Below are 44,366 nucleotides of genomic sequence, written 5' to 3' on the forward strand. Positions count from 1 at the left end.
CTCAATCTCTTCCGACACCGAGCGCAGCGCCAGGTCGTGGCCGCTGTGGGCGAGCTGCGACAGCCGGCTTTGCGCGATGACGAGTTCGCCGACGCGGTCCATCAATTCGTCGAGCCGCTCGGCCGGTACGCGGACATGCTCGCCCTGCGCCCGCATGGCGACCGCCCGGCCGGCGCCGTCATTGGCGGCGACCACGGCCGTGCCCTGTGCTTCCGACTCTGCCGTCGGCGTCGCCTCGACCGCCTCGCCTTCGACCGCGAGCGGCTCGATGGCGATCTCCATGTCGTCCATGACGAACAGGAACACGTCCTCGATCGCCTCGCGCGAAATGTCACCGATCAGCGTGCAATCCCAGCCGAGCAAGCAATGGTTGGGCACCAGCTTGTCGAGCGGCGGCACCGCATCGGTGCGCACGGCAATCGTCGCCTCGCCCAGCTCGCGCAGCTCGTCCAGCAGCGCCAGCGGGTTGGTGCCGTTGGCCATCGCATCGGGCGGCAGGCGGAACGACAGCGTCCAGCCCTGCTTGACCGGCGCTGCCGCGACCGGAGCCGATCCCCCGCCGGCAGCGGCGTCGACCGCCGCGGCGAGCTTGGCCAGGATCGCGTCACCCGTTGCCTTGGGCGCGTCGCCGTCGACCAGCGCGCGCATATGGTCGCCCGCCGACAGGATGACGGTGACCAGGTCCTTGGTCGCGCGCACGTCACCCTTGCGGACGCGATCGAACGCGCTTTCGCAATGGTGGGTGAAGGCGGCCAGCGCATCGAACCCGAACATCGCGCCCGAGCCCTTCAGCGTGTGGAGCCCGCGGAACACCGCGTTCACCAGACCCATGTCGCCCAGGTTGTCGCGCAGGTCGAGCAGACCCTGTTCGACCTGCTCGAGCAGTTCGCCCGCCTCGATGCGGAACGCGGCTGTCGGATCCTCGCTCATCGCGCCAGCACCTTCTGCGCGACGCGGATGAGCTGTTCGGGCTGGAACGGCTTCACCAGCCAGCCGGTCGCGCCGGCGGCCTTCGCCTGGGCCTTCATCGCGTCATCGGACTCGGTGGTCAGGAAGATGATCGGGATGCCCGCCTGCGACGGCTGCTCGCGCAGCTTCTTGATCATCGTCAGGCCGTCCATGTTGGGCATATTGAGGTCGGTGACGATCAGGTCGAACCGCGTCGCGGTGGCTTTCGACAGCCCCTCGACGCCGTCCTCCGCCTCAGTGACGGCATAGCCAGCGCCGCTCAGGGCGATACGGATCGCCATGCGCAGGCTTGCGCTGTCATCGACGGTGAGGATGGAAGCAGTCATTGCGCAGTCTCTCCGTGGAACCAGAATTCAAAGTCTTGTCCGATGGGGTCGGTGAGGAAGCCGGCACGGTCGAGCAGCGCGCGCAGCGTCTCGTCGGCGGGATGGGCAAGCGTGAAATCCGCGCCGTTTCGCGCCGCTGTGACGCGCGCCGACTGGACGAGCTGAACGACGCTGAGATCGGGCGAAGTCGCCTGCGACAGGTCGAGCTGCACCGCCCCACCATCCGCCAGCGCATCGCGTAGATCCGCCGCCAGCGCGCCGATGCTCGGCAGGCACACGTCCTCTTTTGCGGTCACCGTGGTGATCGACATCCTGCATTTTCCTCGCTGTGATCCGATGGCCGCGGCAGTCACTGCGACATCGACGTTCCATGCGCCCGCCAACCGGCGGACAATTCAGACGCGTTACCCCGGCCCGGACCGTAACTGTCCGAAGCCGAACTTGCGGCGTTTGGAGAACGTCAGCTGCTCTCCTCCCACCTGCGATCAGCAACAGCTACGTCGAAAAAGTGAAACATGAATTAAGCTTACCCGCATTTTTGCTCATGTGGGTTAAGCTGGACAAGGGATGACCCGAGATGTCCGGCGATTTCAATGGTATGGCTAGCTCGCTGACGGCGGCGCCAATCGAAGTTTTTGAAGGTCGATGATGAAGTCGTCGGTTGCCGCGCTCGCGAGGGGCCGGCGGCCGGGCAAAAGGCAACACTCCTGCGTGCCGTTATCGACCCTCAAGACGTCGCCGCGGCGTTGCTCGACCCCGCGCTATCGATGCCCCGTAACTGATGACGTTCCGTCGTTTCAGCTATCGGCAAGCGGGCTGCTCGAGACGTCGATCGTTCGCCTTTCCGGCAACCCCTGCGGATATCTGCTAGCGGCCTAGACGGCCTTCTAGGATGCAGGGGACCAATGAGACGGCCCGGTTCGCTCGGGGCCGAGCCATCGCAGTGCTGGTGACCCCTACGGGAATCGAACCCGTGCTTCAGCCGTGAAAGGGCCGCGTCCTAACCGCTAGACGAAGGGGCCAGCGGGATTTCGCCTAGGCGGACGATGCGGCGCGGTCAAGCGCATGGATTTCGCCGCGGACCACGCTATGGTGATGTTAACGTTATCAGGGAGAGTGAGGCGATGGATCGGCGTGACTTCATCAGGACGGGCGCCGTGCTCGGCAGCGGGCTGGCGCTCGGCAGCGGCGCCGCGTCGGCGCAGCAGTCGGTCACCGCGCCGCGCGCCCCCTCCCCCGTCGGGCCGCGAGCCTTTCCGACCGGCTTTCGCTGGGGCTGCGCGACCGCAGCCTATCAGATCGAGGGTGGGGCGCGCGAGGACGGCCGCGGCGCCAGCATCTGGGACGTCTTCTCCCGCACGCCCGGCAAGGTCGCGAACGGCGACACCGGCGACGTCGCCTGCGACAGCTATCATCGCTATGCCGAGGATATCGCGCTGCTGAAGGCGCTGGGGGTCGGCCATTACCGCTTCTCGACCTCGTGGTCGCGGATCTTTCCTGAAGGCCGCGGCACGCTCAACCGCAAGGGCCTCGACTATTACAACCGCGTCGTCGACGGGCTGCTCGCCGCCGGCATCACACCGCACGTCACGCTGTTCCACTGGGATCTTCCCGCCGCCCTGCCCGGCGGCTGGCAGTCGCGCGACACCGCCAAGGCGTTCGCCGACTATGCGGGTTTCATGGCAAGCCAGTTGTCCGACCGCGTCGACCATTTCATGACGACGAACGAATTCTTCTGCTTCACCGATCTCGGCTACAAGGTCGGCAGCAAGGCGCCCGGGCTGAAGCTGCCCGATGCCGCGGTGAACCAGATCCGTCACCACGGCATCCTCGCCCACGGCCTGGGTGTCCAGGCGATCCGCGCACGGGCCAAGCGTCCGGTACAGGTCGGGCTCGCCGACAATCCGTCGATCTATTGCCCGGTCATCGAGACGCCCGAGCATATCGCCGCGGCGCGCAAGGCGACCCGCGTCGAGAACGCCCCCTTCCTCACCGCGGTGCTCGAGGGCCGCTATCTCGACAGCTATTTGAAAAAGGCCGGCGCCGCCGCGCCGAAGGTCGAGGCGGGCGACATGGCGGCGATCGGCAGCCCGGTCGATTTCGTCGGCCTCAACGTCTATGCCCCGGGCTGGGCGCGAGCGGCCGACGACGAGCATGGCTATGCGATCATCCCCCACAACCAGGCGTCGCCGCACATGGCATCGCCCTGGCTCTATGTCGGGCCGGAGACCGCCTATTGGGCGGTGCGCCACACGACCGACCAATGGAAGCCCAAGGCGATCTATATCACCGAAAACGGCTGTTCGTCGGACGACGCCATGATCGATGGCCGCGTCGATGATGCCGATCGCGTCATGTACCTGCGCAACTATATCGGCCACCTGCAGCGCGCCGCCGCCGAAGGCCTGCCGATCGCCGGCTATTTCCTGTGGAGCCTGATGGACAATTTCGAGTGGGAGGACGGCTATGGCAAGCGATTCGGCCTCCACTGGGTCGACTTCGCCACGCAGGCGCGGACGCCGAAGTTGAGCGCGCAATGGTATCGCGAACTGATCCGCCGCAACGCGCTGGTGTGACACCCCGCACCGCGACTTCGACAGACGGTCGGAACCGACTTGGTTGCGATCGCAACTGGAGCGGACATCGCCCATGTCGGCGAGGAACGCTTTCCTACATCGCGCTATCATGCCATCTATCGGCCGCTCTTTGACCTCGTCCGCCCTACCCCGCCGCACCGTCGCATTCAGATGACGGCGCTGGTCGCGCCGGCGCCCTGTCCGCGAGCGCACTGACGCGCGCCCGCGCGTAGAGGTGCGACCTTTGTGACTTTCGGGTAGCCTGATACCGGCGCTGCCCGTTTCTCGTGTGAAGAGTCTCAACATTCGTTCATGTAGCCGGTCGACAAGGCTGGCCGGCTGACGCAGACCACCAACGCCCGCGGCCTGACCGACTATTACGTCTACGACCAGCTCGGCCAGCGCATCCGCCACAGCAACTCGCTGCTGGGCACGACCGACGCCGAGACCACGCGCTACGACATCCAGGGTCGCGTCCTCGAGACCCGCGCCTTCGGCGGCGACGTCACCACCACCGACTACAGCTGGAGCGACAGCGTCGCCGCCACCGGGCTCGTCGCCGCGTCGACCGGCGGCATCGTCAGGAAGACCACCTACGCCAACACCCGCACCGCGTTCGAGACGACCGACGGCTTTGGCCATGTCGTCTCGACCACCAACATGGGCGGCGCGGTCACCACCACCGCTTACGACAAGGGCGGCCGCATCACGGCCCGCGAGACCAAGGTCGGCAACACGGTCACCGACACGCTCGCCTATCAATATTTCAACACCGGCCTCGCCCGCACCGCGAAAGGTGCTGGGAGGAGCCGGTGAAGGGATTTGAACCCCGAGCCCGGCAGGGCGAAGCGCCATCGCATCAGCAAGGGTTCGCCAGTTACCGCAACGTTGGAGCGGGTGAAGGGAATCGAACCCTCGTCGTAAGCTTGGAAGGCTTCTGCTCTACCATTGAGCTACACCCGCGCGCTTGGCGCTGAGCGTCTCTATCGCCCGAGCCGCTTGGCGGCAAGTCGGTTGGAGGGGACGCCGTTCGATACCACTATTCGGGCGGATCGGCGGCAATCTCTGGCGGTTGCGCTCACTCGTCGGCGGGCAGGCGTCAGGCGGCTTCCTGCGTCAGCGTGGCCTCGCGACGCGCCTGGATCACCTCGACCGCGTCGTCGCTGATCCGCGCCGCGGTGAGCACGCCCGTCTCGTACGCGCCGGTGTCGATGCCCAGCCGATTATCGCGCATCATCGGCCGGTCGTCCAACCAGCTGTGACCATGGACGATGATCTTCTCGAACGGCTTGGCGTAGTCGAGAAACTCGCGGCGAATCCAGAGAATATCGTCGCGCTCCTGCTTCGCGATCGGAACGCCGGGGACGATGCCCGCATGGACGAAGGCATAATCGCCATATTCGACCACCAGTTCCAGCTGGCGAAGCAGCTGATGATGCGATGCCGGCATATGATCAAGCAGGGCGTCGCGAAGCTCGATCATCTCGGCCGGCGACGGCGGCTCGCTGGGCACCGCGATGCCATAGGATTCGAGCGTGAACCGCCCGTCGCGCATCAGCCACTGGCGGTGCTGGATCGGCTGCTTCAGGAACAGCCGAAGCATCGCCTCGTGATTGCCCTCGAGCAAGCGCACATCGACCGAATTCGAGCGCACCAGCCACGCCAGGGCCGCGAGAACCTTCGCCGACTCGGGACCGCGGTCGATATAATCGCCACAGAAGATCAAAAGCGCTGGCCGGTCCGGGTCGCGCGCCGCCGCGTCGCGCCCGATCTCGGCAAGCAGCGCGTGGAGCAGATCGTAGCAGCCGTGGATGTCGCCGATCGCATAGACCGGCCGCCCGACCGTCGCGCCGCCCGGTGGGGCATGGGTTTCGCGACGCAGCGTGATCATCTCCACGCCATGGTGGGGCGTGCCGCCGCTTCCTGCGCCAGCGTCGTCAGGTCGGCCGCGACCATACCATAGATGCGCAATGCGCCCTGTGGATCGCCGGCCGCTCTCGTCCGCGCCCTGATCCACTCAGCGCGATAGTCGCGCAGGTCGCGGTTGCGGACGCCGGCACCAATCGCGTCGTTGTAGGCGTCCGCCACTTGGCGATCCGCCGCGAGCAGCGGCGTATCGGGGCAATCGCCGCGATCATCGCATGTCAGCCGCCGCGCGGGCACGACGACCGTCGGCACCAATGCCTCGTCGGTTGCATCGAACGGCCGAGCGGGCGCCGGTAGCGCGACCTCCGGCCGGCGCACGTCCCCGCCCACATCGCGCGCGCGGACCAGTCTCGACGGCGCGGCAGGCGCTTCGCGCTCGGCGCCGGCGAACGGCTCGGCCGCCATCGTTTCCGCAGGCGCCGGCGGCGTGGCGGCAGCGAGTGCCACCACCGGCTGGACCGGCGTCGGAGCGGGCGTTGCAATCTGGGTCCGATATGCCGGCGCCGGGGTGCCACCCGTCGCCTCGTTGCCGGCGATGAGTCCGCCCGTGACCATCACCGCCAGGGCGCCGACGCCGATCAGCGCCATCAGGGGCTTGCGCGATGCCGACGGCGCGACCGCCGCCTTCACAGGCGCGAGGTCGTCGATCGTCTCGCGGAGGCGCCGGTCCTCGCCGAAGATCGAACTCAGGTCGTCGGCGACGTGGCGAGCGAGAACCGTGGAATCGAAATGGTCGACGTGATCGGACGAGTGAAATGTCGTTGCCATGCAAGCCTCTATGCGACCGTGATGGCACACGGCGGATGAACGCCAGCCGACACGCACGTCGGGACGTCCGACAAGGCGGACAATCTGGTTTCCGGCTCGCGAACCACGCAAGCTCAACGATTTGGGGGGCGAGCGGTTGCACCGGGCGGGAACGGCTGCCCGCGTCCGCCGTTGACCCGGCATGGCCAACGACCCCTCCCCCCGCCCGGACATCCCCGCCGACAACGGCAAGCGCGCGTCCATCGATCGCGACGGATCGGTTCACGGCAGCGGTGTGGGCGCCGGTGGCGGTCAGGACGGCGAGGACCTCGACAACGATCGCGCCAATGGCGATGGTTATCCTCTCACCGGCAGCGAGGGCAACGACCAGCCCGATTGAGCGGCTGGTGGCGGACTTGCCGAGCGACGTAGCCCTCGATCAGATACCGCCGTCGGTCATCCCGAACCCTGCGTCGCCCAGTGCCTTGACCAGATCGGCGATGCACGCGTCGACCTTCGCCTGGTCGGGGCTCCTCACGACGAAATTGGCGCCGACCCGGCCTTCGCGGAAGAAGGGATAGCTGCCGATCGCGACACCGTCATGCGCTCGCTCGGCATCGCGAAGAATATCAGCGACCTCACTCTCGGCGACCCAGCCGCCGATCGTTCGCGACACGACCGGCTCGCCGCCCTCCAGCGTGCCCGTCAGCGCATCGAGCATGCCAGCGGTGATGTGCGGCACCCCGGCCATGACGAAGATGTTGCCGAACCGGATGCCTGGCGCTCCCGACACCTTGTTGGCGATCAGCTCGGCCCCCTCCGGCACGCGGGCCATCCGCGCCCGCGCCTCGGTCACGCCGCCGCGGGTCGCGTAATAGCGCTCCAAAATCGCCATCGCCTCGGGATGATGGACGACGCCGACGCCCAGTGCCGCCGCGATCGCATCGACCGTGATGTCGTCGTGGGTCGGGCCGATGCCGCCGGTCGTGAATAGATAGTCGTTGCGCGCCCGCAGCTGGTTCACTGCCTCGACGATCGCTTCCTCACGATCGGCGACCACGCGTACCTCGGCCAGGCGGATGCCCTGCACGTTCAGCCAGGCGGCGATCTGCGCCACGTTCTTGTCCTGGGTGCGCCCGGAAAGGATCTCGTCCCCGATCACCACCAGCGCCGCGGTCCAGATGCGCTTGTCGTTCATGCGCCCCGCATAGCCTCGCAAATCGATCGCCGCCACGCTATATGACGGCGATGGTCGAATACGTTACCGTCACCTCCGAAACGCCCGAGGGGCGCACCGGCGCGATCAAGCTGCACGGCCCCGCCGCTTTCGCTGGCATGCACCGGGCGGGACGCCTCGCCGCCGAAACGCTCGACATGCTGGTGCCGCACATGGTGCCCGGCGTCAGCACGGCAGAGATCGACCGCCTCATCTACGACTTCGTCCTGGCCGGGGGCGGCGTGCCCGCGACGCTGGGCTATCGCGGCTATACCCACTCGACGTGCATCTCGATCAACCACGTCGTCTGCCACGGCATCCCCAGCGACAAAACGCTGAAGGACGGCGATATCGTCAACGTCGACGTCACGCCGATCGTCGATGGCTGGCATGGCGACACCAGCCGGATGTACCTGATCGGCGACGTCCCGCTGAAGGCCAGGCGCCTGGTCGAGGTGACCTACGAATGCCTGATGCTCGGCATTGAGCAGGCGAAGCCCGGCAATCACATGGGCGACGTCGCCAACGCGATTCAGCGTCACGCCGAAAAGCACCGCTATGGCGTCGTCCGCGATTTCTGCGGCCATGGCCTCGGCCGCCTGTTCCATGACGCGCCCGAGGTCGTCCATGTCGGCCGCCCGGGCACCGGCCCCGAACTGAAGCCGGGCATGATCTTCACGATCGAACCGATGATCAACATCGGCCGGCCTGACGTGAAGCTTCTCGACGACGGCTGGACCGCAGTGACGCGCGACCGCTCGCTATCGGCGCAATTCGAGCATTCGATCGGCATCACCGACGACGGCTGCGAGATCTTCACGTGCAGCCCGAAGGGCTACCACCAGCCGCCCTATGGTTGAGGGCGGCTGACGGTCGGATCAACTTCCGGCGGCGACAGGCGCAACCGACCCGATGTAGACCGGGGCAAGCTCGAGGTAGACTCGCTCGGCATCCAACAGACGGTCCCGCGACGCTGCCAGGTCTACGGGGATTTGGCTTGGTTTGACGAGCGCGACCGTAATCTCCGACGAATAGCCGGCATTGTCGACACGACCGCCGCCGTACAGGCCGAGCAGTCGGCTCTCGCGCACATACAGATTGCGCGACACCACGATGACTGACGTCTTGCCCTGCTGACGAGCGAGGTCGGCCACGCGGAGTAGCGCTAGTTCCTGCACGATAGCCGCCGATCCCGCGCTTCCACCAAAATCCAGCGTGAAGCGATCGGGCGTTCCGCCCTTACGGATCAAGAAGCCATCTCCCGTCTTCTCGCCCAGCCAGTTGCGGCCCAGACTATAGTGGGGAAGGCGCGCCGGCGTTTCTGCTTCGGGCAACGCGACGTACAGGTCTTCCAGTTTCACGGGCGTGAAACGCTCGGCGTCGAGCTTGAGACGCCGGTCGGCAATGATCTTCGCCAATTCCTCCTTCGCCGGCGGATTAGCGCGGTACAGCGCCATAAGTACTTCCTGGCCCGTCTCGTCGCCGAGCAGTGGCTTGCCTGCGATCGCCGACATCAGGGCGGGGGGATCGCCGCGTCGCGCGATGGCCAGCAGGCCGACGTGACGCAGCGCTTCGTCATATGCCTCCCGCACAGGAGCCAACCTGGCCGTCAGATTGGCGTGGCGTAACCGATCGCCGCGCGACGGCTGCTTGCCGTTCGGCCTGAGCGGCAGATCGGCCGCCGCCTCGTCTAGCCTCGTCTTCACGGCCGCGAGCATTGCCGTCGCCACTTCTGGCCGGCCCTTCGCCGCGTGCGAAAAGGCGGTCGCGCAATCCAGCATGGCGGCTTGGGCGAAGATCTCGGCCTCGGCCACGCCATCGCGCTCGACCTGGAAACCGGTGTTGTCGCTCGGCGGAGTCAGGACGACTTGCGGGCGAAGCGCAATGACCGCGTCCCAATGACCGCTGCTGTATTCCGCAAGAAGCAGTTCGGTCAGCATCTCAGGCGCGAAGCGGACGATCTCGCGCAGTTCGGCGATATAGGCCGACGCATCGTGATCGATCGACGCCGCCAGACGAGCGGCGGCGTAGCACGCACGCGCGGCATACGGGCGCAGCGTCCGCACCCTGCGGGCCGCCGCGACCGCGTCGGCAGGTCTGCCAAGGCTGCCGAGCGCATAAGCACGCAGCAACTGGTTGCTCAGGCCCAGGCTGCGCTCGTACAGCGGCTCGCCGCTTGCTTTTCCTTGACGCGCCGACAGGTCGAGGTCGCTGAGCGCTCCGGTAGGATCCTTGGCGCCCAGCCGGTGCATTGCCCTCGCCTGGATAAGATTGACCCGCCGCAAATGATAGCCAGGCATCAGGTCGGGGTCCACGAGCGCTCGATCGCACGCAGCGGTGCCGTCCGCCGAAAAGGACACGTCGGTGCGGGAGCGATTGCCGCGTCCCGGCTCGGGCACAAAGATACCCAGTAGACCCATGGCGGGCTTGGTCATTCCATCGCCATGGCTATTCGGCGCGCCATAGCCATCGCATTTTACGAAATCATATTTGTCAGCTGCCGCCAAGGTCGCAATAAACAATGCCGCGACAGATGCCGCAGCCCCCAACATCCACTTCGCCAATGATGCCCCCATATCGATCGCGCGGGCTGATCGGAAATCGATCAGCCCTGCAATGTACCGGCAACCTTCATACGCCCCGATCGAAGATTGCCGGTGATCTTGAATTTGATCCGTCGGCTACACCGTCAGCGTGCCTCTCGATTGCTCGACGGCCGGTACACGATGAAGCGGCTGTTGTTCCAGATCGCCATCGCATCGTCGGGGCCGTTGCCGTAACGGACGACGTCGCCGGCCTCGCAATTGAAGCGCGAAATCGAGGCAAAGGCGCAGGCGGTAGCGCGACCGTCGCGCGGCACCTTCGTCAAGGTGAAGGTGTCGCCCACCTCGACATTGGTCTCGATCGGAACACTGTCGCCGAGCGAGCGATAGAGCACAAGCTTGTGCTTGGCCCCGTCCTTCATCACCCTGATTCGGTCGGGACGTCCATCGCGGTCGAAGTCGCCGGCAAGTACCGCATTGGGCCCCGTGGCGGCGAGCAGCATGGCAATCAACATCGGCGATCCTCCCTCGATTCAGGACAACTATGCGCGACACCCAGCCGACGCGCCAGTCCTGTCCTGCATCAAGATGCGCCCCTTGGCCTTGCCATGCGCACGATGCGAGTCACCGACGCTCTTTTCTCGCCGCGACCGCACCGCTAAATGGGCTGCGTGAGCCAATCCGAACCTGTTCGGCGTCTCGTCTATGCCAGCCGTGCGGTCGGGCAGGACTTTCGCCACGATCATCATGACATTCTCGCCGTGTCACGCCGCAACAACGGTATCGATGGGGTGTCCGGCGTCTTGTGGATCGATGCCGATCGTTATCTGCAAATACTTGAAGGGCCGACGGAAAGCGTCGCCTCCGCCTTCGATCGCATCGCCCGGGACCCGCGCCACGCCGATGTCGTGGTGCTCGACGATCGCGACGGGGTTGACCGACAGTTCGGCGACTGGTCGATGGCGGGGCTGCCCGGCGACGCCCCGGCGGACGCCGCCGTCCGGCTGAAGCGCATTCTCGATCGAGTCGACGCCGATGTCGCCCGCTATTTCGAACGGCTGTTGTCGGGGATCGGCGACCGGAAAGGGTGACGCGCGACGGCGCGCCCGCTATGGGCGCGCGCATGACCGCCATCACGCCCGAGATCGTCGCCGAACACGGCCTGTCCCCCGAGGAATATGACCGCGTCCGCCACGCGCTGGGCCGCGAGCCCAACTTGGTGGAACTTGGCATCTTTTCGGTCATGTGGTCGGAGCATTGCAGCTACAAGTCGAGCCGCCTCCACCTGAAGAAGCTGCCGACCGAAGGCCCCCAGGTGATCTGCGGTCCAGGCGAGAATGCCGGCGTGATCGACATCGGTGACGGCCAGGCCGCGATCTTCAAGATGGAGTCGCACAATCACCCGTCGTACATCGAGCCCTATCAGGGTGCGGCGACCGGCGTCGGCGGGATCCTCCGCGACGTCTTCACCATGGGCGCGCGGCCGATGGCGAATCTCAACGCGCTTCGGTTCGGCCGGCCCGACCATCCTAAGATGCGCCACCTGATCGCTGGCGTCGTCCACGGTATCGGCGGCTACGGCAATTGCGTCGGCGTGCCGACCGTCGGTGGCGAGGTGAATTTCCACCCGGCCTATGACGGCAATATCCTGGTCAACGCGATGACCGTCGGCGTCGCCGATCAGGACAAGATCTTCTATTCCGCCGCATCGGGCGTCGGCAATCCGATCGTCTACGTCGGCTCCAAGACCGGGCGCGACGGCATCCATGGCGCGACCATGGCATCGGCCGATTTCGGCGAGGATGCCGAGGAGAAGCGCCCCACCGTCCAGGTCGGCGATCCCTTCACCGAAAAGCTGCTGATCGAAGCGTGCCTCGAACTCATGGCCTCCGACGCGATCGTCGCGATCCAGGACATGGGCGCCGCCGGCCTGACGTCGTCGTCGGTCGAGATGGCGTCGAAGGGCGGCGTCGGCATCGAGCTGGTGATGGACGATGTTCCCCAGCGCGAAACCGGCATGACGCCGTATGAGATGATGCTGTCGGAAAGCCAGGAGCGGATGCTCATGGTGCTCAAGCCCGGCCGCGAGGATTTCGCCGAGGCCATCTTCCGCAAGTGGGAGCTCGACTTTGCGGTCATCGGCCACGTCACCGACACCGGGCACATGGTGCTGAAGTGGCAGGGCGAGACGGTGTGCGACATTCCGCTGGCACCACTCGCCGACGAAGCGCCGCTCTACGATCGACCGCACACCCCCACCCCGCCCGCCAAGGCGCTGGTCGACGTGCCCGAGAGCCGCGACATCGCCGCCGATCTGCTGGTGCTGATGGCATCGCCCGACATCGCCTCCCGCCGGTGGATCTGGGAGCAATATGATTCGATGGTCGGCGGCGACACCGTCCAGCGGCCGGGCGGCGACGCCGCGGTGGTTCGCGTCCACGGCACCGACAAGGCGCTGGCGATGACCACCGACTGCACGCCCCGCTATTGCTTCGCCGACCCGGTCGAGGGCGGCAAACAGGCGGTGGCGGAGACGTGGCGCAACCTGACCGCAGTCGGCGCGACGCCGCTCGCGATCACCAATTGCCTCAATTTCGCCAACCCGCAGCGGCCCGAGATCATGGGCCAGATCGTCGGGTGCCTGGAAGGGATGAGCCAGGCCTGCCGCGCGCTCGACTATCCGATCGTGTCGGGCAACGTCAGCCTCTACAACGAGAGCAAGGCGACCGGCGGCAGCTCGGCGATCCTGCCGACCCCGGCGATCGGCGGTGTCGGCCTGCTCAAGGATTGGTCGAAGAGCGCGACGATCGCGTTCAAGGGCTCGGGCGACGTCATCCTCGCCGTCGGCACGCGCCGCGGCGATCTTGGCCAGTCGCTGTGGCTGCGCGAGGTTCACGGGCGCGAGGAAGGGCCGCCGCCGCGTGTCGAGCTGGCGCAGGAGCGCGCGACCGGCGACCTGATCCGGGGGGCCATCCTTGCCGGCCAGCTGTCGGCGGTCCACGACGTCTCGGACGGCGGCATCGCGGTGACGCTTGCCGAAATGGCGCTGGCAGGCGACATCGGCGCGATGATCGATCGCAAGCAGCCGTTCGACTGCGCGCACAGCTTCTTCGCCGAGGACCAGGGTGTCTACATCGTCACCGTCCATGACCATGCGCTGCTCGACTTCCTCGGCGCCGCCCATGCCGCGGGTGTCGAGGCGGAGCCGCTCGGTCGCACCGGCGGCAAGCGGCTGATCTTCGAGCGACCGGACCGCGACGATGTGGTGACGCTCGACGCACTGCGGACCGCGCACGAGGGATTCTTCCCGAAGCTAATGGGCGCCGACGCGGCGCTGGCCTGACATCCACCTGCCCCGCTCCGTCATGCTGAACTTGTTTCAGCATCTTCTTGAGGTGTAGCGGACACCTTCGACGAGATCCCGAAACGAGTTCGGCATGACGGCACGGGCGATGAAATGACCGATACACCAGCAACGCCCGGTCAACGCTACCTCGCGCTAGACTTCATTCGCGGCATCGCGGTGATGGGCATCCTGCTCGCCAACCTCCCGGCGTTCGGCATGCCCGAGGCGGCCTATTTCTCCCCACTGGCCTGGGGCGGCACGTCGACGCCCGACATCGTCGCCTGGTTCGCCACCTTCGTCCTCGTCGAAGGCAAGATGCGCGGCATGTTCTCGTTCCTGTTCGGCGCATCGATGCTGCTGGTGATTGAGCGTGCCGAGGCCGGCGGCGACAATGGTGCGGCGGTCCACTTCCGGCGCATGGCGGTGTTGTTCGTCATCGGCTGTTGCCACCTCTACCTGATTTGGTGGGGCGACATTCTCGCCCATTATGCGCTGGTCGGATGCCTCGCGTGGATGTTCGTCCGTCTGCCCACCAAGTGGCTTCTCGGCGTCGGCGCCGCAATGATCCTGCTTCAGACGCTCAGCAGCGCGATGCTGACCGCGCAGGTGTTCGCGGCAGGGCCGCGCACCACGCCCGAACAAATCGAGACGTGGAATTATTTCGCCACCGCGTTCGGCGTGCCGCCGCGCGCCGATCTGCTGCGTGAGGTCGCCGCCTATTCGGGCTCATGGACGCGGTCGGTCGGGTGGCGATGGCAGCATGCGATAAGCCCCTTCACCATGCTGCCGATCGGCGGCGCCGAGACGCTCGGCTACATGCTCTTCGGCATGGCGGCGCTGCGCAGCGGCTTCGTCACCGGCGACTGGTCGCGTGTCGCCTATCGGCGCTGGGCGGCGATCGGCATCGGCGTCGCGGGGCCGGTATATGTCCTGCTGGCGATCAACAGCATGGCCCATGGCTATGACCAGCGCTGGATCGTCGTCGCCTCGTTGCTCGCCGCGACGCCGCTCCGCCCGGTCCTCTTCACCGCCTATGTCGCACTGCTCATACTGGCGATCCGACCGGGCGGATGGCTGACGGATCGGGTCGCAGCGGCCGGCCGCGTCGCCTTTACCAATTATCTCGGCACGTCGTTGCTGATGTCGTTCGTCTTCGACGGCTGGGGACTGGGGCTGTTCGGCAAGCTGTCGCGGGCACAGCTCTACCTGCTCGCGCCGCTCGTCTGGCTGATGATGCTGGCCTGGTCGCGGCCATGGCTGACACGTTATCGCTTTGGTCCGCTCGAATGGGTGTGGCGCACGCTGTCGCGGGGGCGCCTTCAGCCGATCAAGGGTGCTGCCGTCGCGCCGAATTGACACGTACAGGTTGCGAGTGCGACGCAACAAGCCTTGCGAGTTACTCTCATTAGCCCTATCGCTCCGACCTCGATCGGAGAATCGCATGGTCGTGTGTGTGTGCAATGCCATCCGGGAAAATCAGGTTCGCGCCTGCGCTCGCGACGGATGCCGGACGCCATGCCAGGCATTTCGAGCGCTGGGCCGCCAGGCAAAATGCGGGCAATGCGCGGTCGTCGCGCGCGCCATTCTCGACGAAGAGCGCGCGGCCGCTTAACCAGGGTTGCCCAGACAGCAATCGCCTCGCTAGACGGTCACCTATCAATTGGGAGCGCATGCGATGAAGGGCGACCAGAAGGTCATCGATTATCTGAACGAGGCGCTCAAGAACGAGCTGACCGCGGTCAATCAATATTGGCTGCATTACAGGCTGTTCGAACATTGGGGCGTGTACAAGCTGGCGCAGTTCGAGCGTCACGAATCGATCGACGAGATGAAGCATGCCGACATGCTGTCGGAGCGCATCCTGTTCCTCGACGGGCTGCCCAATTTCCAGCTGCTTGGCCGGCTGCGGATCGGCGAGACGGTTGAGGAAGCGCTGAAGGGCGATCTGGCGCTGGAGATCGAGGCAGTCGAGCAGCTCAAGGGCGCGATCGCCTATTGCGAGGAAATCCGCGACTACGTCAGCCGCGATCTGTTCGCCTACATTCTCGCCGGCGAGGAAGAGCATGTCGACACGCTGGAACGCCAGTTCGAGATGATCGCCCGCATGGGGCTGCAGAACTATGTCCAGCTCAACGCGATGAGCGAGCACGACACACCAGAGGCCGGCGCCGCACCGTATCTGAAGGGCAAGTAGTCAGACCCCGTCGTTGCCGGCGCAGCGAAGCGATCCAGTGCGTCCTGATCCGTCGCTGGATTGCTTCGCTGCGCTCGCCATGACGAGATAGCTTAAGCTACCCGGCGTCCGAAGCCCGCGCTCATCCCCGGCTGGCGGCGGTTGACCAGCGGGCTCGCCTCGCGCTCCAACAGCGTCAGCGTCTGCTCGAACAGGCCGCGCAGCTGGACGATATGCTCCAGCGCCTGTTCGGGCGTGTCGTGGATCTCGACGCAATCGCGCGCGACATTCTCGATCGTCTCGGCCAGGCGCGCGAGCGGCTCGGCGCCGAACTGACGGGCCTCGCCCTTCAGCGTGTGCGCCGGAATGACCATCGCCGCCGCGCTCGAATCGCGCATCGCCTGCTCGATCGCGGCGACCGACTTGACGCCGTCTTCACGGAAATAGCCGAGGATCCGGACGAAGCCCGCGCCCAGCTCGCTTCGGGCGTGCGCGAACGCTGCCCAATCCACCAACGTGCTGCCTTCGAACGACAACGCCTGCCTCCTCGTTGTCGCGATCCGATCGGTTCGCGACGTGTCAGGGGGCAGTGATACGGGCAAAGGGTAAAGGCTTTGTTGTCCCGCCGTTCAATTCTTGTCTCGGTCGAACGGATTGCTGGGCGCACGCAGCATCAGCCGCACGGGTACTGCGCCAAAGCCAAGCTCGCGTCGCATGGAGTTGATCAGATAGCGCTCATAGCTGGCCGGCAATTGATCGACGCGCGTACCGAAGATCACGAAGCTCGGCGGCCGCGTGTTGACCTGAGTGACGTAGCGCATCTTGATCCGCTTGCCGCCGGGGGCGGGCGGCGGCGTCGCCGCGATCGCGCGCTCGAACCAGCGGTTGAGTTCGCCCGTCGGCACGCGCTTCGACCACGCCTCGCGCGTTTCGAACGCCGTCTCCAGCAGCTGGTCCAGCCCCCTGCCCGTCTCGGCCGACACCGTCAGCAGCGGCACACCCTTCACCTGGCTCAGCCCGTCCTCCAGCGCCTTCTTCACGCCGTTGAACAGCGACGAGGCGTCCTGCGCCACGTCCCATTTGTTCAGCGCGATGACGAGCGCACGCCCCTCCTGCAGCACCTTGTCGGCGATGCGCAGGTCCTGCGATTCGAGCCCGAGCGTCGCATCGAGCAGCAGCACCACCACTTCGGCGAAATCGACCGCGCGCAAGGCGTCGGCGACCGATAGTTTCTCGAGCTTTTCCTGCACCTTGGCGCGCTTGCGCATGCCAGCAGTATCGATCAGCCGCACCCGCCGCGGCACTTGCTTGCGGTCGGTCCAGATCCAGTCGATCGCGATCGAATCGCGCGTGATCCCAGCCTCGGGGCCGGTTATCAGGCGATCCTCGCCGATGAAGCGGTTGATGAGCGTCGACTTGCCCGCATTGGGGCGCCCGACGATCGCCAGCTTCAGCGGCGCATCGGGGCTCGAATCGTCATCGCCCAGATCGGGCGCTTCCCATTCGCCGATGATCGGCAGCAGCGCCTCGAACAGGTCGGCGACGCCCTCGCCATGTTCGGCCGACAGCTGTACCGGGTCGCCGAAGCCGAGCGCCAGCGCCTCGAGCACGCCCTGCTCGCCCGACCGGCCTTCGGCCTTGTTGGCGACGAGGATGATCGGCGTGTCGGACCCGCGCAGCCAGCGTGCGATCTCTTCGTCGAGCGGCACGACGCCGGCGCGGGCGTCGACCATGAACAGCGCGACATCGGCTTCGTCGACCGCCGCCTGCGTCTGGCGGCGCATCCGGCCGGGCAGCGTATCGGGATCCTCGTCCTCGTAACCGGCGGTGTCGATGACGCGGAAGTCTAGTCCGACGAGGCTCGCCTCACCCATGCGGCGATCGCGCGTGACGCCGGGCTGGTCGTCGACCAGCGCCAGCTTCTTGCCGACGAGGCGGTTGAACAGCGTCGACTTGCCGACATTGGGACGGCCGACGATCGCGACGGTAGGGAGCAAAGGCATAAGCCTGCGCCCTAGCGGGTTAGCGCGCGGGCGTCACGCATCCCGTTTTCGCACCTCCGCCAACCCCGCCTTCGCGAGGATGACGAAGCTTACCGATAGGCCGCGATGCGCCCGTCCTGGCTCAGCGTGTACAGCTTCGACTTCGCGACGATCGGCGGCAGCGTGAAGTCGTCCTTGGTGTCGATCGTGTTCAGCACATGGCCGTCCTCGATCGCCGCCGACACGATCTGCCCGCGCGAATTGGTCAGGATCAGGCGGTTGCCCGCCAGCACCGGCCCGTACCAGGTGATCGGCCCCGACTTCTTCTTTTCCTTGCGATAGCGTGGCAGCTGCGAGATCCAGCGCGCCTTGCCGTTCGACCGCGCCAGGCACACCAGCCGCGCGTCGTCGGTGACGACGAACAGCCATTCGCCCGCCACCCACGGCGTCGAGATGCCGGCGAAATTCTGCTCCCACAGCCGCTGGCCGGTCGCCAGCTCGAGCGCGACGATGCGCCCGCCCTGCCCGATGGCATAGACGCGGCCGTTGTCGATCACCGGCTCGGCGTCGATGTCGGACAGCGTCGAGACCGAGGTGTTGATCGAGGTGCGCGACAGCGCGTCCTGCCACAGCACGCGGCCATTCTCGTAGCGATAGGCCGACAGCTCGCCCGACGAGAAGCCGGCGACGACCGTTCCCTGGCTTGCCGCCGGCGCCGCGACGCCGAACACGCCCTGTTGCTCCAGCGTGCCGGCGGCGGCCCACTGGACCTTGCCGTCGGCCTGGGCGACCGAGAACATCTGATTGTCCTGCGACAGGATCAGGACCGAGCCATAGGCGACCGTCGGCGCGCCGCGCAGCGGTCCGCCGGGCTTCGCGCGCCACAGTTCCTTGCCGGTCGCGGCATCGAGCGCGACGACGTCGCCGACGCCGTCGGCGGCGTAGACTTTGCCGTCGTCATAGCTGACGCCGCCGCCGAAGCGCGACGGTCGGTTCTTGTCGCCCTGCGCGATCTCGGTGCTCCATACCGGTGCCCCCGTCGCCGCGTTGAAGGCGTGGACGGTCGCATCGACGTCCATCGCGAACAGCTTGTCGCCGCCGACCACCGGCGCGGCGGCCAGCCGCTCGCGGTCGTTGCCGCCCTTGATCGCCGCGGTCCAGGCCTGGGCCGGCGACGCGCCGAGCGCTAGCTGGCCCATGGTCTTGGCGGCGTTGCCGCCCGGCTGCGCCCATTCGTCGTTGACGGCGGCGGCAGGCACGGTCACCTGTAGCGCCGCGATCGCCGGGTCGGCCTCGACCGCGGTTTCGGATACCAGGATCGGCACGCGCTGGCCGACGGTCGGCGTCTTCTTCGGCGCGCCCTTGAAGATGCCGCAGGCCGACAGCGCGACGAGTGCCGCGATGGCGACGCCGGAACGAAGCTTGGTGGTCATTTCGTCGGGGAACCTTCGTTCTGCGGGGTCGACCCCGTGCCCACTAGCCCTGCCATCTGAACCGCGCGTTGACGGATCGGCTCGGGCACGCTGGCATCCTTGCCCAGCTGGCTGAACATCTGCTTGGCCAGCGCATTCTGGCCCTGCTTCATCCTGGCGATCGCGGTCATCTCGCCGGCGCTGCCGTACCAGGCGTTACCGGGGATCGTCAGCGGACGCATCCGCTCGATGACGACATCGGGCTTGAGCGAGTCGAATTCGACCGAGGTCTGGCGGATCAGCGCCAGGTCGCGGAACGGCTTGGCGAGGCTCTGGTCGCCGGCGATCGCGGCGAACTTGGCCGCGGCGCCGCGGGTGTCGCCCTTCGCCAGCATCTGGTCGCCCTGCGCGAAGAGCGCCAGCGCACGATAGCCGTCCGCCTTCGACCGCGACAGGGCATCGAGTGTCGGCGCGGCCTGCGCGTCGCTGCCCGCCGCCAGCTGGTCGTAGGCGGCCTGAAGCTTTTCGCCCTGCTCACCGGCGGCGACGACATTGCGATGCTGCCAATAGAGAAAGCCGCCGAACGCCGCGAGGCCGCCGACGATCGCCACGATCAGCAGCTTGCCATAGCGCTGCCAGAACGACAGCATCTGGTCGCGCCGCAGTTCGTCGTCGACCTCGCGCAGGAATGCTTCGTTGGATTGCGGGGTGAGCGCCAAGCTTGGCTCCGATGGGTGTCTGGAAGGAAGCGCCAGCCCTTAGCGCTGACGCGGACGAAACGAAAGCCGGATCAGGGGCGTGGTTTGTAGACGTGGTCGTCGCCGGGGAAGCTGCGGCTGCGAACCTCGTCGGCATAGCGTGCCGCCGCCTCGCCGATCCGGCCGGCGAGATCGTCGTAGCGCTTCACGAAGCGCGCGGTCCGCTCGAACATGCCCAGCATGTCGTCGATAACCAGCACCTGGCCATCGCAGGCCGCCGACGCGCCGATGCCGATCACCGGGCATGCCACCGCCTCGGTAATGGCGCGCGCCAGCGGCTCGACCACCCCCTCCACCACCAGCGCGAAGGCGCCGGCATCGGCCACCGCCCGCGCGTCGCCGAGGATCTTCCCTTCCTCCGCCGTGCTGCGGCCCCGTGCGCCATAGCCGCCAAGGGCGTTGACCGCCTGCGGGGTCAGCCCGACATGGCCGACGACGGGGATGCCGCGCTGGCTGATGAACGCCACCGTTGGCGCCATTGCCTCGCCGCCCTCCAGCTTGACGGCGGCGGCGCCGGTTTCAGCCATGATCCGCGCCGCGCTGGCGAACGCCGCCTCCGGCCCCGCCTCGTAGCTGCCGAACGGCATGTCGATGACGACCACCGAATGATAGCTGCCCCGCACCACCGCCGCGCCGTGGCGGCACATCATCTCGAGCGTCACCTGCAAGGTCGAGGGAAAGCCGTAGATCACCTGACCCAGGCTGTCGCCGACCAGCAGCATGTCGCAGTGCGGGTCGAGCAGCTGCGCCATCCGTGCGGTATAGGCGGTGAGCATCACGATCGGCTCCCCACCTTTACGCGCCTGAATCGCGGGCACGGTCAATCGCTTGAGCGGCGCCGGGGTCGGGTTGGCGCGGCTGGTCGCGGTGTCGAGCTGATAGGTCGTGGACATCGACGCGCCCTATCCTGCCGCGGTCAATCGATCCAGCCGCGCGTCCGGGCATGACCCGCCAGCCACGCGCCAAACGCCGCGGCCGCGACGATGATGATCGGGAACGGCAGCACGACGAGCGCCCCCTTGTGCGCGACGATGTCGCTCCTGACGAACAGCCAGCCGAACTGGACGATCACGGCGACCAACGAGATCAGGAACAGCGGCCGCGCCAGCACCGAGCGGGCGAGCAACGCCAGCGCGCCGAGGAAGCCGGTGCCGACCGCCACGGCATAGACCGCGTTGTACCAGATCGGCAGCGTCGCATAGAGTGCGCGGTCATAGTCGCTCGCCGGCCCCATCGCCTCGGCGCCGAGCCGAAACTGCTGCAGGCACGCCCAGCATCCCGCGACGCCCCAGACCAGCAGGATGGCCGCGACGATGCGGAACCACATCGGAACAGACTTGCGCCCGTCGATCATCACTACTCTCCCCTCTGGCACAAAGTCTGCGCGCGAGGCCGCCGCGCCGCAACCCTCAACCGAACAGCGCGGCGTAGCGATCGGGCTTAAAGCCGACCTCCAGCGTGTCGCCATGTTCCAATACCGGGCGGCGGATCATTGCGGGACTGGCCGTCATCAGCGCGAGCGCCTTGTCGCGGTCGATCGCCTGCTTGTCGGCATCGGGCAGGGCGCGGAAGGTCGTGCCATTCCGGTTGAGCAGCGCTTCCCAGCCGAGCCGATCCACCCATCCCGCCAGACGTCCGGCATCGACCCCGTGGGCGCGATAGTCGTGGAAGCGCGCCTCGACGCCGTGGTCGGCAAGCCACTGGCGCGCCTTCTTCATCGTGTCGCAGTTCTTGATGCCGTAGATGGTGGTCATGAAATCTCCGTCGTCGTCGTCGCGATGGCGCGATAGGCAGGGTCGGCGCGAATGTTGAGACTCTTCACACACCAGCGGCCGACGGCCCGCCGGTTGGCGCCCGCCCGCACCCCGCGCTAGGACGGCGGACATGACGCATCCCTTTTACGCGATCCACAGCCACGGCCTCGTCCGCATCGCCGCCGCCACGCCGATCGCGAGCGTCGGCGACGTCGCCGCCAATGCCGCCGCGACGGTGGCGCTTGCCCGGCAGGCGGCGGACGCCGGGGTCGACCTGATCGTCTTTCCCGAACTGAACCTGACGTCCTACGCGATCGATGATCTCCACCTGCAGGATGCGCAGCAGCAGGCGACGCTGGCGGCGATCGAGACGGTACGGGCAGAGACCGCCGGCCTTGCCATCGCATTGCTGGTCGGGGCCGCGATCGTGCGTAACGGGCGGCTGTACAATTGCGCGGTAGCGATCGCGCGAGGACACGTGCTGGGCGTCGTGCCCAAGACGTTCCTGCCCAACTATCGGGAATATTACGAAAAACGCTGGTTCGCGAGCGGCATGGGTCTGACCGGCCAGACGGTCCGGCTGGGCGAGGCGGAGGTGCCGTTCGGCCCCGACCAGGTCTTCGCCGCCGACGACCTGCCGGGGCTGATCTTCCACGCCGAGATCTGCGAGGATTACTGGGCGCCCACCCCGCCCTCGACCGCCGGCGCGCTGGCGGGTGCGCTGATCTGCTGCAACCTGTCGGCATCCAACATCGTCGTCGGCAAGGCCCGCGAGCGCGACCTGCTGGCCGCCTCGCAATCGGCGCGGGCGGTGTGCGCCTATGTCTATTCGGCGGCGGGACCGGGCGAGAGCACGACGGACGTCGCCTGGGACGGCCAGGGGTTGATCCACGAGCTCGGCGAGCGGCTGGCCGAATCGGACCGGTTCGCGCCCGAGCCGGGATTTGTCGCCGCCGATATCGACACACGGCGGCTGGTGCAGGAGCGGTTGCGCGACGGCACCTTCAACGACAGCGCGGTCGCCACCGGTCATCCCGAAAACCGCTTCCGCCGGATCGGCTTCACGCTGGGCGCCGAGCCGCGCGACGTCGGGCTGCATCGGGCGATCCGCCGCTTTCCGTTCGTGCCCAACGATCCCCATCGGCGCGACGAGGATTGCTACGAAGCCTATAACATCCAGGTCGGGGCGCTGGCGAAACGGCTGGTCGCGACGGGCACGCAGCGGATCGTCGTCGGCGTGTCGGGCGGGCTCGATTCGACGCATGCGCTGATCGTCGCCGCCAAGGCGATGGACCGGCTAGGCCGGCCGCGCGCCGACATCCTGGGCTTCACCATGCCCGGCTTCGCCACCGGCGAGGCGACCAAGGCGAGCGCCTGGGCCTTGATGCGCGCGCTCGGCATCACCGCCGAAGAGATCGACATCCGCCCCGCCGCACGGCGGATGCTGGAGGACATGGTCCATCCCTTCGCGGGCGGTGAGCCGGTCTATGACGTGACGTTCGAGAATGTGCAGGCTGGCCTGCGCACCGACTATCTGTTCCGCCTCGCCAACCAGCGCGGCGGCATCGTGCTCGGCACCGGCGACCTCAGCGAGCTGGCGCTGGGCTGGTGTACCTATGGCGTCGGCGACCAGATGAGCCATTACGCGGTCAATGCCGGCGTGCCCAAGACGCTGATCCAGTTCCTGATCCGCTGGGCGATCCGCACCAGCCAGTATGACGGCGAAACCGACCGAGTCCTCGAGGCGATACTGGCGACCGAAATCTCGCCCGAGCTGGTCCCCGCCGATGCGACCGGCGCCATGCAAAGCACCGAGGCGATGATCGGCCCCTATGCGCTGAACGACTTCTTCGCCCATTACGTCATCCGCCACGGCATGGCACCGTCGCAGATCGCCTTCCTGGCGTGGCACGCCTGGCGCGATGCCGAATCGGGGGCGTGGCCGGCCGATCACCCCGCGTCGGCGCGGGTCGCATATGACCTTGCCACCATCCGCCACTGGCTCGAGAAGTTCCTGGTCCGCTTCTTCCGCACCAGCCAGTTCAAGCGATCCGCGCTGCCCAACGGCCCCAAGGTTTCGGCCGGCGGTGCGCTGTCGCCACGCGGCGACTGGCGGGCGCCGTCGGACGGCACCGCGACGGTTTGGCTCGACGAACTGAGGCGGAACATGCCGTAACCGCTTGCGTTCGCGTTGACGCGAGCGCATGTGTGACGGCCTGATGACAGAGCCCGCCGGGGGTGGCTCGCGCGATCGCCGGATCGAGGACCCATCCAATCTCTACCTGATCCATCCCACCGCCCGGGCATTGCTGCCCGGCGCGCTGCGGCTTGGCGTCAGTGCGAATTTCGTCTCGATGGCCGGCCTCGCCTGTGGTGCCGTAGCCGCACTTTGTTACGTAAACTGGAACGACCCGCGCTTCGCGCTGCTCGGCCTCGTCTTCTCGATCGCCTGGCTGGTGATGGATGGCCTCGACGGCATGGTCGCGCGTGCGACGGGGACGTCGAGTGCGTTCGGCCGGTTCATGGACGGATTGTGCGACCACGGCGTCTTCGCACTGCTCTACCTTGGCCTCGCCGCGTCGATCGGCACGCCGGGCGCCTGGGCGCTCGCGCTGATCGCTGCGGCCGCCCATGCCGTCCAGTCGAGCCTCTACGAGGGCGAGCGCGCCCGCTTCCACCGCCGGGTTAAGGGCGAGGCGCTGGCCGCCGTGCCCCGCCCGACCGGCAATGCGCTGGTCCGCCTGTATGATAGCGTCGCGGGCAGCGTCGATCGCCTCGCGATGCCGTTCGAGCGTCGCCTCGGCGCCAGCCCCGATCCGGTCGCCACCGGCCGCCTTTACGGCGAACTCGCCGCGCCGGTCATGCGGTTCCAGTATCTGCTCACCGCCAATATGCGCGTGGCCGCGATCTTCCTCGCCTGCCTCGTCGGCAATCCGCGCCTCGCCTGGTGGTACGAAATCATCCCCCTCAGCCTGGTCGCCGCGATCGGGCTCATCCGTCATCGTGCCGTGGAGCGCAGCTTCGTCGCCCAGGGCACCTCATCCTCCATCCTTCTATCCAGCGAACAGGGTCATCCATGAAGAGCATCAACGTTGCCATCGTCGGCATCGGCAACTGCGCCAGCTCGCTCGTCCAGGGCCTCGAGCATTATCGTGAAGGCGCCAACGACCTCGTCGGTCTGATGCATTGGGAAGTGGGCGGCTATCGCCCCTCCGACATCAAGATCGTCGCGGCGTGGGACGTCGACAAGCGCAAGGTCGGCAGCGACGTCGCCGAGGCGATCTTCGCCAAGCCCAACTGCACGGCGGTGTTCGCCCCCAACGTCCAGCCGACCGGCACGGTCGTGCGGATGGGCGCGGTGTTCGACGGCGTCGCCGATCACATGAGCGACTATAAGGACGACCGTACCTTCATCGTCGCCGACGCCGCCGAGCCCAGCAAGGACGACGTGGTGCGCGAGCTGCGCGAGAGCGGCGCCGACGTGCTGATGAACTATCTGCCGGTGGGCAGCCAGGAGGCGACCGAATTCTACGCCGAATGCGCGCTCGAAGCGGGCGTGGCCTTCGTCAACAACATCCCGGTGTTCATCGCGTCGAACCCCGAATGGGCGGCGAAGTTCGAGGCGGCGGGCGTGCCGATCATCGGCGACGACATCAAGGCGCAGCTCGGCGCGACGATCGTCCACCGCGTGCTGACCGACCTGTTCGCGAAGCGCGGCGTGAAGCTCGACCGTACGTACCAGCTGAACACCGGCGGCAACACCGACTTCCTCAACATGTCGAACCACCGCCGCCTGGAATCGAAGAAGATTTCGAAGACCGAGGCGGTGCAGTCGGTCGCGGCCGAGCGGATGGAGGACGAGAACGTCCACATCGGCCCGTCGGACTATGTGCCGTGGCAGAACGACAACAAGGTCTGCTTCCTGCGCATGGAAGGCCAGCTGTTCGGCGGCGTGCCGATGAACCTGGAGCTTCGCCTGTCGGTCGAGGATTCGCCCAATTCGGCGGGTGTCGCGATCGACATGATCCGCTGCGCCAAGATCGCGCGCGATCGCGGCCTGGCCGGCGTGATCGATCCCGCCAGCGCCTATTTCTGCAAGCACCCGCGCCACCAAGTGACCGACGACATCGCCCATGCGCAGGTCGAGGAATTCATTAAGGCCGCCTGATGATCCGCTCCGCCGTCCTGCTCGCCGCCGGCGAGGGCAGCCGGCTGCGCGGCAGCGCGCCGTCCAAGCCGCTCTGCCCGGTCGCGGGGCGGCCGCTGATCGACCATGCGCTCACCGGCCTCGCGGCGGCGGGCATCGAGCGCGTGGTGGTGACGCTCGGTTATGCCGCCGATCGCGTACTGGCGTACCTGTCGTCACGATCCTGGCCGGTCGTCGTCGAGCATGCGATCGTCGACCATCGCCGCCCCAATGGCGTCTCCGCGCTTGCCGCGGCGCCGCTGCTGGCGGGCGACGAGGCCGTGCTGGCGATGTGCGACCATCTGGTCACGCCCGATCATTACACGCGGCTGGCGCGGGTCGGCGCGCAGGGCGGGCTGACGCTCGGCATCGACCGGCGGCTTGGCCATCGCTGGGTCGACCCCAGCGACGTCACCTGCGTCGCGACCGAGGGTGACAGCATCGTCGCGATCGGCAAGGAGATGGCGCCGCACGATTGCTACGACACCGGCGTGTTCGCGGTCGGCTCGTCCTTCTTCGCCGCGCTCGCGACGCTGGAGGCGCCCTCGCTGACCGAGGGTGTCCGGCTGCTGGCCGCCGATGGTCGCGCGCGCGTGGTGGATTGCAGCGACCTCGACTGGATCGACGTCGACGACGCGCCAGCGCTGGCGCATGCGGAGGCGTGGCGCAGCATCGTCGCTTAGCTCCTCCCCGGCGAAGGCCGGGGTGGACCTAGTTCCCGCCGCCACCTACCCCCGTCATCCCGGCCTTGAGCCGGGATCCATCTCGCGGCGAGCCGCCCGCTCGATCATCAAGTCAGTTGCTCGAGAAGCCTTGGATCCCGGCTCAGGGCCGGGATGCCGGAAGCAGCCTCACTCCAGCAATTTCGGCGCCTGCTGCTGGATCGCCGCCTTGATCGGCCCCGCGAACAGCGCGAGCATGCCGGGCAGGTCGACCACCGCATGGACCTTGTCCTCGAACACCGTTGCGCGGCTGGCGACTTCCTGGCCCATCGCCGTCACCGTGAAGACCATCGTGTCGCCCTCCCAGCGGTGGGTGACGTTGGCGCCGCCGGGGATCAGCCGGCCGATCTTGCCGACGCCGCCGTCAAGCCGCTGGCGCACCGTCTCCTTGCCGAGCTTGTGCGGGATATCGAGTTCGATCGGGGTGCTCATGCCGCCTTCTCCGTCGCAAACAGCATCGCGTCGTCGGCGAAAGCCTTGAATTCCAGGGCGTTGCCTGACGGATCGCGGAAGAACATCGTCGATTGCTCGCCCGCCTGGCCGGCAAAGCGCGTGTGCGGGGCGATGCCGAAGCCGATCCCCGCCGCCTCGACGCGATCCGCCAGCGCGCGCCAGTCCGCCGGGGTCAGGACGACGCCGAAATGGGGAACTGGGACTTGGTGGCCGTCGACCTCGTTGGCGACCGCGACCGGCTTCGCCGCGGGATCGAGATGCGCGACGATCTGGTGACCGAACATGTCGAAGTCGATCCACTCGTCGCTCGACCGCCCCTCCGTACAACCAAGGACACCGCCATAGAAGGCGCGCGCCGCGGCGAGATCGTGGACGGGGAAGGCGAGGTGGAAGGGGCGAAGGGTCATAGGACGAGTATCGTGCGCCGCTGCCCTGCCCGCAAGGTTTACGGTTCCCTTAGCCACTTCTTCGCTCCCCTCCCTGCAAGGGAGGGGTTGGGGGTGGGTTTTCGCCACGAGCGTCGCGCTCTGCGAAGCGTCATGCCCCCCCCTGCCCCTCCCTTTCAGGGAGGGGAGAAAGGTGTCGGCATCACTACCCCTCCCCCTGCGGGGGAGGATTGGCTAGGGCGTCGTCATGCGCCGCTATCCTGCCCTCGCCTCGCTCCTTCTTGGCGCCGCTGCCGCCTGCGGTTTCGCGCCGTGGCAGCTGTGGCCGCTGACGCTGGTCTGCCTCGCGGCGTGGATCTGGCTAGTCCATGATGCGGGCACGCTGCGACAGGCGCTGTGGCGGGGCTGGGCGTTTGGGGTCGGGCATTTCACGATCAACGACAACTGGTTCCAGCACGCCTTTGATTTTCAGGACAAGATGCCGCCGGTGCTGGGCTACATCGCCCCGCTGGCGCTGGCGCTGTACCTCGCGGTCTACCCGGCAATGGCCGCCGGCCTCGCGTGGCGGGTGGCGCGCGGCAGGGCGGTCGACGCGCCCTTCCTGCTCGCCTTCGCCGCTGCCTGGATCGCCACCGAATGGCTCCGTGCGGTGATGTTCACCGGCTATGCCTGGGACCCTTTGGGCGTCGTCTGGGTGCCGGTGCAGCCGGTCGCGATGCTGACGAAGCTGATCGGCACCTATGCGTTGTCGGGCCTGACGATCCTGACGGCAGGCGCTCTGCTGCTGATCCCGCGCCGCCGCCGTGCCCTTGGCCTGCTGGCGATCGTGGCGCTGCTCGGGGCGCAGGCGCTCAGCTATCGCACGACCGCGCCCTCGCGTTCACCGGGCACGCCGCTGCTGCGCGTCGTCCAACCCAACATCGGCAACGACCTGCGCAACGAGGACGCCGGCGAGCGCGCACTCGCGACGCTGATCCGCGCCAGCCGCCACCCCGCCGGGGCGCCGCGGCTGGTGTTGTGGCCGGAGGGGCTGCTGCGCGATTTCCTCGAGGACGGCTATCCCGACTGGATCTATCGCGATCGGCCGTCGTCGTGGACACGGGCGCGGATCGCCGCGGCGTTGGCCCCGCGCGACATGCTGATGACGAGCGGCGACACGCTGACCTTCGATGCCAACGGCGACGTCACGAGCGCCGCCAATTCGGTGCTCGCGATCGATCCCGACAAGCGGATCGTCGGGCGCTACGACAAGGCGCATCTCGTCCCCTATGGCGAATATCTGCCGATGCCGGGGCTGCTTCGAATGCTTGGCCTCGCCAAGCTCGTGCCCGGCGACATGGACTTCACCCCCGGCCCCGGCCCGCGCACGCTGGGCATTCCCGGCTTCGGCGCGATCGGCGTCCAGGTCTGCTACGAGATCATCTTTTCGGGGCAGGTGACCGAGCCTGGCCGCCGGCCGCGGATGATCTTCAACCCCTCGAACGACGCCTGGTTCGGCAAATGGGGATCGCCTCAGTTCCTGGCGCAGGCGCGGATGCGCGCGATCGAGGAAGGGCTGCCCGTCGTCCGCGCCACCCCGACGGGGGTCAGCGCCGTCATCGCCGCCGACGGCGCGGTGATCGCGACCATCCCGCACGACACAGCCGGTGCGGTCGAGGTGCCCCTGCCCCCCGCCGCCGCGCCGACGCTGTTCGCACGGGTCGGCAACTGGATGGCGCTGCTGGTCGGCTTGCTCCTTGCGGGGGCAGCCATTGCGCTCCGCCGCCGGGATCGCTAGGGCCCACATATAAGGAAAGCTTTATATCTCCCTCCGGGGCGATGGCGGCATGGCAACGGCTGCGCTTTCCTCATCTTGTCTCAAAGGGATACCCATGCGTTCCAGCTTCATCTTCACCTCCGAATCCGTGTCCGAAGGCCACCCCGACAAGGTCGCCGACCAGATCAGCGACTCGATCGTCGACCTGTTCCTGTCCAAGGACCCCGAAGCGCGCGTCGCCTGCGAAACGCTGACGACCACGCAGCTCGTCGTCCTCGCCGGTGAGATCCGCGGCAAGGGGATCATGGATGCCGACGGCAACTGGGCCGAGGGCGTGAAGGACGAGATCGAGAAGACCGTCCGCGAGACGGTGAAGCGCATCGGCTACGAGCAATCGGGCTTCCATTGGGAAAGCTTCCGCTTCGAGAACAACCTGCACCCGCAGTCGGCGCATATCGCGATGGGCGTCGACGAGAGCGGCAACAAGGACGAAGGCGCCGGCGACCAGGGCATCATGTTCGGCTATGCGACCGACGAGACGCCCGGCTTCATGCCCGCGACGCTCTATTACAGCCACAAGATCCTCGAGAAGATGGCGGCCGACCGCCACTCGGGCGCGGCGCCGTTCCTGGAGCCCGACGCCAAGAGCCAGGTCACGCTGCAGTACGACAATGGCGTGCCGGTGAAGGCGACCGCGCTGGTCGTGTCGACCCAGCATTCGGCCGAGCTGTCGAACGAGGCGGGCCAGCAGAAGCTGCGCGATTACGTCAAGGGCGTGTTCGCCGACATCCTGCCCGTTGGCTGGCTGCCGGCCGAGGACAAGATCTACGTCAACCCGACCGGGTTGTTCGAGATCGGTGGCCCCGACGGCGACGCCGGCGTCACCGGCCGCAAGATCATCGTCGACACCTACGGGGGCGCAGCCCCCCACGGCGGCGGCGCGTTCAGCGGCAAGGATCCGACCAAGGTCGATCGTTCGGCCGCCTATGTCGCGCGCTATCTCGCCAAGAACGTCGTCGCGGCCGGCCTCGCGAAGCGCTGCACGATCCAGCTGTCCTATGCGATCGGCATCGCCGAGCCGTTGAGCGTCTATGTCGACCTGCACGGCACCGGCACCGTCGAGGAAGCGAAGCTGGAAGCGGCGCTGCCCAAGCTCGTCCGCCTGACGCCGAAGGGCATCCGCGAGCATCTGAAGCTCAACGCGCCAATCTATTCGAAGACCGCCGCCTATGGTCACTTCGGCCGCGACGCCGAGGGCGATCACTTCACCTGGGAGCGCACCGACCTGGTCGAGCCGCTGAAAGCCGCCGTCGCCGCGTAAGCGCGGGCGATCGCCGAACCGAATGGGGCTTCCCTGCCGACGCGGGGAGGCCCTTTTCGTATCTGCTTCCCTCCCTTGCAGGGAGGGGCTGGGGGTGGGTGGCCGACGCGAGCGGTTTTCCTCTGCGAGGCTCAGGACCCACCCCCGACCCCTCCCTCGCAGGGAGGGGAGTAGCTCAGCGCTTGATCTTGTCCGCAGCCGCTCGCCACACGGTATCGACCGCCCACGCCGATACCCAACCGATCACCGCCCCCGCCGCCACATCGCTGAGATAGTGCTTGCCCCGATGCGGCTGGACCAGCCCGACCCCCGCCGCGACCAGCCGCGCCGGCAACGCCGCGCCCGGAAGCTCGGCCGCGATTGCCTCCGCCACCGCGACCGCGCCCGCGGTATGACCCGACGGGAACGAGTTCAGCGACGGGTCGTCGGCGCCGTCGCCCTTCTCCAGCCGATAGCCTTCCATCACCGCGCGCGCCGGCCGCGTCCGGTCGATCGCGTTCTTCAACACCGTCTTGGCAGCGGTAGCGAGCAGGTGGCTCGCCAGCATCCTTGCCCCTGCCCGCGCCAGCGCGCCGTGCCGCAAGACCAGTCCGCCTCCGAATGTCGCGATCGACAAGGCGATCAGCGGCGGCTGGTCCGCCAGATCGCTCGCCTTCCCTGCAAGGCGCAGGGCAAGGCCATCCTCATGCTCCGTGGCGCGGTGAGCGTGCCGCCGATCGGCCCGGGCGGCGCGCTTCGCCAGCGTCTTTGCCTCAGTCTTCAACGTCGCTCCTGACCTGGGCATGCGCCAGCAGCGCGAAAATGCCGGCGCCGCCGACGAGATTGCCGAACACCGCCGGCAGCAGCAGCGACGTGATCATCGACCACAGCCCGACGTCGCCCGCGAAGAGCAGCAGCCATGCCTCGTTCGACCCCACCACCGAATGGCTGAAGCCGGCGGCGGCGACGAGATAGGTCACCACGCCGATGACCCAGAAGCTCTGCTCGCGCGCGTTGGGCAACGACCAGGCGATGATCGCGATCATGAAGCCCGCCGGGATCGCATTGACGAAGGTGTCGAGCGGGCCCAGTTCGGTGATCTTGAGCGAGATCTCGTGCGCCGCGGCGCCGATCGCCGCGTCACCGACCCAGCCATAGGCAAGCGCAGCGCCGGTGATGGCCGTCCCGACCAGGTTGGCGCCCAGCACGATGCCCCATAGCCGCAGCGTCCTGACGAAGGCCGGAAACGATGGCCGCGTTGCGAGCGGCAACATCGCGGTGATCGTGCTCTCCGTGAAAAGCTGCATCCGCCCGAGGATGACGACCAGAAATCCGAAGGGATAACCGAGTGCCACCAGCAGTGGGCGCCACTGCGTGTCGGGCAGATGCGAATGGATGACCGCCTCCGCGACCAGCGAGCTGGTGATCGCCAGCCCCGCCGCAAGCCCCGACCAGAACAGCGCCTTGAACGGGCGCTCGAGCTCTTCCTCGCCCTCTTCGCGCACGGTGCGATGCAGATCGACGGGTCGCGCCGCTTTCAGGTCGTCGTCTTCGTCGCGGCTGTCGGGCTCGGTCATGTCGGATCGGTAACGATCCGTCTGCGGCTTTGCTCCTTGGGACGGCCGGGCTATGCGGCGGCGGATGAACGATCCGCTCTCGATCCGTCGCCTCTATGGCCGCCGCCAGGGACATAAGCTGCGCGCCGGCCAGGCCGCGCTCGTCGAGGAGCTGCTGCCACGGATCAGCGTGCCGGAGGACGGACCGCTCACCGCCGAGCGGCTGTTCGACAGCGATCGCCCGTTACAGCTGGAGATCGGCTTCGGCGCGGGCGAGCATCTGGCAGGCCAGGCCGCGGCGAATCCCGACACCGGCTTCATCGGCTGCGAGCCGTTCCTGAACGGCGTCGTCGGCGCGCTGGGCCATGTCCGCGACCAAGGCCTCGACAATGTCCGCCTGCACATGGGCGACGCGCTCGACGTCGTCGAGCGATTGCCCGACGCCAGCCTCGACCGCGTCTACCTGCTCCACCCCGATCCCTGGCCAAAGGCGCGCCATGCCAAGCGCCGGATGGTCAACGACGGGCCGCTCGACCTGATCGCCGCCAAGCTGAAGCCCGGCGCGGAATTTCGCCTGGGCACCGACGATCCGACCTATTGCGCGCATGCGATGATGGTGATGAACCACCGCCGCGACTTTGCATGGACCGCGGCGACGCCGGCCGATTTCCTGACCCGCCCCGACGATTGGCCGGAGACGCGCTACGAGCGCAAGGCGCGCCGGCAGGGCCATGAGGTCTGGTATTTCAGGTACGTTCGACGCTAGCCTGCGCCTTTCACGATCCGTTCCGCTCCCGCTCTCGGCAACGATGTTCCCGCCGTTGCCTTGATGTTCCTCCTGCATCCCGCTAAGGTGATTGTCAGGTGATTACTCGGGGGCTGCGATGGCGGTCGGGAATATCAGCAAGCGGTCGGTTGAGGCGCTCAGGCCGGGAAGCGCTGTCGCGATACTGTGGGATGACGACGTCAAGGGGTTCGGTGTGAAGATCACGCCGAGCGGCGCCCTCACCTACCTTTATCAATTCCGCATGGGCGGGCGCGAAGCGAAGACACAGCGATACACCATCGGGACGCATGGAAAGCTGACGCCTGCGAACGCCCGTTTGGAAGCGAAGCGCCTGGCTGTCTTGGTGGCTCAAGGTATTAACCCAGCCGACGAGGACGCCAAGCGTCGTCGCGACACTGTGGACCTTGCTTTCAAAGCGTACTCCGAGCGCTTCCAAAAGGCGTGCGAGGGCGAGGGCTGGCGCAAGCTGGTTGAGCGATCGTTGCGGCTCCACGTATGGCCAGTGATTGCCAAGAAGCCGCTACCGGCAATCACACGGAGCGACGTCGTTGCGGTATTCGACGCCATGCCAGCTCAGCAACGGGCGGGCCGGCGCAACGTTTTTGCTATCCTTCGCCGCCTTTTCCGGTGGGCAATCAGTCGTGGCGACATCGAACGGTCCCCTATGGAGGGTATGGAAACGCCCCCTCCAGTGAAAGCGCGTGACCGCGTATTGTCGGACGCAGAGCTGTGGCGGATATGGGAGGCTGCGCCCGGATGTCACCGCGCATTTGGGTCGATCGTCCGTCTGCTCATGGTCACAGGGCAGCGCAGGGAAGAAGTGACCGGTCTGAATTGGGCGGAGTTGAACCGCGATGAGCGAGCTTGGAAGCTCCCTGGCGAGCGGACGAAAAACGGAGAGCCGCACTTTGTGCCTTTGAACGCGCTAGCCGTTGCGGAATTGGATCGGGTCGCAAAAGGCGAGCAATGGCCAAAGCGCGGGTCTGTCTTCATAACCTCATCAGGCGGCGCATTTACCGCTCATAGCAGGGGTAAGGCCAAGCTCGACAAACTGGTCGCAGCCGCTGGCGCTCCAGCTGCCGAATGGCGACTACATGATTTGAGGCGCAGCCTGGCTACGGGGATGCAGCGCTTGGGCGTAAGGTTCGAGGTCACGGAGGCGATCTTGAACCATCTCTCCGGCTCTCGCGCCGGGGTTGCCGGGGTGTACCAGCGTCACCACTGGAGCGATGAGAAGCGCTTGGCGCTCGATGCATGGGCTTCTCACCTCTCAGCGGTCTTCGCTGGCACCGACGAAACTAACGTGATCCCGCTCGCCGCTCGGCGGGCGTGATGCTGGGGTGGCTAGGGTAGCTCCCGAACGGCTGGTTATCCGCCCAGCCTGCCACCCCTTCCAATGCTGGCGGAGGCGCTGGGAGGCGCTGTCGAGGTGGCTTATGATGTCTATGACTACCAGAGGATGCTTGATGGCATCATGGAGTCCATCGAGGGGCTCGCTGCCGCCAAAGGCCGTAGGTGGAGGCCACGCGGCAGGCCGGCTACACAACCTCACGTTCTGTGGATTTTCCGCGACCGACTAATTGCCGGCCAAACAAAACAGCACTGGATGAGCGAGCGGCGCCAGATAGAGAAGGCATGGTCCTCGGCAAACCCGCCGTCTGATCGCACCATCAAAAGGGCAATCAGCCACCACTACAAGCGCCTTGTATGGAAGGATGGCAAGGTAACCGAGGCGTCGGCCGCAGCCGTATTGCGCGAGATACTAGGACAAAAATGACAGAATAGAATTGGCATTTTTGTCCATCTGCTCAACGTCCTGCCTCTGCCCCACACAACCCCCGTCACCACGCTCAATCCCGAGCGACGACGGAGGTAACATGCAAGACCTTCTGACCGAACAGGACGCCGCCCCGCGCTGTGGCGTTTCACCGAAGACGTTAGCGAATTGGCGCGTCCTTGGCCGTGGCCCCCGTTTCATTAAGGCCGGTCGCCGGATCGCCTATGATCCCGCTGATATCGAGGCATGGAAAGCTGATCGTCGCGTCAGCTCGACCTCGCAGATGGTGGACGCGTGATCCGCCATGGCATCAGCAGCAACGGCGGCGGCCGGTAATACGCGAAAGGCCCGCACTGTTAGCGCAGTGCGAGCCTCCACGAATTACTTCAACAACAGCACCACGGTAGATACATCCTCTCTCCTCCGACTGCAACGCCTCTCGACGCTGGGCTTTGCCCCGCTCCGGGCCGCGCTGCTGGCGGATATGATCTGGTCTGACGGCGGTAACCGCCAGCTTGGGGGAGCGCTGTGATGCCCCCCATGGAACGCACCATAACCCTCCGGCGGGCGGGCATCGGCTATGCCGTCACCGTCACTCCGCCCCTCCCTGGCTTCGACTTCGATCTTGAAGACGAGCGGGAGTTGTTCGTTCGCGGATACGTCCGATCGCTTAGCCGTCACCACGGCTGGGCCGTCCGTGACGAGACGGCGGAGGGCGGCAATGACTGATCCCTTCACCTCGTCTCGCGACGCGGCCCGCGCGATCTTGGCGCATCCCGCCCCGAACCTCACGCGGCGCTCTGGTCAGTTCGTGGGCGGGCTCGCCTACGACCGTGACGACGAGCCGCTGACCGAAAAGCAACTCCGCTGGCTGGTCGACCTGCTGAAGAAGCACGACCTTCCCGCGCTGGCCGATGGAGGCCCGCATGAGTGAACAGTACAAGACCTATCCCGATCTGCCTGGCTACAAGGGCGAGGCTGAGACGGGGCGCGAAGCTGCTGCGGCCATTGCGCCGCGCATGGGCCGTCTACAGCGCATGGTCCATCAGATGGTCACTGAGCGTGGCGCCCAAGGACTGACGCCCGAAGAGGCTTGCGACATGTCGGGGGAAACTCGCGTGTCGCTACAGCCTCGCTTTTCCGAGCTGAAGGCCAAAGGCGTGATCGTGGACAGCGGCATGCGGCGATCTAACCCGTCGAGCTGGAAGCGCGCGGTAGTGTGGGTACTGCCTTGCTACCGGCCTGAGCCGGCGGGAGGTGAGGCATGACGGCTCAGGTTATCCCCTTCCCCCGGCGGGGTGGTGTCTCTCGGGGCACCATCCACATCGGCCAGACCGAAGATGGTGACTGGCAAATCGCCCATGAAAGCGCCTCAGGGAATAGCTGGGGCAATTTCTCCGAGCCGTTCGAGCATGTGTGGGAAGCCATTGCCGCGGCCCGCACGCTCAACCGCGAAACCTACGGCAATGAGTGCGACCTTGCGCTTTGCGCCGAAGCCGAAGCGGAGATGTTCTGATGCTGGTGGGTCGGTTTGCCACCTACGGCAATGAACGCGCAGCGCGGTATCGCAACGCACCGTCTGAGCTGGTGAGGGTCGTTGACGAGGTGCGGCGCAATTTCGCCATCCCCGCCGTGGCGGAGAAGGCGGGTGTTCGACTTAAGGCGCGTGGTCGCGAATGGGTCGGGCTGTGCCCCTTCCACAATGAGCGCACTCCCTCTTTCACCGTCTACGACGAGGGCCGCAAATTCTGTTGCTTTGGTTGTCGAGCGTCTGGCGACGTCTTGGACTTCGTGCAGCAGGCTTATGGCGTGAAGCTGTTCGAGGCCATCGACATGCTCGACAGCGGGGCACTGGCGGAGCTGCGGCAACAGCTCCCGCCGCCGCGTCCCAAGCAAGATCTCCGGCCGGTCGCTGATCGCATCGTCCGCGAGGCGGTGCCGATCGAGGGGACGCCTGCGGCTGCGTATCTGCGCAGCCGGGGTATCACTATGCCGCTGCCGCATACCCTGCGGTTCGCGCGCCTGGCGCCCCCCAAACAGCCGGAGGACAACGGGCTGTTGGCCGCGAATGGTTCGACTCCGCTGCCGTGCCTGGTGGCGGTGGTGACCGATCCGGCGGGCCAGCTCGTCGGTATTCAACGCACCTACCTAACCGAGGACGGGCGTAAGGCCGCGACGACAGACGGCAAGGTTAAGTACAGCCTGGGTAACCTGATCGGCGGCGCGATCCAGCTTGGCCCGCCGGCCGAAACGATCGTCGTGACCGAGGGCCTGGAGGATGGGCTTTCCCTTGCGCAGTCGCTTGGCGAGAGCGTGTGGGTGGCAGCGGGTACGAAGATGCTGCCGCACATGCAATTCCCGGAGGTCACGCGCAGTGTCATCATTGGCGCCGATCGTGACGAGCCGGGAGAACGGGCGGCACAGGCGGCGGCTGAGGCATACCGGGGGCGCGGGCTGTCGGTGACAATCGCGCGGCCGGATGCGCCCTTTAAGGACTGGAACGATCAGCTTCGCGGGGTGGCGGCATGAACGCACAAGCTATCCGCGCGAGCTTCGCGCAGGCGGACGAAGCGGCGGGTTGGCCGATGCCCGACATGGGCATCCTGAACGCTGGCAGGGCGCCGCCGGTGGCGATGCCGGGCGACGTATTCGGCAATCTGTGGCCGCTGATCGAGGATTTGGCTGTTGGTGCCGGCTCCCCGGTCGATTACGTTGGTATTGGCGTGCTGGCGGTTGCCGCATCGCTGATCGGCGCCAAGCGTCGCATCCAGCCATTCAACTCCGACTGGTCCGAACCCTGCATCTTGTGGGTGGCGCCGGTAGGTGATCCGTCAGCCAACAAGTCACCGGCGATCGACGCCGCGACAAGCCCGCTGCGGAGCATGGAGCTTGACCATGCCGAGGATCACAAGCGGCAGATGGTCGATTACGAAACGCGCTTGGAGCGCGCGAAGGCCGAGCGTGACGAATGGAAGGGGCTGATAAAGACGGCGGCGAAGGAAGGCGGGGCGTCACCTCAACGGCCTGAGGCGGCTGAGTTGCCGGAGCCGCCACAGCGTACGCGTCTGCTGGTGCAGGATGCCACGCCTGAAGCGATGGGCGACATCCTCGCTGGCAACCCTAACGGCACGCTGCATCTTCGCGACGAGTTGGCGGCATGGCTGATGAGCTTCGAGCGATACTCGCCGGGTGGGCGGGAATTTTGGCTAGAGGCGTACGGCGGACGTCCTCACGTCATCGATCGCAAAAACATGGGCGGCAAATCGCTGACCATTCCGTTCAATGGCGTGTCCGTCCTTGGTGGCATCCAGCCGGAAAAGATGGCCGACTGTCTGCTGCAAACCGCGGATGACGGCCTTGTGGCTCGTTTCCTATGGGCGTGGCCTGATCCCGTGCCGTATCGCCGGCCGCGCGCTGTTGCCGATCGCAGCCGATTGGAGCGGGTCTATCGTCGTCTTGCGTCCATCCAGACTGCAAGGGACTTTGGAGGGCGGGATATTGCGGTGGTTCTGCCGCTTGCCCCGCAAGCAGCCGACATCTTCGAAAACTGGATAGGCGAGAATCAGCAGCGCACGCGCGATGCCTCGGGGCTCTACAAGGGCTTCCTTGGCAAGCTCCGCGGCACGGCACTTCGGATGGCTCTTGTCGTCGAATATCTCGCCTGGGCGGACGGGAATGGCCCCGAGCCTAGCGACGTGACGGTCAAATCGCTGGCAGCGGCACTGACGTTCCTGGAGGATTATGCCAGCCCCACGGCGCTGCGCGTGTTCGGAGACGCTGCGTTGCCCCTGGCTGACCGCAATGCGGCGGTGCTGGCGCGCTACATCGTCAAGCAAGGCAAGCAGGAGGTGAATGGGCGCGACGTCTACAAGAGCTATGGCCTGCCAACGCTTAAGACGCCTGAGGCGGCGAACGACGCGGTAAAGGTGCTTGTTGAAGCCGACTGGCTGCAAGAGGCGCCCTCCCGACAGGGGGGCAGCGCCGGCCGCACCAAAAGAGACTTCAAGGTCAATCCCTTGGTGCATCGTGGCTGACTGGCGGGAGATGGCAGCGGCGGCGCTGGCCTCGCCATCCGCACCGCTAGACGATCGGCCGCGGCGGCGTCCCGACCTTCCCGAAGAATTGGCGTTGGGGCTAGTACGCTTGGCCGATCGGCGCCCGCCACGCATCGAGAAGCCATCCGCCTGGGGTGTGGTCATAGGCGATGCGGATTATCTGGCTCAGTCGGGCTGGGCGGCGAAGGCCCTGGCGCTGGGTTGGCCGCCTCACGACCTATTCGGCGTTGGGCCGGAGAGCAGCGATCAATTCGAGAGCTTGGCTGTCTGGCTGAGCGGGCGCAAGGTCGCGGCGATGGGGGAATGGAAGGCGCGCACGACCTGTGGCGCCATGTTCTACCGCGATGAATATGGGCGCCCGAAAACCCCTAAATTCCCGCCGGTCTTCCTTTGGGATTGGGGGCGTGGGAAGCGTAGCCGGTAGAGCTATTGTCCCTATTGTCCCTATTGTCTGGGGTCGCGGCGTCTCGATCAGCGGCCCTCGCGATCTGGGTTTCGACAGCAGTACGCGCGCGCGTGCGCAGGAAAGAAAAAGAGAAAGTCCTATCTCTCTCTCCTGCAGGAGGGTGAGGGGGCAGGATGGCCCGGACAATAGCGACAATAGCGACAATAGGTCGGCTGGCGGGGACCTTAGAAAACCTGAGATTGGAGTTTCGCTCGCCATCGCGCGCGCGTGTGAGGCCGATCCGATCAGCTAAATGCAGGGCGGTTACAGGGCCTGTGTCCCACTTGGGCGAATTACGGGAGCAGTACGCCCGCGCGCGAGAGATAACTAGGTCGTGAACCTATAAATCAGCGAAGCTGAGCATTCGTCTCGTTTGCGACGCGGAGCATCATGTCATAGAGGTGGCCATCACCGATCCCGTAAGCGTCCAAGCTGCGGACGATCCCGAAGTAGGGGCGGTCCTCACCCTGCTCAATCTGTGCGAGCAGCTTGGTGAAAACCGGCACATAGCCGTCCTTCACGCTTTTCCGCCATCCTGCCTGCCGCTCGTCATCCGATAGCGGTTGTCTTAGAATGGCGATGATCTGCTCGACGGTTTCCTTCATCCTGTGAGGCTACTTGTGCTGAAAGGCGCGTGCAATGCAGGTGGCTCTTCCGCTTGGGTCCGACTTCTGATTCAGCGTCGGCATGAGCCGATACGACTTAACCGACTTCGAGTGGCGCGTGATCGAGCCGCTGCTGCCCAACAAGCCGCGAGGTGTGCCGCGCGTCGATGACCGGCGCGTGCTGAACGGCATCTTCTGGGTGCTGCGATCCGGCGCGCCATGGCGCGACCTGCCCGAGCGCTACGGCCCGCGTACCACCTGCTACAACCGCTTCGTGCGATGGCGGAAGGCAGGCGTATGGGACCGGCTTATGGATGCCATCACCGCCGCCCACGACGGCGACATCCAGATGATCGACAGCACTTCCGTTCGCGCCCACCAGCAGGCCGCGACGGCAAAAAAGGGGGTGCGGATCACTGTCTGGGTCGATCACGCGGCGGGCTCACGACCAAGATCCACGTCGTCGTCGACGCGCAGGGGCTCCCGATCCGGCTCTGCCTGACCGCCGGACAGATGCACGATGGTCAGATCGCCGATACGTTGCTCGACCATCTTGCCCCGCGCACCATCGTGTTGGCGGACAAGGCCTACGATGCTGACCGCATCCGCGAGCTGATCCAGGATCAAGGTGCCACGCCCAACATCCCGCCCAAGAGCAACCGTAAGTGGAAGCCCTGCTTCAGCAAACGCCTCTACCGCGAGCGCAACCTCATCGAACGGTTCTTCTCCAAGCTGAAGCACTTCCGCCGCGTCGCCACCCGCTACGACAAGCTCGCCGCCAACTTCCTCGCCATGGTCCAGCTCGCCTCAATGCGGCTGTGGCTCCGTGCTTATGAGTCTACGGCCTAATTATAGCCCCCTGCCCCCCGCGCCGGACAGATACGCGCGCACGCGCGAGAATAAGCTACGTACAGCGGCCTTGGCCAAAATGTGACCAGTACGCGCGCGGGCGCGTAAGGAGATATATCTAGCAGTGCCGCGAGGGCATTCCGCACGCATCGCGCGCGCGCGAGCCTGGTAAAACCTGACATCGCCGGTGCCGTTTGAATAACCGCGGGAAACCAGCTGCCGAGTTTTCGGAAGGTACACGCGCGCGCGAGATATATATTTATAGAGGCGGTCCCGCCCGGAAAAATACCGGCGTTTACCGGGCGGCTGGGTTATGATGCGGGCATGCCGATCGACGCCATCCCGCCCTTCGTCTGCGAGGTCGTGCACGTCCACGACGGTGACGGCCCGCTGTGGTGCCGATCTTGGCAGCGCATCCGCATCGCCGGCATTCAGGCGCCCGACTTCACTAGCGCTGAACCCTGTCGCCAGCATCGCCGGGGCTATACCTGCGACGATCGCGCTGCCAAGCGAAGCCGCGGATCATGGTGGGGCTGACACTGCGCCGCCGCCTGGTCTGTCAGCCTGTTGCTCGTAGCTATTCGCGTGTGGTGGCTCGCTGCACCATGCCGGATGGCCGGTCGCTGAGCTGTGCGGCCATCGCCAGCGGGGCGGCTGTGCGGTGGGATCGGTATTGGCGCCGTTATAGAATGGGTGAGTGCCGCTGATCGAGGCACTACAGCCGCATTCCCGTTTTGGGACTTGGCAGTGCCCTACCTCATCTAGGGGAGGCGACCCTCGATCGACGGTGCTAATTGGCGGGTAGATTGCTTGGCCGCGGGGGCGCGAAGCATCTGCCGGGGGAAGACGCATGATGTTGGGATCGCGACGCGCTTACTTAATTGCTGGTGCATGTGTCGCAATGAGCGCTGCCCCTGCGGTCGCACAGGTTGGCCGCTTTGGATCAGCCCAAAATTCGACGTATCGGAGTTGCCAAGGGGCAACCGCCAACGAACTTTGCATTGCGAACGCTGATGGATCCGGCAATGCCTCAGCCATTCTGCAGCAGGTCTATGGTGGGGGCTTGGGGCAGTTCGGATCTGCGAACCTTGAGATCGACCGCGCTGGCACGGTCAATGACGCCTACGCGCGCAGCACAGTCAGCCAAGGCACCCTGCTGCTGCCGCAGATTAGCGGCGCAACGCTTGCCGGCTCTGATGATCGTATGAACATCAATGCGTTTGGCTTTCAATCCTACACATGGACCGGACAAACAGCATCGCTGTTCTCGCTCGCTGGCAATCTGCATATCGTCGATAGCGGCAGACAAGATCAGATCATTGAGCAGCGTGCCGGCGATTGGGCCAGGGTCGGCGGCGCAAGAGCTGAGTCATACGTGGCAGTTTGGGATCCATCGATTCTCGCTGGTTTCACGACCGCTCAGGACCTTATCGACAACTTGCTTTTCGCCGCATGTGGGCAAGCTGGAGTGCTGGGTGTCGGCCGGCAAAACATCACGCTACGCGGCGGTGAATTCTCATCGTCTGTCGCCACCACGGAGTGTTCGGAAGGATCGCTCATCGTACAGCCAGGCCAAGAAGTCCTTGCTGTGAGCGGTCTCCGTCTGCCCACGAACCGCGGCGGGTTTGTCGACGCCACGCACACGTTCACAACGGTCCTCGATCCAAGCTTGTCACAGCAGACGCGCGACGCACTGGCCAGCGGGTTGGTCGCTGCCGTCGAGGTGCCTGCCGTTCCAGAACCCGCCACTTGGGCTATGCTGGTGGTAGGTTTTGGTTTGATGGCTGGTGCCGCCCGCTATCGCCGCCGCAGCTTAAAGGTGTCGCTCGCCTAACCTCCCCGGTGGCGCAGCGCGAGAGCCGTCAGTCGAAAGGCTGGCGGCTCTTCTCATGCGGGCCGGGTAAAGCCCCTACATCGGCTTAGCGCCGGCCGTACCACACTTCGCGAATTTGCCCTTGGCGTCCTTGCAGCGAACCACTTTCGCAGCGGCGGTCGGGCACTTCACGAACTTGCCAGTCTTCGGGTCTTTGCAGGGCGCGGCGAACGCCGGGGCCGTCATCAGTGCTGCTGCGGCAAAGCCGGTAAGGAGGAGCTTCATGGGTGTCTCCGCTTGCGATCGGCACCGCGCCGATTCGGCCACGGGATACTGCATCCGTCACGACCTGATGGCCACTCTCGTTTGGTCCGCTGCCGTATCGAAGGAAGCGCGCTAGCGACGGCATCTAGGCTGGCTGGTAAACCTCTGATACCCGACGTTATCCGGGGAATTGATGAGGGGTATTGCATGCGTTTGATCGTTGCTGCGGTCGTCGCCAGTGCGTTGAGCGGCACTTCTGCCGTTGCCGCACCGGTCGTGGGCCAGATCTCTTTGGGCGGCTATGCACAGTCGGTCGGCAGCGCCGGTATGGGAGGGGCAACGGGGATCTCGTTTGCCAACGCTTCCGGATTGTCGGTCACCGGCACCTCTGGGTCGATCTCGAGCTTCGGCGCGGGCAGCGGCTCATTCTCAGCCCTCGGGGCATGCAGTTCGCAAAGCTCTGGGTGCGGTACGATCAAGGACATAGCCAGCCTTTCGACGCCGGCCGCTATCTCTAGTTTTTTGACGCTGACGGGCACGCCAGCATTCTCTTTCGACCTCTCCGGTCTGAGCATGGTTTCGCGATCCCAAGACGCTTCTGGCGGATCACTCTCCTTCACGGCTGACGGCACCATCAACCTGGCAGGCTTTGATCAAACGCCAGGCCAATTCTTCTTCACGGCACAGGGAAACAACATCGTCAGCTACTCGGCGACCGTTATAGCTCGTGCAGCTCCGGCGATCCCTGAGCCCGCTACGTGGGCGATGATGCTGGTCGGTTTCAGCATGGTCGGCATCGTGGCGCGCCGTCGCATTACGGCCACGAAGGTCACATTCGCCTAATTCAATCCCAGTCTTAGGCGTGCGTGAGGCCGTCCGGATCATCCGGGCGGCCTTTGTTGTGTCTGCGGCCACGGCGAGTGAAATTTTCAACCTGAGGCGCATCTGATGAGGCTTGAAAGCACGTTCGGCGTGTTTTCCGATCGATCGGCCGACGTTCAGTCGCGGCGCAGTGGCTGCATTGCTAGATCCACCTCGCCTAGCTCCCATAGGCGGACATGGAAAGCCGCCGGTCCAACGAGGCCGGCGGCTCACTTCTCAGCGATCGCTTCCAAACGGTTTGCGACGAGCAACGGCTGCAGAGCGCTAGGTCGGCTAAGCCGTGTGACGACATGAGCAGCCCCCACGGGGTGGTCCGGGTTGTTAGTTAGTGCATTGTCGTCTCCGCTGCCATTGCCGGTCGTAGGTGGAGCGAAGCGGAACCGGAGGCCGGCAATGGCGGTGTCGCCGCTTCCGGGGCCGGCGGGCGGTAGCCCAGGCTGCTGTGCGGCCGGACGGTGTTGTAGTGACGGCGCCATGCCTCGATCAGCACCTTGGCCTCCACGAGGCTGTAGAAGATCTCGCCATTGAGCAGCTCGTCGCGAAGCGACCCGTTGAAGCTCTCGTTATAGCCGTTTTCCCATGGCGATCCCGGGGCGATGTAAAGCGTCTTCACGCCGATCTGTCCGAGCCAGGTCTGGACGGCGGTGGCGATGAACTCGCTGCCATTGTCCGACCTGATGTGCGCTGGCGGACCTCGGTCGATGAATAGGTCGGCCAACGCGGCCAGCACGTCTTCGTGGCGGAGCTGGCGTGACACGACCAGCGCCAGACACTCGCGACTGGCCTCGTCGATGATGGTCAG

Annotated in this window: 51 protein-coding genes, 2 tRNA genes and 1 pseudogene (1 of these 54 running past the window's edge); 30 read left to right on the forward strand and 24 right to left on the reverse strand. The window is 66.1% G+C overall.

Annotated elements, in window-relative coordinates:
• The 4 genes from GGQ80_RS05530 to GGQ80_RS05545 form a co-directional block, all read right to left on the reverse strand.
• A protein-coding gene (locus GGQ80_RS05530) for a chemotaxis protein CheA (protein ID WP_183982871.1) crosses the window boundary here: on the reverse strand, window positions 1-930 show its 5' portion. It extends 1,029 nt beyond the left edge of the window; 930 of the gene's 1,959 nt are visible here — the first part of the coding sequence; it begins with the start codon at window positions 928-930; the stop codon falls past the left edge of the window.
• Window positions 927-1,295 (reverse strand): response regulator, encoded by a 369-nt coding sequence (locus GGQ80_RS05535; protein WP_183982872.1) that lies wholly within the window; start codon window positions 1,293-1,295, stop codon window positions 927-929. Before GGQ80_RS05535 ends, GGQ80_RS05530 begins: the two co-directional genes overlap by 4 nt.
• Window positions 1,292-1,606, reverse strand: coding sequence for an STAS domain-containing protein (locus tag GGQ80_RS05540; RefSeq protein ID WP_183982873.1), 315 nt, complete (start codon window positions 1,604-1,606; stop codon window positions 1,292-1,294). Before GGQ80_RS05540 ends, GGQ80_RS05535 begins: the two co-directional genes overlap by 4 nt.
• 636 nt (window positions 1,607-2,242) lie before the next feature.
• Window positions 2,243-2,317 (reverse strand) — tRNA-Glu (locus tag GGQ80_RS05545).
• Between the two features lie 102 nt (window positions 2,318-2,419).
• On the opposite strand from GGQ80_RS05545, the gene GGQ80_RS05550 reads away from it, so the two are divergent.
• Window positions 2,420-3,871: a GH1 family beta-glucosidase gene (locus GGQ80_RS05550; RefSeq protein WP_183982874.1), complete on the forward strand. Its 1,452-nt coding sequence runs from the start codon at window positions 2,420-2,422 to the stop codon at window positions 3,869-3,871.
• 660 nt (window positions 3,872-4,531) lie between these two features.
• Window positions 4,532-4,687: a hypothetical protein gene (locus tag GGQ80_RS18730; RefSeq protein ID WP_183982875.1), complete on the forward strand. Its 156-nt coding sequence runs from the start codon at window positions 4,532-4,534 to the stop codon at window positions 4,685-4,687.
• Between the two features lie 73 nt (window positions 4,688-4,760).
• Here GGQ80_RS18730 and GGQ80_RS05565 read toward each other — a convergent pair.
• The 3 genes from GGQ80_RS05565 to GGQ80_RS05575 all read right to left on the reverse strand — a co-directional run bounded on the left by GGQ80_RS05565 (window position 4,761) and on the right by GGQ80_RS05575 (window position 6,565).
• Window positions 4,761-4,834 (reverse strand) — tRNA-Gly (locus tag GGQ80_RS05565).
• A 136-nt stretch (window positions 4,835-4,970) separates the two neighbouring features.
• Window positions 4,971-5,762: a metallophosphoesterase family protein gene (locus tag GGQ80_RS05570; RefSeq protein ID WP_183982876.1), complete on the reverse strand. Its 792-nt coding sequence runs from the start codon at window positions 5,760-5,762 to the stop codon at window positions 4,971-4,973.
• Entirely contained in the window at window positions 5,759-6,565 is an 807-nt protein-coding gene (locus GGQ80_RS05575; RefSeq protein WP_183982877.1) for a hypothetical protein, read from the reverse strand. Before GGQ80_RS05575 ends, GGQ80_RS05570 begins: the two co-directional genes overlap by 4 nt.
• Window positions 6,566-6,746: 181 nt before the next feature.
• Here GGQ80_RS05575 and GGQ80_RS05580 point away from each other — a divergent pair, with 181 nt between their 5' ends.
• Window positions 6,747-6,944 carry a hypothetical protein gene (locus GGQ80_RS05580; RefSeq protein WP_183982878.1) on the forward strand — a complete coding sequence of 66 codons (198 nt, stop codon included), beginning with the start codon at window positions 6,747-6,749 and terminating at the stop codon, window positions 6,942-6,944.
• 39 nt (window positions 6,945-6,983) lie between these two features.
• Here the strand turns inward: GGQ80_RS05580 and GGQ80_RS05585 are convergent, their stop codons facing one another.
• On the reverse strand, window positions 6,984-7,742 hold the full coding sequence (locus tag GGQ80_RS05585) for a competence/damage-inducible protein A (protein ID WP_183982879.1): 759 nt from the start codon (window positions 7,740-7,742) through the stop codon (window positions 6,984-6,986).
• A gap of 50 nt (window positions 7,743-7,792) precedes the next feature.
• On the opposite strand from GGQ80_RS05585, the gene map reads away from it, so the two are divergent.
• A complete protein-coding gene (gene map, locus GGQ80_RS05590) occupies window positions 7,793-8,620 on the forward strand; it encodes a type I methionyl aminopeptidase (protein ID WP_183982880.1) in 828 nt (275 codons plus the stop codon).
• Window positions 8,621-8,638: 18 nt separating this feature from the next.
• Here the strand turns inward: map and GGQ80_RS05595 are convergent, their stop codons facing one another.
• Window positions 8,639-10,324, reverse strand: coding sequence for a hypothetical protein (locus GGQ80_RS05595; RefSeq protein ID WP_183982881.1), 1,686 nt, complete (start codon window positions 10,322-10,324; stop codon window positions 8,639-8,641).
• A gap of 125 nt (window positions 10,325-10,449) precedes the next feature.
• Entirely contained in the window at window positions 10,450-10,818 is a 369-nt protein-coding gene (locus GGQ80_RS05600) for a hypothetical protein (RefSeq protein WP_183982882.1), read from the reverse strand.
• A 156-nt stretch (window positions 10,819-10,974) separates the two neighbouring features.
• Between GGQ80_RS05600 and GGQ80_RS05605 the strand changes: the two genes are divergently transcribed.
• The 5 genes from GGQ80_RS05605 to bfr all read left to right on the forward strand — a co-directional run bounded on the left by GGQ80_RS05605 (window position 10,975) and on the right by bfr (window position 15,843).
• Window positions 10,975-11,394, forward strand: coding sequence for a BLUF domain-containing protein (locus GGQ80_RS05605; protein ID WP_183982883.1), 420 nt, complete (start codon window positions 10,975-10,977; stop codon window positions 11,392-11,394).
• A 32-nt stretch (window positions 11,395-11,426) separates the two neighbouring features.
• Window positions 11,427-13,646, forward strand: coding sequence for a phosphoribosylformylglycinamidine synthase subunit PurL (purL, locus tag GGQ80_RS05610; protein WP_183982884.1), 2,220 nt, complete (start codon window positions 11,427-11,429; stop codon window positions 13,644-13,646).
• 114 nt (window positions 13,647-13,760) lie between these two features.
• Entirely contained in the window at window positions 13,761-15,005 is a 1,245-nt protein-coding gene (locus GGQ80_RS05615; RefSeq protein WP_183982885.1) for a DUF418 domain-containing protein, read from the forward strand.
• Window positions 15,006-15,090: 85 nt separating this feature from the next.
• Window positions 15,091-15,261, forward strand: coding sequence for a (2Fe-2S)-binding protein (locus GGQ80_RS18415; RefSeq protein WP_246346863.1), 171 nt, complete (start codon window positions 15,091-15,093; stop codon window positions 15,259-15,261).
• 63 nt (window positions 15,262-15,324) lie between these two features.
• A complete protein-coding gene (bfr, locus tag GGQ80_RS05620; RefSeq protein ID WP_183982886.1) occupies window positions 15,325-15,843 on the forward strand; it encodes a bacterioferritin in 519 nt (172 codons plus the stop codon).
• Window positions 15,844-15,935: 92 nt separating this feature from the next.
• Here the strand turns inward: bfr and GGQ80_RS05625 are convergent, their stop codons facing one another.
• The 7 genes from GGQ80_RS05625 to GGQ80_RS05655 form a co-directional block, all read right to left on the reverse strand.
• Window positions 15,936-16,358 (reverse strand): Hpt domain-containing protein, encoded by a 423-nt coding sequence (locus GGQ80_RS05625; RefSeq protein ID WP_183982887.1) that lies wholly within the window; start codon window positions 16,356-16,358, stop codon window positions 15,936-15,938.
• 93 nt (window positions 16,359-16,451) lie between these two features.
• On the reverse strand, window positions 16,452-17,825 hold the full coding sequence (gene der, locus GGQ80_RS05630) for a ribosome biogenesis GTPase Der (protein ID WP_183982888.1): 1,374 nt from the start codon (window positions 17,823-17,825) through the stop codon (window positions 16,452-16,454).
• Window positions 17,826-17,914: 89 nt separating this feature from the next.
• Window positions 17,915-19,237, reverse strand: a complete 1,323-nt coding sequence (locus GGQ80_RS05635) for a PQQ-binding-like beta-propeller repeat protein (protein ID WP_183982889.1) — start codon at window positions 19,235-19,237, stop codon at window positions 17,915-17,917.
• Complete coding sequence (locus GGQ80_RS05640; protein ID WP_183982890.1) at window positions 19,234-19,935, reverse strand: tetratricopeptide repeat protein; 702 nt, start codon at window positions 19,933-19,935, stop codon at window positions 19,234-19,236. The genes GGQ80_RS05635 and GGQ80_RS05640 overlap by 4 nt, the downstream gene beginning before the upstream one ends.
• Window positions 19,936-20,006: 71 nt before the next feature.
• Window positions 20,007-20,867, reverse strand: a complete 861-nt coding sequence (gene panB / locus GGQ80_RS05645) for a 3-methyl-2-oxobutanoate hydroxymethyltransferase (protein ID WP_183982891.1) — start codon at window positions 20,865-20,867, stop codon at window positions 20,007-20,009.
• Between the two features lie 23 nt (window positions 20,868-20,890).
• A complete protein-coding gene (locus tag GGQ80_RS05650; protein WP_246346864.1) occupies window positions 20,891-21,328 on the reverse strand; it encodes a hypothetical protein in 438 nt (145 codons plus the stop codon).
• 55 nt (window positions 21,329-21,383) lie between these two features.
• Window positions 21,384-21,728 carry an ArsC family reductase gene (locus GGQ80_RS05655; protein WP_183982892.1) on the reverse strand — a complete coding sequence of 115 codons (345 nt, stop codon included), beginning with the start codon at window positions 21,726-21,728 and terminating at the stop codon, window positions 21,384-21,386.
• A gap of 130 nt (window positions 21,729-21,858) precedes the next feature.
• On the opposite strand from GGQ80_RS05655, the gene GGQ80_RS05660 reads away from it, so the two are divergent.
• From GGQ80_RS05660 to GGQ80_RS05675, 4 genes are read left to right on the forward strand one after another with little or no spacing between them, the layout of a single operon-like run.
• A complete protein-coding gene (locus GGQ80_RS05660) occupies window positions 21,859-23,904 on the forward strand; it encodes an NAD(+) synthase (RefSeq protein WP_183982893.1) in 2,046 nt (681 codons plus the stop codon).
• Between the two features lie 43 nt (window positions 23,905-23,947).
• Complete coding sequence (locus GGQ80_RS05665) at window positions 23,948-24,808, forward strand: CDP-alcohol phosphatidyltransferase family protein (protein ID WP_183982894.1); 861 nt, start codon at window positions 23,948-23,950, stop codon at window positions 24,806-24,808.
• Window positions 24,805-25,896 carry an inositol-3-phosphate synthase gene (locus GGQ80_RS05670; RefSeq protein WP_183982895.1) on the forward strand — a complete coding sequence of 364 codons (1,092 nt, stop codon included), beginning with the start codon at window positions 24,805-24,807 and terminating at the stop codon, window positions 25,894-25,896. The genes GGQ80_RS05665 and GGQ80_RS05670 overlap by 4 nt, the downstream gene beginning before the upstream one ends.
• Window positions 25,896-26,597, forward strand: a complete 702-nt coding sequence (locus GGQ80_RS05675) for an NTP transferase domain-containing protein (RefSeq protein WP_183982896.1) — start codon at window positions 25,896-25,898, stop codon at window positions 26,595-26,597. The genes GGQ80_RS05670 and GGQ80_RS05675 overlap by 1 nt, the downstream gene beginning before the upstream one ends.
• A 168-nt stretch (window positions 26,598-26,765) precedes the next feature.
• On the opposite strand, the gene GGQ80_RS05680 is transcribed toward GGQ80_RS05675, so the two are convergent.
• Entirely contained in the window at window positions 26,766-27,068 is a 303-nt protein-coding gene (locus tag GGQ80_RS05680) for a polyhydroxyalkanoic acid system family protein (protein ID WP_183982897.1), read from the reverse strand.
• Complete coding sequence (locus GGQ80_RS05685; protein WP_183982898.1) at window positions 27,065-27,496, reverse strand: VOC family protein; 432 nt, start codon at window positions 27,494-27,496, stop codon at window positions 27,065-27,067. The genes GGQ80_RS05680 and GGQ80_RS05685 overlap by 4 nt, the downstream gene beginning before the upstream one ends.
• A 226-nt stretch (window positions 27,497-27,722) precedes the next feature.
• On the opposite strand from GGQ80_RS05685, the gene lnt reads away from it, so the two are divergent.
• Both lnt and metK read left to right on the forward strand, forming a co-directional pair.
• Window positions 27,723-29,252 carry an apolipoprotein N-acyltransferase gene (gene lnt, locus GGQ80_RS05690; RefSeq protein WP_183982899.1) on the forward strand — a complete coding sequence of 510 codons (1,530 nt, stop codon included), beginning with the start codon at window positions 27,723-27,725 and terminating at the stop codon, window positions 29,250-29,252.
• Window positions 29,253-29,346: 94 nt separating this feature from the next.
• A complete protein-coding gene (gene metK / locus GGQ80_RS05695) occupies window positions 29,347-30,552 on the forward strand; it encodes a methionine adenosyltransferase (protein ID WP_183982900.1) in 1,206 nt (401 codons plus the stop codon).
• Window positions 30,553-30,727: 175 nt separating this feature from the next.
• On the opposite strand, the gene GGQ80_RS05700 is transcribed toward metK, so the two are convergent.
• Window positions 30,728-31,315 carry a phosphatase PAP2 family protein gene (locus tag GGQ80_RS05700; RefSeq protein WP_183982901.1) on the reverse strand — a complete coding sequence of 196 codons (588 nt, stop codon included), beginning with the start codon at window positions 31,313-31,315 and terminating at the stop codon, window positions 30,728-30,730.
• Window positions 31,305-32,108, reverse strand: coding sequence for a formate/nitrite transporter family protein (locus GGQ80_RS05705; protein WP_183982902.1), 804 nt, complete (start codon window positions 32,106-32,108; stop codon window positions 31,305-31,307). Before GGQ80_RS05705 ends, GGQ80_RS05700 begins: the two co-directional genes overlap by 11 nt.
• Window positions 32,109-32,172: 64 nt before the next feature.
• On the opposite strand from GGQ80_RS05705, the gene trmB reads away from it, so the two are divergent.
• From trmB to GGQ80_RS05760, 11 genes are all read left to right on the forward strand, one after another.
• Window positions 32,173-32,853 (forward strand): tRNA (guanosine(46)-N7)-methyltransferase TrmB, encoded by a 681-nt coding sequence (trmB, locus tag GGQ80_RS05710; protein WP_183982903.1) that lies wholly within the window; start codon window positions 32,173-32,175, stop codon window positions 32,851-32,853.
• Between the two features lie 118 nt (window positions 32,854-32,971).
• Entirely contained in the window at window positions 32,972-34,207 is a 1,236-nt protein-coding gene (locus GGQ80_RS05715; protein ID WP_183982904.1) for a tyrosine-type recombinase/integrase, read from the forward strand.
• Between the two features lie 63 nt (window positions 34,208-34,270).
• Window positions 34,271-34,651, forward strand: coding sequence for a hypothetical protein (locus GGQ80_RS05720; protein ID WP_221364198.1), 381 nt, complete (start codon window positions 34,271-34,273; stop codon window positions 34,649-34,651).
• Between the two features lie 100 nt (window positions 34,652-34,751).
• On the forward strand, window positions 34,752-34,949 hold the full coding sequence (locus tag GGQ80_RS05725) for a helix-turn-helix transcriptional regulator (protein WP_183982906.1): 198 nt from the start codon (window positions 34,752-34,754) through the stop codon (window positions 34,947-34,949).
• Window positions 34,950-35,191: 242 nt separating this feature from the next.
• Window positions 35,192-35,380 carry a hypothetical protein gene (locus GGQ80_RS05730; RefSeq protein WP_183982907.1) on the forward strand — a complete coding sequence of 63 codons (189 nt, stop codon included), beginning with the start codon at window positions 35,192-35,194 and terminating at the stop codon, window positions 35,378-35,380.
• Entirely contained in the window at window positions 35,373-35,585 is a 213-nt protein-coding gene (locus GGQ80_RS05735) for a hypothetical protein (protein WP_183982908.1), read from the forward strand. Before GGQ80_RS05730 ends, GGQ80_RS05735 begins: the two co-directional genes overlap by 8 nt.
• Window positions 35,578-35,919 (forward strand): hypothetical protein, encoded by a 342-nt coding sequence (locus tag GGQ80_RS05740; RefSeq protein WP_183982909.1) that lies wholly within the window; start codon window positions 35,578-35,580, stop codon window positions 35,917-35,919. The genes GGQ80_RS05735 and GGQ80_RS05740 overlap by 8 nt, the downstream gene beginning before the upstream one ends.
• Window positions 35,916-36,167 carry a hypothetical protein gene (locus GGQ80_RS05745; RefSeq protein ID WP_183982910.1) on the forward strand — a complete coding sequence of 84 codons (252 nt, stop codon included), beginning with the start codon at window positions 35,916-35,918 and terminating at the stop codon, window positions 36,165-36,167. The genes GGQ80_RS05740 and GGQ80_RS05745 overlap by 4 nt, the downstream gene beginning before the upstream one ends.
• Window positions 36,167-37,180 carry a DUF7146 domain-containing protein gene (locus tag GGQ80_RS05750; RefSeq protein WP_183982911.1) on the forward strand — a complete coding sequence of 338 codons (1,014 nt, stop codon included), beginning with the start codon at window positions 36,167-36,169 and terminating at the stop codon, window positions 37,178-37,180. The genes GGQ80_RS05745 and GGQ80_RS05750 overlap by 1 nt, the downstream gene beginning before the upstream one ends.
• The gene (locus GGQ80_RS05755; protein ID WP_183982912.1) at window positions 37,177-38,685 is read left to right on the forward strand and encodes a DUF3987 domain-containing protein; all 1,509 of its coding nucleotides are present in this window, start codon (window positions 37,177-37,179) and stop codon (window positions 38,683-38,685) included. Before GGQ80_RS05750 ends, GGQ80_RS05755 begins: the two co-directional genes overlap by 4 nt.
• 109 nt (window positions 38,686-38,794) lie before the next feature.
• Window positions 38,795-39,130 carry a hypothetical protein gene (locus GGQ80_RS05760; protein WP_183982913.1) on the forward strand — a complete coding sequence of 112 codons (336 nt, stop codon included), beginning with the start codon at window positions 38,795-38,797 and terminating at the stop codon, window positions 39,128-39,130.
• Between the two features lie 368 nt (window positions 39,131-39,498).
• Here the strand turns inward: GGQ80_RS05760 and GGQ80_RS05765 are convergent, their stop codons facing one another.
• Window positions 39,499-39,756, reverse strand: coding sequence for a hypothetical protein (locus GGQ80_RS05765; protein ID WP_183982914.1), 258 nt, complete (start codon window positions 39,754-39,756; stop codon window positions 39,499-39,501).
• 82 nt (window positions 39,757-39,838) lie between these two features.
• Between GGQ80_RS05765 and GGQ80_RS05770 the strand changes: the two are divergent.
• From GGQ80_RS05770 to GGQ80_RS18425, 3 genes and pseudogenes are all read left to right on the forward strand, one after another.
• Window positions 39,839-40,605: pseudogene (locus tag GGQ80_RS05770) on the forward strand (IS5 family transposase).
• Window positions 40,606-40,929: 324 nt separating this feature from the next.
• Window positions 40,930-41,142, forward strand: a complete 213-nt coding sequence (locus tag GGQ80_RS18420; RefSeq protein ID WP_246346865.1) for a hypothetical protein — start codon at window positions 40,930-40,932, stop codon at window positions 41,140-41,142.
• A 313-nt stretch (window positions 41,143-41,455) separates the two neighbouring features.
• Complete coding sequence (locus tag GGQ80_RS18425; protein ID WP_246346866.1) at window positions 41,456-42,439, forward strand: PEPxxWA-CTERM sorting domain-containing protein; 984 nt, start codon at window positions 41,456-41,458, stop codon at window positions 42,437-42,439.
• A 75-nt stretch (window positions 42,440-42,514) separates the two neighbouring features.
• On the opposite strand, the gene GGQ80_RS05785 is transcribed toward GGQ80_RS18425, so the two are convergent.
• Complete coding sequence (locus tag GGQ80_RS05785; RefSeq protein WP_183982916.1) at window positions 42,515-42,703, reverse strand: hypothetical protein; 189 nt, start codon at window positions 42,701-42,703, stop codon at window positions 42,515-42,517.
• A gap of 186 nt (window positions 42,704-42,889) precedes the next feature.
• Here GGQ80_RS05785 and GGQ80_RS05790 point away from each other — a divergent pair, with 186 nt between their 5' ends.
• Window positions 42,890-43,525 (forward strand): FxDxF family PEP-CTERM protein, encoded by a 636-nt coding sequence (locus GGQ80_RS05790; RefSeq protein WP_183982917.1) that lies wholly within the window; start codon window positions 42,890-42,892, stop codon window positions 43,523-43,525.
• Window positions 43,526-43,889: 364 nt separating this feature from the next.
• On the opposite strand, the gene GGQ80_RS05795 is transcribed toward GGQ80_RS05790, so the two are convergent.
• Window positions 43,890-44,366: integrase core domain-containing protein (locus GGQ80_RS05795; protein ID WP_183982918.1), on the reverse strand; the 477-nt coding region annotated here is incomplete at its 5' end.

The sequence above is a fragment of the Sphingomonas jinjuensis genome, assembly GCF_014197105.1.
Classification (GTDB): Bacteria; Pseudomonadota; Alphaproteobacteria; order Sphingomonadales; family Sphingomonadaceae; genus Sphingomonas; species Sphingomonas jinjuensis.

Coding starts and splice junctions, on each gene's coding strand:
- GGQ80_RS05585 (WP_183982879.1), bottom strand. CDS start 7,742: ATGAACGACAAGCGCATCTGGACCGCGGCGCTGGTGGTGATCGGGGAC.
- GGQ80_RS05790 (WP_183982917.1), top strand. CDS start 42,890: ATGCGTTTGATCGTTGCTGCGGTCGTCGCCAGTGCGTTGAGCGGCACT.
- GGQ80_RS05600 (WP_183982882.1), bottom strand. CDS start 10,818: ATGTTGATTGCCATGCTGCTCGCCGCCACGGGGCCCAATGCGGTACTT.
- GGQ80_RS05745 (WP_183982910.1), top strand. CDS start 35,916: ATGACGGCTCAGGTTATCCCCTTCCCCCGGCGGGGTGGTGTCTCTCGG.
- GGQ80_RS05670 (WP_183982895.1), top strand. CDS start 24,805: ATGAAGAGCATCAACGTTGCCATCGTCGGCATCGGCAACTGCGCCAGC.
- GGQ80_RS05580 (WP_183982878.1), top strand. CDS start 6,747: ATGGCCAACGACCCCTCCCCCCGCCCGGACATCCCCGCCGACAACGGC.
- panB (WP_183982891.1), bottom strand. CDS start 20,867: ATGTCCACGACCTATCAGCTCGACACCGCGACCAGCCGCGCCAACCCG.
- GGQ80_RS05705 (WP_183982902.1), bottom strand. CDS start 32,108: ATGACCGAGCCCGACAGCCGCGACGAAGACGACGACCTGAAAGCGGCG.
- GGQ80_RS05675 (WP_183982896.1), top strand. CDS start 25,896: ATGATCCGCTCCGCCGTCCTGCTCGCCGCCGGCGAGGGCAGCCGGCTG.
- GGQ80_RS05650 (WP_246346864.1), bottom strand. CDS start 21,328: ATGATCGACGGGCGCAAGTCTGTTCCGATGTGGTTCCGCATCGTCGCG.
- bfr (WP_183982886.1), top strand. CDS start 15,325: ATGAAGGGCGACCAGAAGGTCATCGATTATCTGAACGAGGCGCTCAAG.
- GGQ80_RS18415 (WP_246346863.1), top strand. CDS start 15,091: ATGGTCGTGTGTGTGTGCAATGCCATCCGGGAAAATCAGGTTCGCGCC.
- purL (WP_183982884.1), top strand. CDS start 11,427: ATGACCGCCATCACGCCCGAGATCGTCGCCGAACACGGCCTGTCCCCC.
- GGQ80_RS05635 (WP_183982889.1), bottom strand. CDS start 19,237: ATGACCACCAAGCTTCGTTCCGGCGTCGCCATCGCGGCACTCGTCGCG.
- GGQ80_RS18425 (WP_246346866.1), top strand. CDS start 41,456: ATGATGTTGGGATCGCGACGCGCTTACTTAATTGCTGGTGCATGTGTC.
- metK (WP_183982900.1), top strand. CDS start 29,347: ATGCGTTCCAGCTTCATCTTCACCTCCGAATCCGTGTCCGAAGGCCAC.
- GGQ80_RS05535 (WP_183982872.1), bottom strand. CDS start 1,295: ATGACTGCTTCCATCCTCACCGTCGATGACAGCGCAAGCCTGCGCATG.
- GGQ80_RS05750 (WP_183982911.1), top strand. CDS start 36,167: ATGCTGGTGGGTCGGTTTGCCACCTACGGCAATGAACGCGCAGCGCGG.
- GGQ80_RS05765 (WP_183982914.1), bottom strand. CDS start 39,756: ATGAAGGAAACCGTCGAGCAGATCATCGCCATTCTAAGACAACCGCTA.
- lnt (WP_183982899.1), top strand. CDS start 27,723: ATGCGCCGCTATCCTGCCCTCGCCTCGCTCCTTCTTGGCGCCGCTGCC.
- map (WP_183982880.1), top strand. CDS start 7,793: ATGGTCGAATACGTTACCGTCACCTCCGAAACGCCCGAGGGGCGCACC.
- GGQ80_RS05755 (WP_183982912.1), top strand. CDS start 37,177: ATGAACGCACAAGCTATCCGCGCGAGCTTCGCGCAGGCGGACGAAGCG.
- GGQ80_RS05550 (WP_183982874.1), top strand. CDS start 2,420: ATGGATCGGCGTGACTTCATCAGGACGGGCGCCGTGCTCGGCAGCGGG.
- GGQ80_RS05720 (WP_221364198.1), top strand. CDS start 34,271: ATGCTGGCGGAGGCGCTGGGAGGCGCTGTCGAGGTGGCTTATGATGTC.
- GGQ80_RS05655 (WP_183982892.1), bottom strand. CDS start 21,728: ATGACCACCATCTACGGCATCAAGAACTGCGACACGATGAAGAAGGCG.
- GGQ80_RS05785 (WP_183982916.1), bottom strand. CDS start 42,703: ATGAAGCTCCTCCTTACCGGCTTTGCCGCAGCAGCACTGATGACGGCC.
- GGQ80_RS05615 (WP_183982885.1), top strand. CDS start 13,761: ATGACCGATACACCAGCAACGCCCGGTCAACGCTACCTCGCGCTAGAC.
- GGQ80_RS05730 (WP_183982907.1), top strand. CDS start 35,192: ATGGAACGCACCATAACCCTCCGGCGGGCGGGCATCGGCTATGCCGTC.
- GGQ80_RS18420 (WP_246346865.1), top strand. CDS start 40,930: ATGCCGATCGACGCCATCCCGCCCTTCGTCTGCGAGGTCGTGCACGTC.
- GGQ80_RS05725 (WP_183982906.1), top strand. CDS start 34,752: ATGCAAGACCTTCTGACCGAACAGGACGCCGCCCCGCGCTGTGGCGTT.
- GGQ80_RS05740 (WP_183982909.1), top strand. CDS start 35,578: ATGAGTGAACAGTACAAGACCTATCCCGATCTGCCTGGCTACAAGGGC.
- GGQ80_RS05570 (WP_183982876.1), bottom strand. CDS start 5,762: ATGATCACGCTGCGTCGCGAAACCCATGCCCCACCGGGCGGCGCGACG.
- GGQ80_RS05665 (WP_183982894.1), top strand. CDS start 23,948: ATGACAGAGCCCGCCGGGGGTGGCTCGCGCGATCGCCGGATCGAGGAC.
- GGQ80_RS05680 (WP_183982897.1), bottom strand. CDS start 27,068: ATGAGCACCCCGATCGAACTCGATATCCCGCACAAGCTCGGCAAGGAG.
- GGQ80_RS05575 (WP_183982877.1), bottom strand. CDS start 6,565: ATGGCAACGACATTTCACTCGTCCGATCACGTCGACCATTTCGATTCC.
- trmB (WP_183982903.1), top strand. CDS start 32,173: ATGAACGATCCGCTCTCGATCCGTCGCCTCTATGGCCGCCGCCAGGGA.
- GGQ80_RS05715 (WP_183982904.1), top strand. CDS start 32,972: ATGGCGGTCGGGAATATCAGCAAGCGGTCGGTTGAGGCGCTCAGGCCG.
- GGQ80_RS05735 (WP_183982908.1), top strand. CDS start 35,373: ATGACTGATCCCTTCACCTCGTCTCGCGACGCGGCCCGCGCGATCTTG.
- der (WP_183982888.1), bottom strand. CDS start 17,825: ATGCCTTTGCTCCCTACCGTCGCGATCGTCGGCCGTCCCAATGTCGGC.
- GGQ80_RS18730 (WP_183982875.1), top strand. CDS start 4,532: ATGGGCGGCGCGGTCACCACCACCGCTTACGACAAGGGCGGCCGCATC.
- GGQ80_RS05685 (WP_183982898.1), bottom strand. CDS start 27,496: ATGACCCTTCGCCCCTTCCACCTCGCCTTCCCCGTCCACGATCTCGCC.
- GGQ80_RS05540 (WP_183982873.1), bottom strand. CDS start 1,606: ATGTCGATCACCACGGTGACCGCAAAAGAGGACGTGTGCCTGCCGAGC.
- GGQ80_RS05660 (WP_183982893.1), top strand. CDS start 21,859: ATGACGCATCCCTTTTACGCGATCCACAGCCACGGCCTCGTCCGCATC.